The following is a 55,620-nucleotide window of genomic DNA, read 5'->3' on the forward strand; positions in this document are numbered from 1 at the left end:
TCATTGTGCACTCATTCGTGCGTTGTTTGATTTCCTCATATAATGAAGAAATCGAATTGACGTACTGGTTGGTTCGTTCAGTTTTCAAAGATCAAAAGTTTGTCTGTGTCGTTTTTGCGACGAATATTAATATATCATGGCCGAGAAATGATGTCAACAATCTTTTCAAAAAATCTTTTTCATAACTTTTTAAGAAGAGTGTTTGTTTTTCTGGCACAAAAAATAATATAGCATACCTAAGAATGTTGCGCAATAACTTTTATATATTTTTTCAATAAAAAAGAAGGTACACCTTGTTGTGTCCTTCTTAACTTCTTGCTTCGGCGAACTTTTGCTGTAGTTCCTTGAAATCCAGCTGACTAGTATCCTCTACCACCCAATCTGCTTTTTTCAATGCTTTCTGATCGCCAACACCCACCGCAAACATTTCTGCAGCTTTGATAGCTTCAACCCCAGCTTGGGCATCTTCTACTCCTGCGCAATTTTCGGATGATAATCCAAGCTGATCAGCTGCTTTCAGGAAAATTTCAGGGGCCGGCTTGCCATTTTTGATTTCGGCCGCGTTAACGACGCTATCTAACAGATGGGTGATTTCCAGGTTCTCTATGACAGCCTGGGCGTTTTTACTAGAAGAGGCTAAAGCTGTTTTTACACCTGCATCTTTGATTTCATTCATGAATTCCAATACCCCTGGCAAAATATCCGCTGGAGTAATCAATTCAATCATTTGTTTATAATGTTCATTCTTTTTCGTTGCCTGGCGTTCTTTTTCTTCCGCCGTCAGCTGTTTGTTTCCGTGTTGAAGGATCAATTCCAAGGATTCCATCCGGCCGATCCCTTTGAGTTTTTCGTTAAATTCCCGATCGAAAGGGATGTCAAGGTCATCGGCAAGTTGTTTCCATGCTTTATAGTGGTATTCCGCTGTATCTGTAATAACCCCATCTAAATCAAAAAGTATACCGCTTATTTGTTTCATGCTCCCCACTCCCTGCTAACAAAATTTCTACAATGACTATAACATATTTCCTACTGTTGTTTTTTCTTCCGGGGCATGTATTTTAAACATTCTGTATGAGGGGCAATCCGCTTAAAAAAGTTGAATAATAACGTGTACCGCTCTTGCATAGCTTGTTTGACCATTTTGTCGATACGGTGGTCTTCTAAATCAAATATTAATTCCTCCAGCTCTCTTTTTAAAAGGTACTCCATTTCTTCCCTTTCCATTTCACTTATCAATAAACCATGCATGCGTAATCACCTCGTAGTCATTATTTTTTTCATTGTTCCCGTAAATGTTTCTTTTATTATATTTGGGTTCTGTTGAATAGCTTGGGCGTTTGCATCATAGAATGAAGCAAGTCCATCTGGAAAGAGGAGGATACTTGTGCATTTTTTTACGTGGCAAATGAAAAAAATCAAGAAGTATTTCATTATTGTCCTACTGGCATTATTTTGTGCGCTATTCATTTGGCTTGGACAATTAAATTCAAAAGCTGTTTTTACAAGTGACGATGGCCCACAAGCCTTAAGCAAAGGAGATGACAGCAGGGCTGCAGCAGCGCTTACCTTCAACATCAGCTGGGGGACGGAGAAAGTGAATGATGTGCTGGCTAAGCTGGCTGAACATAAGGTGAAGGCAACATTTTTTGTCAGTGGAGAATGGGCAGAAAGGCATCCGGATCTTTTAAAGAAAATCAATGAGGGCGAGCATGAGATTGGAATGATGGGTTATCGGTATATCAGCTATTTGGAGCAGGAGCCTGAACAGATTCGGAAAGACTTGGAGTATGCAAAGCAGATTTTTGCCAAGCTAGGATACGACAATGTAACGCTGTTGCGGCCGCCTCATGGCCAGTTTAATAAAGAAGTATTGAAAATTGCCGATGACAAAGGATTTGATGTCATTCAGTGGAGTGTCAATCCCCATGATTGGAAAAATCCTGGTACAAAAGAGATCGTAAATCAGGTCATGTCAGAAAGTTCCAAAGGAGATATCATTCTGCTTCATGCCTCTGATTCCGTAAAACAAACCCCGAAAGCATTGGAAACCATTCTCCCTGGTCTGAAGGGGAAAGGGCTAAAGCTGGTTCGGATATCTGACCTGATTGCCGGAAGCGAAACAAAAGCCAAAGAAATAAATTAATTCGCCGCCAAGTCCTTATGGCGAAAGCCTTAGTTTTACTTATACTTTATCCTTTGACAAAGTGCGCCTGTCCACCAGCGACACTGTTTAGCCAAGACTCGCCGTGGCGTTCTTTGCCACAGAAAGGTTCGTCGAGGGGGTAGGCGCTGGTGCTGAAGGAAGGTCTCTGCAAAAGGTTACCCTAAACATCCATTATTAAAATTTCCTAGACATAAAAAATGGAGTGCTCTGGCACTCCGTTTTTTTATGCTTTCTTTTCAGTTAATCGGTGAAGCAGTAACAGCTGATAAGTGTTGCATGCGAGTAATGGAAGGATCATCATCCATACATAATCCTGACCGTCAGAACGAAGTGCCGGCACCCACTCGATCGTGGTAACGACAACCATGAAAAACAGTGCAGGCACGAAAGCATGCTTATTTGTCTCCTTCATTTTTATGTAGGAAACGATGGCAGCGATAACCAGTAATGCAAGTGCAGTCATCAGATATGGCCAAATCCCTGCACTTTCTTCCGCTGCCTGATAACGGAAGTACACTAAATCAAACAGGGTAAATACAATAAGGAAAATTTGCATGCTAGGCCAAAAACCCCTGAACATGCCCCGGCCAAATTGATGAACGGTTAAATAAGCGAAAAATCCCATCTGGCTGATAATACTGAAAATAAATCCTAAGCCAGAAAAGAATAATAATACCCCTATTAATTCGAAAAAATCGAATGGTTGTAATACTTTTGTATACGCCTCACTTTTAACAACAAAGCTGACGAGCAATGTTATGACACCGCCGAGCAGCAAGGTCGTCAAAAACAATCGCACCCATTTACGACTAGTCACAATCGTTCCTCCTAAAAAATCAAATAAAGTTAAAAATTCACAATACAGCTTTTGAGACCGTACCTATCGTATTTTACCATGAAGCAACGCTTTTTTCATAAAGGTCAGCGCATATTTTTCTTTCTCCGTACCATATTAACTAATATATAGAACAAAGAAAGGGGACATCCCAAATGTCCATGAAACGAAGCTTCTTGTTCATAGGATTATTTGCACTTATTCTTACGGCATGTGCAGGGAATTCCTCTGGCAGCGAGCAAGCCGATTATGATACCACTAAAAAGATGGTAGTCGATATATTGAAGTCTGATGATGGCAAAAAAGCGATAACAGAAGTATTGTCAGATGAGAAGATGCAACAGTCAATGGCTCTTGAATCCCAGGTTGTCAGTGAAGCAGTCAATAAAGCCCTCACCTCTGAAAAAGGAAAACAGTTCTGGAACAAAATGTTTTCCGATCCTAAATTTATAAAAGGGTTCTCTGAATCCATACAAAAAGAACAGAAAGAACTGATGAAAGGGTTAATGAAGGATTCAGAATACCAGAAACTGATGATTGAAATTTACCAAAACCCGGAAATGATGGATCAAATGCTTAGCGTCATGCAAGGTCAGAAATTCCGGTCCCATTTAGAAAAAACAATCCAGGAGACACTGGAAAGTCCGGTATTCAAGGCTAAGATGACCGAAACATTGTTGAAGGCTGCTGAAAAAATGAAATCTGGAGAAGGCCAGCAGCAGGAACAAGGCTCTCAAACTCAGCAAAGCGGCGGTCAAGGTGGAGACACTGGCGGCGGAAATGCCAGCAGTGGCGGCGGCGGAGGCGGAACCTAAGAACAAAAGCTAAAGCAGTCAGTCTAGCTTCACATAGATTTACTTAAGACTTCGAGAGGGCAGGCACTGGCGCACTTCCTATTTTCATTAAACACTAAAAAAGATCACGCAGACCATAATGGTTCAGCGTGATCTTTTTATTCAGGTCGTTTTATCGATTACTTTAGCTGCCACATTCCGATAAATCTGACCAGTCGGGTGGTCCTCCTGGTAAACAGAAGGAGCGAAGATATCTTCTTCTTCATAAGGCTGACGCAACGGGATATGGCCAAGCACCTCTGTCTTAAGCTGCTCTGCCAGCTTGCTGCCGCCCCCTTTACCGAAGACGAATTCTTTATCCCCTGTAAGCTGGCTTTCGAAATAGGCCATGTTTTCTACAACACCAAGTATCTCATGCTCTGTCTGGATGGCCATCTGCCCGGCACGTGCAGCTACAAACGCTGCTGTCGGATGCGGAGTGGTCACAATGATTTCTTTGGAGGAAGGAAGCATGGAATGTACGTCCAACGCCACATCTCCTGTACCCGGAGGCAAGTCGAGCAATAGGTAGTCAAGGTCTCCCCATTCGACTTCCTTAAAGAAGCTTGTCAGCATTTTGCCAAGCATCGGTCCCCTCCAGATGACCGGTGAATTATCTTCAACGAAAAATCCCATAGAAATAACTTTGACACCAAACCGTTCTACTGGAAGGATTTTTTCACCGCGAACGACAGGGCGATCTTCGACTCCCATCATGTCCGGCACACTGAAACCATAAATATCAGCGTCGATAATCCCGACTTTTTTACCCAAGCGGGCAAGTGCGATTGCCAGGTTGACGGTGACCGTAGATTTACCGACACCGCCCTTTCCGCTCGCAATTGAGATGAAGGTCGTATCTGTCTGGCCGCCAAGCAAAGATGCTTCCTGAGCTTTATGAGCATCCTCCTGATACTTTTCTATCACTTCGTCAGGAAGCTGGGTAAAGCGCAAGCCGACTGTGGCAGCACCTGCTCCCTTCAATATATTGACAATCTCCTGCTGCATTTGCATCTGTTCAGCTGTGTTGGTCTTGGCAATGCCAACCTTCACGCTGACATGGTTCTTCTCTTCCTTAATCGTAATCTCTTCTACTCCACCTGTCTCTTCTAACGTTTTATGTAAAAACGGATCTTCTACCGGATGAAGTAACTTAGTAACGTCTTCTTTCGTCAACACGATGATTCACCATCCTTTGAATTGTTCCATCAATGCCAGTATAACATATATGATACAGCATCTAAGTGATCTACATCAAAGGATGGGGCTTTATCTATTCCGCTTCCGGAAATTCCTTTTCACTCACATAACGAAGGATTCCTTCATAGATTGAGGCAGCCATTTTCCGCTGGTAGCTGTCTGTTTTCAGGAGCTCCCTTTCATGAGGATTCGACAGGAAACCGACTTCGACCAAAGCTCCCGGAGTATGGGCATGCTTCAATACATAAACTCCGTTGATAGCCAGTGCTTCCCTTTCCGTATTTTCCAAATTGCGTTTGATTTCTGCTTGAATGAACTTGGCGAGATGCTTGTTTTCTTCCAGTTCCGGATAATAGAACGTCTGGGCGCCATGCCACTTGGATGACGGAATGGCGTTCAGATGAATACTTAAAAAAAGGTCAGCATCCTTCTCCTGGATAAACTCTGCCCGTTCACGAATATCCTCCGATTTCCTACGGGCCAACCCTTTCGTATCCTTACCTGCAAGGTCGGCATCATCTTCCCTTGTCATATACACGAGGGCACCGCCCTGCTGCAGATAATCCCGCAGATACTCAGACACTTTTAACGCAATATCTTTTTCCAGTGTTTCATCAGCACCTACTGCTCCGCCATCAGGCCCTCCATGGCCAGGGTCAAGGACGATCTCCTCCCCCGCAAGCGGAAGGGACCACGTCTGCCACGTATCCATTGTCTCCTGGATCGGATATGCAATCAAAAAAACCAGCAAGGCCAAGCCACATAACCATACAAACACTTTCAGACGATGGAACACGTCTCCCCACCCTCTCCCAATTACTCTCTTTTTCAACTATATGGGACAAGATAAGAAAATATGCTCGTACGTAAGCAGTGTTTAATTCTGTTCTTTTTTCCGGTCAACACGAAAATCAATGGTTACAAACCGATCAAACTGAACAATTTTATCAACTGATCTGAGAGTGCCGGGATGCTGCTTAAAAATCGGTCCGTCCACAACAACGGTATGGAACTCGCCATTTTCACCGCAGGGATCCACATGGTCCGGAAGCTCTTTAAGCAGGTCCATATCAAGACTTTTGCCAAGGAGCTTTTCCTCCAGCACATTATTATCAATGGTGGTCATCCAGGTCTCATAGCCAAGAGAAATAAATTCTTCCATCAGCTGCTTCGTATCTTTTCCCCATAACGGAAAAATTGCCTCCATTCCGGCTTTTTCCATATTCTCTTCCCGGTAGACCCGGATATCCTCTAAGTGGATATCTCCGAAGACGACTGCTGTGACACCTTTTTCTTTGGCTCTTTGCATCTCCTTTGCCATCAGTTCTTCATATAGGGCATTGCTGCATCCATCAGGTAAATGTACTTTCTGGAGCGGCAATCCGATTGCTTCCGCCTGAAAGTCCAGGACTTCTTCTCTCAATCCATGAATGACTGTGCGTCTGTCCTTTGCCTGAATCGTCGTAAAAAGCCCGACGACCTCATATGCCGGGTTAGACAGCATATAATGAAGGCTAAGCATGGAGTCTTTCCCTCCACTAAATGATACAAGTACCTTTTTGGGGTGTGGCACATTATCCCTCCTAAATAAGAAAAACTTGGCTTATCGCCAAGTCCTTATGGCGAAAGCCTTCGTTTTACTTATACTTTAATCCTTTAATAAAGTTAAACTTTCTTAAAATATAAAAAAGCCTCTGGTCCATTATAGACCAGAGACATTTTTGATTGATAATATTAACGCTTAGAGAATTGTGGTGCACGACGAGCGCCTTTAAGACCGTATTTCTTACGTTCTTTCATACGGCTGTCACGAGTAAGCAATCCTTCACGCTTCAACGGTGTGCGGTATTCAGGGTCCGCTTGCAGCAATGCGCGAGCGATACCATGACGGACTGCACCAGCTTGACCAGTGAATCCACCACCATCGACGTTGACATATACGTCATAGTTACCTTCAGTTTCTGTTACAGCAAGGGGCTGCTTAAGAATCGTACGAAGGGTTTCATATGGGAAGTAGTCTTCCGCATCGCGGTTGTTGACTACTACACGGCCGTTACCTGGTACAAGGCGGACACGTGCAGTTGACTTTTTACGACGGCCAGTGCCATTGTATTGTACTTGTGCCACTATTCATTACCTCCTTTGAATTATCCGCGAAGTTCGTAAACTTCTGGTTGTTGTGCTTCGTGCTTATGCTCTGGGCCAGCATACACGTGCAGTTTTTTACCCATTTTGCGTCCTAGGCTGCCTTTTGGAAGCATACCCTTGATTGCTAGTTCAAGCATTTGTTCAGGGTATTTTGTACGCATTTCGTTCGCCGTACGTGATTTCAAACCACCTGGGTGGTTGGAATGACGGTAGTAAATTTTATCATTAAGCTTTTTACCTGTAAGTTCAATTTTTTCTGCGTTGATGATGATTACGTGATCACCAGCATCGAAATGTGGTGTATAAGTCGGTTTATGTTTTCCGCGAAGGATGGAAGCTACTTCACTTGATAGACGACCAAGTGTTTTGCCTTCTGCATCCACAACATACCATTTACGTTCAACGTTACCTTCATTAGCCATGAAAGTTGTGCGCATGTCGGTTTCCCTCCTGAATTGTTTAAATGTTTCACAGAGCTTTTTCATTTATCTCGATACGATTAGTTTCCGGGGCTAATCGTGGTATAGAAATAAAATGCCATAGAACATATTATAATACTTACACCATGATTGTCAAGCAAATGTTACACCAGGGTAAGTTGTTTTTTTAATCCCTGATATAAAGAGTTTTTTAATAGTACACTTTCCAGAGAAAAAGCCCGTGCGGCGGTGCTGTTTTCCCAGCTGCGTCTCGGTCCTTCCGGGCAATGATATCGAGCATGTCTTCGGGCTCCCTTTCCCCTTGTCCAACTTCAAGGAGTGTACCGACCAGAATCCGTACCATATTGTATAAAAAGCCGCTGCCCCGAAAGATAAAAATCAGCTCTTCGCCTCTTTTTTCAATATCGGCTTTCATGATCGTACGGATCTTATCCCCTTTCACGCCACTCCTTGCAGCACAAAAGGAAGTAAAATCGTGTTCACCCTCTAAATAGCTGCACGCCTTCTTCATTGCCTTGATATCCAGTTCATAAGGAAAGTGGTAACTGTACAGCCTGCGGAACAGGTCTGGCTCACCGGCATTCCAGATGTGGTAATGATATTCTTTGCCGGTCGTGTCGTAACGAGCATGGAAAGAGGTATCAACAAAATAGACTTCAGAAATTCGGATATCAGCAGGAAGGGTGGCAGTCAATGCTCTTTTCCAGCCCTCTAAAGGAATATCGAGGTCTGTTTCGAAATGAATGACTTGTCCAAGGGCATGGACGCCTGCATCGGTACGCCCGGAAGCGGTGATTTTAACTATTTGCCCTTTATGAAGTTTGGTAAGGGCAGATTCAATTTCGGATTGGACAGTACGGCTGTCGGGCTGTACCTGATAGCCGGAAAATGCTGTTCCATCATATTGGACAATGCATTTCAGTTTTTTCACAAGCACTCCTCCACCCTAACTCCGCGTTAAAAATAAACCGAAGATAACCAGGCCGAATACAATGAAGCTGTAGATATCCAGCCTGCTGATCTGTAACTTTCTAAGCTTTGACCTGCCTTCTCCGCCCTGGTACCCTCTTGCTTCCATCGCCATTGCAAGCTCTTCTGCTCGTTTGAAGGCACTGACGAACAATGGGACTAGCAATGGAACGATTGCTTTGACACGGTCTTTGATCGGGCCTGTTTTAAAATCGACACCACGTGAGGCCTGAGCTTTTGATATCTTTTCTGTTTCCTGCATAAGTGTGGGAATGAATCTTAGAGATATCGACATCATCAAGGCCAGTTCATGAACCGGAAATCGGAACTTTTTCAATGGCCCAAGCATATCCTCAATCGCATCTGTAATGGCAATCGGAGTAGTCGTGAGCGTTAACAAGGACGTGACTAAAATCAATAAGAAAAAACGTAAGGATAAAGACAAACCTTGGATAAGGCCTCCGGAGTATACATCAAGCGTCAAAATACTGAATAAGACAGTACCTTCCTTTGTAACGAATAAATGCAGAATAAATGTAAAAAGAATCAAGAACCAGACAGGTGTCAGGCCTTTGACCAGATACTTTACCGGAATTCGTGTCGAGAGTGCACTGCCAAGGGAAAAAACGGTCAATAAGCCATAGCTCATAACAGAATTAGCAAAGAACACGATCAGCACAAAGAAAAAAATGATGGTGATTTTTGTCCGGGGATCCAGATGGTGAATCACCGAATTGCCAGGGACATATTGGCCGATGATCATGTTACTACTCATGGGCCTCCCTCCCTTTTACCACAGCAGCTAATTCCTTTGCTAATTGCGTTATCGTCTGGCCATGATAGGGTACTTTTTTCCCCAACCGCTGCTCAAGCTTGTTCAGGAATTGAATAACTTCCGGCACATCCAATTGGACCTCACGCAGCTCTTTCTCGTTAACGAATACTTCTTTCGGCTGGCCTTCCATGAACTTCTTTCCGTGGTTGAGTATGATGACATGGTCTGCATACCGTAGGGCATCTTCCATGCTATGAGTGACTAGTACAGTGGTTAGTCTCTTCTCCTTATGAAGACGGTGAAACATCTCCATGATTTCCCGTTGTCCGCGTGGATCAAGTCCTGCTGTAGGCTCATCCAAAACAAGGACATCCGGGCTCATAGCAAGGACACCAGCTATAGCTACACGGCGCATCTGGCCACCGCTCAAGTCAAACGGAGAACGATCCAGCAGTTCCTCCGGCAGTTGGACAGCCTGGATTGCTTCCCTTGTCCTCCTCTTAATTTCTTCTTCTTTCACACCGAAATTCAATGGGCCGAAACCGATATCTTTTTCTACATTTTCTTCAAACAGCTGATGCTCAGGATATTGAAAAACGACACCCACTTTTTCTCTCAAATCTTTTAAATCTTTCGTCTTCTCCCCCGCCTTCATCGAATGGCTGCCTACAATCACTTCCCCGTTTGTCGGTCGAACGAGCCCATTCAAATGTTGAATCAAGGTAGATTTCCCCGAGCCTGTATGGCCTATGACCGCAACAAAGGAACCTGACGGAATATGGAAGGATATGTCTTCTAATGCCCGGAATTCAAAAGGTGAATTCGGTTGGTAGATATAACTTACATCTTGGAATGTAATGTCCATAAATCCTCCAGTAACTCCTGGTGATTGAGTGGCTCACGCTGCATTGCCAGACCAGCACCGCTAAGCTCGGCAGCCAGTTTGGTCACAAAGGGAGTATCTAAGCCAATATCTTGTAGTGCGTCTTTCTGAGCGAAGATGTCTCGTGGTACACCCTCCATCCATGTTTCACCCTCATTCATGACGATCACACGATCTGCCTGAGTAACTTCATTCAAATCGTGGGTGATAGTAATCAGCGATAAGCTTCGTTTCCTTTGCACCTCACGAATCGTCTCCATTATTTCCCGTCTTCCTCTTGGATCCAGCATGGCAGTTGCCTCGTCTAAAATAATGAGCTCCGGAGAAACTGCAAGTACACTCGCTATCGCGACACGCTGTTTCTGCCCTCCTGAAAGACGATGGGGCTCATGGCGTTCATACTCACTCATTCCGACTGCTTGCAGGCTTTCTTCAATTCTCTTCAGCATCACTTCTCTTGGAAGTCCGTGGTTTTCCATACCAAAAGCGACATCGTCTCTGACAGTCGTGCCGACAAACTGGTTATCTGGATTCTGAAAAACCATACCTACAGTTTTACGGACATCCCAGATGGTATTTTCATTGACAGGCATGCCATCTACAAAGATTTCCCCTGTTTGAGGAAGGAGCAGCCCATTCATCAGCTTCGCAATCGTAGATTTCCCCGAACCATTATGACCAATGATCGCCAGCCACTCGTTGGAACCGATATGAAAGCTGACATTTTTCAGTACCCATGGATGGTCTTCCCGATAGCGGAATGATACGTTTCTGAATTCGATAAAATGCTGCAAATGCTGCTCCTCCTCTCCATTTCCTTGTATTATTTCCCGGGGAATACTGTCGATTACCGCGAGGAATGTAAAAATCAAAGTTATCAATCGGTACGGATTCCCCAGTCATATCCAGCAAGACTTTTATAAAGCTGCGTTATGCCGGGAAATGAAGGCTTTGGAATGTGCTGCTGCCACTTGGAAAATAAGCAGGCAATTTCCGCTCACATTAATATATCTTAAAGCCTTTTTAAAAATAAAAAAGGGCTGGAACCAACCTCTAGCTGAGATTCCGTCCTGCCCTTTTGCACCAATTTTAATGATTAAACTAGTTCGATGATCGCCATTTTTGCACCATCGCCTTGACGTTCGCCCAGCTTCAACACACGAGTGTATCCGCCTTGACGATCCTCATAACGTGGAGCGATATCAGAAAATAGTTTTTGTAGTGCTGTTTGATCTCCTTCTTCATCAGCAGTTGCATCATAAAGATATGATTCTGCCTGTCTGCGTGCATGAAGATCGCCACGCTTGCCAAGTGTGATCATTTTATCAACGACAGAACGAAGCTCTTTCGCTTTTGCCTCAGTCGTTTCAATTCGTTCATGAATGATTAGATCAGTCGCCAGGTTACGAAGGAGCGCCAAGCGCTTATCCGTTGTACGACCCAGTTTTCTAGCCATTGATTATCCCTCCCTTAATTAGGATTCTCTAAAGATGTCATCTATCGATCAATCGTCCTTACGAAGACCCAAGCCGAGTTCTTCTAATTTATACTTCACTTCTTCAAGTGATTTACGTCCAAGGTTACGCACCTTCATCATATCTTCCTCAGATTTATGAGCAAGTTCCTGCACTGTATTGATTCCTGCACGCTTTAAGCAATTGTAGGAACGTACAGACAGGTCAAGTTCTTCAATAGTCATCTCGAGAACTTTTTCTTTTTGGTCCTCTTCTTTCTCGACCATGATTTCAGCCTTTTGAGCTTCGTCTGTCAGGCCGACAAAGATGTTGAGATGTTCCATATAGACTTTAGCCCCTAAAGATACAGCTTCTTCTGGGCGAATGCTTCCGTCTGTCCAGACATCCAATGTCAATTTATCGAAATTAGAAGTTTGACCTACACGAGTGTTTTCCACTTGGTAAGTGACACGTGCGACCGGCGTGAAAATGGAATCCACCGGAATTACTCCAATCGGAAGATCTTCGTGGTTATTGCCTTCTGCAGGGCGATAACCTCTGCCACGCTCAGCAGTAATACGCATTTGCAGGCTGGCGTTTGGTCCTAGAGTGGCGATGTGAATGTCCGGATTCAGCACTTCTACATCACTATCATGGGTGATGTCAGCAGCAGTGACCTTTCCTTCTCCTTGTACATCGATTTCCAGTGTCTTTTCTTCCTCAGAATAAATTTTCAAAGCAAGCTTTTTCAAGTTAAGGATGATAGTAGTAACGTCCTCAACAATCCCATCAATCGTTGAAAATTCATGGAGTGCCCCTTCAATCTGAACAGAAGTTACAGCAGCGCCAGGAAGCGAGGATAATAGGATACGACGTAAGGAGTTACCTAGTGTTGTACCATACCCACGTTCGAGCGGTTCAACAACGAACTTACCAAAAGTGGCATCTTCGCTGACTTCAACCGTTTCAATTTTTGGCTTTTCAATTTCGATCATTCAACAAAACCCTCCTTCAAAACGTCGAAACCCCGGTTAGACCATTCGTCTAACCGAAATTCCTCAGGTAGGCAGTCCCCGATTTAGAACAATTATCGTTCTTACTGTCTGTTTTTACGCGATGCTGTTTAAATAGCTATCATAACCCATTATAGACAGGGTGACAAATTCTATACAGAAAAGTTATACACGACGACGTTTTGGTGGGCGGCAGCCATTGTGAGGTACTGGTGTAACATCACGGATAGCTGTAACTTCAAGACCTGCTGCCTGAAGTGCACGGATTGCAGCTTCACGACCAGCTCCAGGTCCTTTTACAGTTACTTCAAGGGTTTTCATGCCATGCTCTTGAGCTGCTTTTGCTGCAGCTTCAGATGCCATTTGGGCTGCGAATGGCGTAGATTTACGGGAACCTTTGAAGCCTAGTGAACCAGCACTGCTCCAGCTGACCGCATTTCCTTGTACATCGGTGATAGTAACGATCGTATTATTGAAAGTGGAACGGATATGAGCCATACCAGTTTCAATATTCTTTTTCACACGACGCTTACGAGTGTTAGTTTTACGTGCCATATTGTTTTACTTACCTCCTTCTGTCAGTGATTATTTACGTTTATTAGCAACGGTACGACGTGGTCCCTTACGAGTACGGGAGTTGTTCTTGGTCTTTTGACCGCGAACTGGTAGTCCGCGACGGTGGCGGATTCCACGGTAAGAACCGATTTCAATCAAACGTTTGATGTTTAGAGAAACTTCACGACGAAGATCCCCTTCAACGTTATAGCCTTCAACTGCTTTACGGATTCTTGCTAGTTCGTCCTCTGTCAAGTCGCGGACGCGTGTGTTTTCAGAAACGTCAGCTTTATTCAGGATTTCTTTAGCAGCGGATTTACCGATACCATAGACATAAGTCAATGAAATCGCGACGCGCTTGTCACGAGGAATATCTACACCTGCAATACGTGCCATAAGCTACGTGCACCTCCTTCAGAGTTAACCTTGTTTTTGTTTGTGCTTCGGATTTTCACAAATTACCATTACTTTACCTTTACGACGGATAACTTTGCATTTTTCACAAATTGGTTTTACAGAAGGCCTTACCTTCATGATCCATACCTCCTTTTATCGGAGCATTCCATGCTATTTATAACGGTACGTAATTCGTCCTCTTGTCAAATCATACGGGGAAAGTTCAACCGTCACTTTGTCGCCAGGCAAGATCCTGATGAAATGCATGCGAATCTTACCGGATACGTGTGCCAGTACGGTGTGGCCGTTTTCCAACTCTACCTTGAACATAGCATTCGGCAGGGTTTCAACGACGGTACCTTCCACTTCAATTACATCGTCTTTCGCCATCGAGTTGATCTCCCTTCTTCAAATCAGTCACTACTTCATTGAGAAATTTAGTAAGGGCAAAACGGATTTTGCCGTTTGTGACGCGACCAGTTTCTAGAAGGCTGTTTTGGACTTCTGGAGAGACGAAATCCATCAGCTCAACATGCTGCAGATTTTTTTTCTTTGGTCGATCATACTTTCGCTTCTCCCCATCAGCAAGCAGTGCAAAGCGCTCATCAAGCAAACCGATGATCAATGCATACTGACCTGCCTCTCGTCCCTGTACAATACGAACAACTTGACCTATTCGCGGACTCGACTCAGTTTCGTTCAATAACGATCACCTTCACTTAGGCTTTGGTTAAAATCTCATAACCTTCTTCCGTAACGACGATGGTGTGTTCAAAATGCGCACACATTTTACCATCCTGTGTGACTACCGTCCAATTATCTGCAAGTGTCTTAACATACCTTTTTCCTGCGTTAACCATAGGTTCTACAGCCAATACCATACCAGGTTTTAAGCGCGGGCCTTTATTCGGCGGGCCATAATGCGGGATTTGAGGATCCTCGTGCAATTCCTGGCCGACTCCATGGCCCACATACTCACGGACAATGGAATACCCGAATGGCTCGACATAACGCTGGATGGCATGAGATATATTTGAAAGGCGTACACCTGGTTTTGCTTCATCAAGTCCTTTGCCTAATGCAGCTTCCGTAACTTTCAGCAAATCAGCTGTTCCCTCATCAATTTTTCCGACTGGGTAGGTCCAGGCTGAATCGCCATGGTACCCATTGTATTTTGCACCGATATCAATGCTGATGATATCTCCTTCATGAAGCTCCCGGTCACCGGGAATTCCATGAACAAGTTCTTCGTTGACAGATGCGCAAATACTACCACGGAAACCATTATACCCTTTAAAGGAAGGAATTGCATCCATACTGCTGATAAACTGTTCAGCAATACGGTCCAATTTGCCAGTTGTGATACCTGGTTGGATGTGTTTTTCCAGTTCCCGGTGCGTCAAGGCAACAATTCTGCCTGCTTCACGCATGATTTCAATTTCCCGTGGTGTCTTGCAGATAATCATTTTGTAAGTCCTCCAAGTTTTTCATCGATGTCTTCGAACACTTTGTTGATATCCTGATTTCCTTGGATCGTTACCAAATAGCCTTTGTCCTTATAAAGGTCCAGCATTGGCTGGGTCTGCTCCATATTTACATCGAGACGCTTTCGGACTGTCTGCGGCTGGTCGTCTTCGCGCTGAATCAGTGCGGTTCCATCCTTATCACATTTCCCTTCCACCTTTGGCGGATTGTAAAGGACATGGTAAGTAGCGCCGCATGTCGGGCAGACACGTCTGCCGGTCAGCCGTTCGACCAATTGATCTGTCGGAACATCAATATGAAGGACATAATCCAGTGTTTCATCCATATCTGATAAAAGATCCTCCAGGGCTTTCGCCTGTGCGATGGTTCTAGGGAAACCATCCAGCAGGAATCCTTTCTCGCAATCCGGTTTGCTCAATCGTTCCCGAACGATTCCGATGGTCACCTCATCAGGGACCAATTCGCCTTCATCCATATAGGATTTAGCTTCCTTGCCAAGTTCAGTTCCTTCTTTGATAGCTAAACGGAACATATCTCCAGTTGAGATATGAGGGATGTTATATTTTTCGACTATCTTTTCAGCCTGTGTGCCTTTACCGGCACCAGGAAGACCCATCAGAATTAAATTCAACGTTTTCCCCTCTCTCTCATCTTCATCATCCTTACTTTTTTATGCGGATGATTATTTAATAAAACCTTTGTAATGGCGTTTTACTAATTGACTTTCCAACTGTTTCATCATTTCAAGGGCTACCCCTACAACGATCAGCAAGCTGGTACCGCCGATTTGAATGGTAGGTGGCAGTTCCGCAATCGATCCGAGTATGATCGGCAATATCGATACGGCTGCAAGAAATATGGAGCCGACGAACGTTAGACGATACATGACTCGCGTCAAATACGTTTCCGTGTTTTGCCCTGGACGGATACCAGGGATATAACCGCCTTGCTTCTTCAGGTTTTCAGCCATTTGTTCCGGATTGACCTGCACAAATGTATAGAAGTAAGTGAAGGCGATGATTAATGCAACGTAGATGATCATACCAGGCCAGTTCTGGTAATCGAAAATATATTCAATCGTACTGGCGATTTCGCTGCCTTCAAAAAAGCCTGCAATCGTACGAGGCGCAATGATGAAGGAAATTGCGAAAATCACCGGGATTACTCCGGCAGCATTCACTTTTATCGGTAAATGCGTAGAGTGACCGCCTACTGGTGAACGATTCACCAGACGTTTGGCATACTGGACTGGAATCTTACGCAGAGCCTGCTGGATGAAAATGACACCAACAACCACTGCAATAATGACAAGTGCAATGATTCCAACAATGACCAGATTGATGAACAGCTGATTCCCCGGGTCCGAAAAATACTTATCGTATAATTGGTTAACCCCTGTAGGAATGGCAGCAACGATACCGGCAAAAATCAGGATGGAAATTCCATTTCCAACCCCATTCGCGGTAATCTGCTCACCTAGCCACATTAAAAACGCTGTACCGCCAGTCAGTACCAGCGCAATGACTGCAAATTTGCCAATGCCAGGATTTTGGATCAATTGACCTTGCGTCATGGCATTGAACCCGATCGACATCCCAATCGCCTGAATGAATGCAAGGGCGATTGTGCCGTAGCGGGTAAACTGAGCTAATTTCCGGCGGCCCACTTCCCCTTGTTTCTTCCATTCGGTGAACTTCGGTACTACATCCATCTGCAGCAGCTGCATGATGATGGAAGCAGTGATGTAAGGCATGATTCCCATTGCAAAAATGGAGAAGTTCTGTAATGCCCCGCCTCCGAATGTGTTTAGAAAACCGAAGGCATTCTGTTCATCCATAAAGTTGATGGCATCTTTATTAGTGAATGGTACGGGAATGAATGTCCCGAACCTGAAGATGACCAGCATCAACAAAGTGAAAATGATTTTCCGCCGAATATCACCCACGCGCATAAAGTTGGAGATTGTCCGGAACATTAAATCACCTCAGTTTGACCGCCCGCTGCTTCAATTGCTTCTTTAGCGGAAGCAGAGAACTTATGAGCTTTCACTGTCAATTTTTTCTCGATGGAGCCATTACCAAGAATTTTGACACCAGCTTTAACCTTGCTGACTACGCCTTCTTCAAGTAAAAGCTCTGGAGTTACCTCCGTGCCTTCATCAAAACGGTTTAGGGCATCAAGATTGACGATAGTGAATTCCTTACGGTGGATGTTTGTGAATCCACGCTTAGGAAGGCGTTGGAAAAGTGGCATTTGTCCACCTTCGAATCCTGGACGTACACCGCCGCCGGAACGGGCTTTTTGACCTTTGTGTCCACGGCCGGATGTTTTACCATTTCCTGTTGCCATACCACGACCAACACGGTTGCGTTCTTTACGAGCACCTTTTGATGGTTTCAATTCATGTAGTTTCATGCGAGCACCTCCTCTTTGCGCTAGATTTATTCTACTTCTTTCACAGCAATCAGGTGGGATACCTTATTGACCATTCCACGAGTGGATGGGTTGTCTTCAAGGACCACTGATTGACGGATTTTATTCAAGCCTAGTGTTTTGACAGTAAGACGTTGGTCTTCAGGTCTGCCGATAACACTGCGCGTGAGGGTAATTTCCAACTTTTTAGCCATGTGATTTCCCTCCTTATCCTAACAGTTCTTCTACAGACTTTCCACGGAGCTTAGCTACTTCGTCAGCACGCTTAAGCTCGCTTAGGCCGTTGATAGTAGCACGGACCATGTTGATTGGTGTGTTGGATCCTAGTGATTTGGATAGGATGTCACCTACACCAGCAAGTTCAAGCACGGCACGTACAGGACCGCCTGCAATAACTCCAGTACCTTCTGCAGCTGGTTTCAGCAGGATGTTCCCTGCACCGAATTGTCCATGGATTTCGTGTGGAATAGTTGTTCCTACTACTGGTACGTTGATCAAGTTTTTCTTCGCATCGTCAATGGCCTTCTTGATTGCTTCTGGTACCTCTTGGGCTTTACCAGTACCGAATCCGACATGACCATTTTTATCTCCAACGACAACCAATGCAGCAAAGCGGAAACGACGTCCACCTTTAACTACTTTTGCGACACGGTTGACCGTTACCACGCGTTCTTCTAAATCTAGTTTACTAGGGTCGATATTTGTACGCATATATGTCCCTCCTTTAACGATTAAAATTCCAGGCCGGCTTCACGAGCGGCTTCTGCTAATGCTTTAACACGTCCATGATACAAGTAACCGCCACGATCGAATACGACATTTTTGAAACCATTCTTCTGTGCACGCTCAGCGACAAGTTGCCCGACACGCTTGGCAGCTTCTACGTTGCCTGTGGTATCAAGATCAAATCCATTATCGTTAGTGGATGCGCTCGCTACAGTTGTTTGGCTTTCATCGTCAATCAGCTGCGCATAGATGTGGTTGTTAGAACGGTATACATTCAGACGTGGACGTTCTGCAGTCCCGGTAATGGTACGGCGTACACGTGCATGTCTTTTCTTACGTACCGCGTTTTTATCAGCCTTAGTGATCATCCAGGTCACTCCTTTCTGTTCCCTATTGAACCTTATTTAGCAGTTTTACCTTCTTTACGACGTACATATTCGCCTTCATAACGGATACCTTTACCTTTGTAAGGCTCTGGCGGGCGGATCGCACGGATGTTGGCAGCAACTGCACCAACTAGTTCTTTATCAATACCTTTGATGACAATCTTCGTGTTTGATGGAACATCGATTTCGATGCCGTCACGCTGTTCAACTTCCACTGGGTGGGAATAACCAGCGTTGATAGTTACTTTATTACCTTGCTTTGCCGCACGATAACCTACACCGATGATTTCAAGGCCCTTTTCATAGCCTTTGGAAACTCCTTCAACCATGTTTCCGATCAAGCTGCGTGTAGTTCCGTGCAAAGCACGATGCTCTTTGTTGTCGCTTGGGCGCTCAACAGTAAGAACGTTATCTTCGATTTTAATCGTCATGTCCTCATGGAAAGTTTGTGTAAGCTCCCCTTTAGGACCTTTGACAGTAATTGTGTTGTTATCGTTTTTGATTTCAACACCTTCTGGGATTTCTAATGTTTTAAAACCTACGCGAGACATACTTTTGCACCTCCTGTCTTCTCTTTAGGATTACCAGACGTATGCAAGCACTTCGCCGCCGATGGCCTGCTCACGTGCTTCTTTATCAGTCAATACACCTTTTGAAGTTGATACGATAGCCACGCCCAAGCCGTTAAGAACCTTTGGAAGTTCGTCAGCTTTTGCGTAAACGCGAAGTCCTGGTTTACTGATACGTTTCAGTCCAGTGATTACACGCTGTTCGTTTTGTCCATATTTCAAGAAAATACGTAGTACACCTTGTTGGTTGTCTTCTACATATTCGAAATCACGCACAAAACCCTCACGTTTAAGGATATCAGCGATCTCCTTTTTAACGTTAGAAGCTGGAAGTTCTAGCTTCTCGTGACGTACCATGTTCGCGTTACGAATACGCGTTAGCATATCTGCAATTGGATCTGTCATTGTCATAACTCTTTACCTCCTTCCCTGTCGGGGCTTTACCAGCTAGCTTTTTTGACGCCAGGAATTTGTCCTTTATATGCAAGTTCACGGAAACAAATACGGCAAAGTTTGAATTTGCGTAGTACAGAATGTGGTCGGCCACAACGCTCACAACGTGTATATTCCTGTACTTTATATTTTTGCGGACGTTTTTGCTTTGCAATCATTGATTTTTTAGCCACAATTTTCCCTCCTTTGTTAGCTCACTATTTTTGAAACGGCATGCCAAACTGAGCTAAGAGTTCACGCGCTTCTTCATCCGTGTTCGCTGTAGTTACTACAACGATATCCATTCCACGCACTTTGTTGACCTTATCATAGTTGATCTCTGGGAAAATCAATTGCTCTTTAACACCAAGCGTATAGTTTCCACGTCCATCAAAAGCTTTCTTTGAAATACCACGGAAGTCACGTACACGTGGCAGGGAAACAGCAATCAATTTTTGTAGGAATTCATACATACGCTCGCCGCGCAGGGTGACTTTGGCACCAATCGGCATTCCTTCACGTAGGCGGAAGCCAGCGATTGATTTTTTCGCACGAGTCACCACTGGCTTTTGCCCAGTGATTAGTGATAGTTCTTCAACAGCAGTATCCAGTGCTTTCGCATTCTGAACTGCATCACCGACACCCATATTGACAACGATCTTCTCAACTTTTGGTGTCTGCATGACAGAATCATAATTGAATTTTTCCATCAATGATGGGACTACTTCTTCTTGATATTGTTTCTTTAGTTCGTTCATCGTTTGGCCCTCCTTTCGTCGCTAATTATTTATCTAACGCTTCACCAGATTTTTTAGCGATACGAACTTTCTTTCCGTTTTCTTCCTTGTATCCGACACGAGTTGGTTCGCCGGACTTCGGATCGATCGGCATCACATTAGACACATGGATCGGTGCTTCCTGGTTAAGGATACCGCCCTGTGGATTGTCTTGAGAAGGCTTGGCGTGTTTCTTTACGATGTTGATGCCTTCAACAAGTACACGTTCTTTCTTCGGGTATGCTTCAAGGATAGAACCCTGCTTGCCTTTGTCCTTACCGGAAATGACCATAACTTTATCGCCTTTTTTCACATGCATGCTTGACGCACCTCCTTAACGACACGATTCATTCTTTATAGTACTTCTGGAGCTAGAGATACGATTTTCATGAACTTTTCATCACGCAATTCACGAGCAACCGGTCCGAAGATACGAGTTCCACGTGGTCCTTTGTCATCACGGATGATTACTGCTGCGTTCTCATCGAAACGAATGTAAGAACCATCTTTACGGCGAACACCGCTCTTTGAACGTACGATAACCGCTCTTACTATCTCACCTTTTTTGACAACGCCTCCTGGTGTTGCTTGTTTCACACTAGCAACGATGACGTCACCGATATTGGCAGTTTTACGACCAGAACCGCCCAATACTTTGATTGCCTGGATTTGACGAGCTCCAGAGTTGTCTGCAACTTTTAAACGACTCTCTTGTTGGATCATATCACTGTAACCTCCCTTCGGAATCAATCCGAGCGAACTTTGTTTAGATAATCACTGATTCTTCAACGACTTCGATTAGACGGAAACGTTTCGTAGCGGATAGCGGACGAGTTTCCATGATACGTACGATGTCGCCATTTTTAGCCTGGTTGTTCTCATCGTGAGTTTTGAATTTCTTAGAATATTTAACACGTTTGCCATATAGCTTGTGGAATTTATAAGTTTCGACCAATACCGTAACGGTTTTATCCATCTTGTCAGATACTACGCGGCCTGTGTAAACCTTACGATTGTTACGTTCACTCATATGAGGGTAACCTCCTCTCGACTATTAGTTATTTACGCCTAGTTCCCTTTCGCGGACAACGGTTTTCATTTTAGCGATGGACTTGCGAACTTCACGGATGCGTGCAGTGTTCTCAAGTTGACCTGTTGCCAGCTGGAAACGCAGGTTAAAAAGTTCTTCTTTTAAAGATTTAACTTTTTGTTCAATTTCGGCAGTGGTTAATTCTCTGATTTCATTAGCCTTCATTGATTTCACCACCAATTTCTTCACGTTTTACAAATTTAGTCTTGATCGGCAGCTTGTGAGAAGCAAGACGCAACGCTTCGCGAGCAACTTCTTCAGACACACCGGCAATCTCGAACATGATCTTCCCTGGTTTTACTACTGCGACCCATCCTTCAGGAGCACCTTTACCGGAACCCATACGGACCTCTAGGGGCTTAGCAGTATAAGGTTTGTCAGGGAAAATTTTAATCCAAACCTTACCGCCACGTTTCATGTAACGAGTCATCGCGATACGCGCTGCCTCGATTTGACGGCTTGTAATCCATGCAGGCTCTACAGCTTGCAATCCATATTCACCGAAAGCTACGGAAGTTCCGCCTTTTGCGCGGCCTTTCAAGCTGGTACGGTGTTGACGACGATACTTAACACGTTTAGGCATTAACATAATGCTTTTCCCCCTTCCTTAGTTGTTGTTGGTTTTAGTTGGAAGGATTTCTCCACGATAGATCCACACTTTAACACCCAGTTTACCGTAAGTGGTGTCTGCTTCTGCAGTTCCGTAGTCGATGTCTGCACGAAGTGTGTGAAGTGGTACAGTTCCTTCACTGTAATGTTCAGCACGTGCGATGTCTGCTCCGCCAAGGCGTCCAGAAACTTGTGTGCGGATACCTTTTGCTCCTGCACGCATAGCACGTTGGATAGTTTGTTTTTGAGCACGACGGAAGGAGATACGGTTCTCCAGTTGACGCGCGATATTTTCAGCAACCAATGTTGCATTCAAGTCGGCCTTCTTCACTTCAATAATGTTGATGTGAACCCGCTTGCCAGTAAGACCGTTAAGGGATTTACGAAGTGCTTCTACTTCAGAACCGCCCTTACCGATAACCATACCAGGTTTAGCTGTGTGGATAGTGATATTCACACGGTTCGCTGCACGTTCGATTTCGATCGTAGATACGGCAGCATCCTTCAGACGTTTTTCCACGTATTCACGAATTTTGATGTCTTCATGTAGTAAGTCTGCATAGTCTTTTCCAGCGTACCACTTGGATTCCCAATCGCGGATGACGCCGACACGAAGACCTACCGGATTAACTTTTTGACCCACTGATTATCCCTCCTTCTTTTCTGATACGACCACTGTGATATGACTGGTGCGTTTATTGATTTGGCTTGCACGTCCCATAGCGCGCGGGCGGAAACGTTTCATTGTTACGCCTTCATTAACAAACGCCTCAGAAACATATAGGCTTTCTGGATCTAATTCATAGTTGTGTTCTGCATTAGCGATAGCAGATTTCAATACTTTTTCTACAACCGGAGAAGCGCCACGATGAGTATTATTTAAAATACCGATCGCTTCGCCTACGTTTTTTCCTCGAATCAAATCAATTACAATGCGAACTTTACGAGGAGCAATACGAACGGTTTTTGCAACGGCTTTAGCTTGCATGTAGAGTGCCTCCTCTCAATTAGCGTTTTGTTTTCTTATCGTCGCCAGAGTGACCCTTGAACGTACGGGATGGCGCGAATTCACCGAGCTTATGACCTACCATGTCTTCTGTAACATATACAGGTACATGTTTACGTCCATCATAAACTGCGATTGTGTGTCCGACAAAATTAGGGAAAATAGTAGAACGACGTGACCAAGTCTTGATTACCTGCTTTTTGTCGTCTTCGTTCAATTTCTCAACTTTATTCATCAAATGGTCATCTACGAAAGGTCCCTTTTTTAGGCTGCGACCCATACATAAACCTCCCTTCGTGATTGAGAGACGGGTTTCATCCCCCGTCGTTCAACCCCGTTATTTTTTACGCTTACGAACGATATATTTATCAGTTGGTTTGTTGCGTTTACGAGTTTTAAGGCCAAGAGTCTTCTGTCCCCAAGGTGACATTGGTGATTTACGTCCGATTGGAGCGCGTCCTTCACCACCACCGTGTGGGTGATCACTAGGGTTCATAACAGAACCACGGACAGTAGGGCGCTTGCCTAGGTGACGAGAACGTCCCGCTTTACCGATATTGATCAGCTCATGCTGTAGGTTGCCGACTTGGCCGACGGTTGCACGGCAAGTGCTCAATACCAGACGAACTTCTCCGGAAGTCAGACGAACAAGTGTGTACTTGTCTTCGCGTCCAAGCACTTGTGCCTGGGCACCTGCAGAACGTACCATTTGGCCGCCGCGTCCTGGTTTAAGTTCGATGTTGTGTACGATTGTACCAACTGGAATGTCTTTAAGCTGAAGGGCATTACCTGCCTTGATATCTGCACCTTCACCTGAGATGATTTCATTTCCTACTTCCAATCCTTTTGGAGCTAGGATATAACGCTTTTCTCCATCAACATAATGAATCAAAGCAATGTTGGCTGAGCGGTTAGGATCGTATTCGATCGTAGCAACGCGTCCTGGTATTCCATCTTTGTCACGCTTAAAGTCGATGATACGGTATTGACGCTTATGACCGCCGCCTTGATGACGAACTGTTAATCTACCTTGATTGTTACGGCCGCCACGCTTATGCAGCGGTGAAAGCAAGGATTTTTCCGGCTTGTCAGTAGTGATTTCCACGAAATCAGATCCTGACATACCTCTACGACCATTACTAGTTGGTTTGAACTTTTTAATCGCCATCGTTTTTTCCCTCCTTCACTTGAAAAGTTTTATTTAAACACCTTCAAAAAATTCTAGTTCTTTACTGTCTTCAGTCAAAGTGACAACTGCTTTCTTACGGTCAGAACGGTAGCCGCCATAACGACCCATACGTTTGAATTTACCTTTAAGGTTCAACGTGTTCACACGCTCAACTTTTACACCGAAGATTTCCTCAACGGCATGCTTGATTTGTGTTTTGTTGGCTTTAGGTTCTACCTCAAACGTGTATTTCTTTTCTCCCATAAGGTCGGCAGAGTGTTCAGTAATGACAGGGCGCTTAATGATATCACGTGCGTCTTTCATTATGCAAGCACCTCCCCTGCTTTTTCAGCTGCTTCCTTCGTCAGGATCAGCTTGTCATGCGCTAGCAAATCAAGAACATTCAATTGTTCAACTGTAACAGTCTTCGCAGTAGGAATGTTGTTTGTTGATAGCGTTACGTTTTGGTCATCATCTGCAGTAACGATTAATACTTTCGCATCGACATCCAAAGATTTCAGCATATTAACTGCTTCTTTCGTTTTTGGAGCGTCGAAGGAAAGAGAATCCAATACGATTACGTTCTCGTCGTTTACTTTAGTAGAAAGCGCAGAACGTAGTGCAAGACGACGTACCTTTCTTGGAAGTTTGTAACTGTAGCTGCGTGGTGTCGGACCGAATACTGTTCCGCCGCCAACCCACTGCGGGGAACGGATGGAACCTTGACGTGCACGGCCTGTACCTTTTTGACGCCATGGTTTGCGTCCACCGCCGCTAACTTCAGAACGGTTCTTTACTTTGTGTGTTCCTTGGCGCAATGAAGCGCGCTGCATTACAACAGCTTCATGCAGTACGTGTGTGTTTGGCTCGATGCCGAATACCGCATCGCTCAACTCCACATCGCCTACTTGAGAGCCGCTTTGGTTTAATAGTGCTACTTTAGGCATGACGAATCCTCCCTTCCTTTAATTATTTACTAGCCTTGATTGCACTAGAGATTTTCACATAAGATTTCTTCGGGCCAGGGACGTTACCTTTGATAAGAAGCAAGTTGCGCTCAGCGTCAACTTTTACAACTTCAAGGTTTTGCAATGTCACTTGCTCGTTACCCATTTGACCTGGAAGGTTCTTTCCTTTAAATACGCGCATTGGATCAATTACACCCATCGCACCTGGACGACGGTGATAACGAGACCCGTGTGTCATTGGTCCGCGAGATTGGTTATGACGCTTGATTGCGCCTGAAAAACCTTTACCTTTAGAAGTACCAGTTACATCAATGATGTCTCCAGCCTCAAAAATATCTACCTTAACTTCTTGACCTACTTCATAATCGTCAAGATTTACATTACGGATTTCACGAACGTAGCGCTTAGGGGTGGTATTTGCTTTATCAGCATGTCCTTGCCCAGCTTTGTTCACGCGATTCTTCTTTTGATCAGCAAAGCCCAATTGCAGAGATTCATAGCCGTCGTTTTCGATTGTCTTCTTTTGAAGAACAACGTTCGGTTCAGCTTGAACGACCGTAACCGGGACCAACTCTCCATCTTCAGAAAAGATTTGAGTCATGCCGACTTTGCGTCCTAAGATTCCTTTCGCCATCCGTTACACCTCCTATTAATTGAAAATACTATTTTATAATTTAATTTCGATATCCACACCGGATGGTAGATCCAAACGCATCAACGAATCTACTGTTTGTGGTGTTGGATTGATGATGTCGATTAGACGTTTATGTGTGCGCATTTCGAACTGTTCACGAGCATCTTTGTACTTGTGAACCGCACGCAGTACTGTGTAGATGCTTTTGTCTGTCGGAAGCGGGATCGGACCGGATACACCAGCACCTGAACGCTTCGCAGTGTCCACGATTTTTTCAGCGGATTGATCAAGAATACGGTGATCATACGCCTTCAAACGAATACGAATCTTCTCTTTTGCCATTATTTTCCCTCCTTTTCGCCCATTTTTTAAATAGACTTTCTCCGCGAAAATTCCTCGACGCACCCGCCATGGCAAAGGGGCCGGGTGTGTCAACAACCTTTCGCATCATCGCCTTTTATGACCAACATTATTCATTATATAGAAAAACAGTGATGGATGCAAGACCTAAAACCAAAGGATTTCAGGTGTCCAGCATTTTTCTGCTGTCAGCCATACAATTCCCCATTATACTAAGGTTTTTTGTGCATATCAACCCCTGCTTCCAAAAACATTCACCTTCTGGAAGGCACGCCGTTTATATAGTAGATACTTGCTGTCAGAAGCGGTGAGCATGAAATGATACAGCCAGTCCCCCTTTTATAAAGTTGATATTCCTTCACCATGAAAAAAGCTGTCGATATTTACTCGACAGCCTGATATCCCGTTGAATTGTTTGGGTTATATTTAGAATTTACTTCCGATCATCTTTTTGAAATTAAGAGGTGGAAGTACTAGAAGTCGTGACGATTGTAGTTGTAAGAAGCACAGTCATTACCGTTTGGATATCCTCCAGAACCTGGTGCACAGACTGGGCATAGACATTCGACTTTCTAAGTTCTTTCAGCTTTCTTTGTATTTCCTTATGATTATCTGGATAGAGCTTTCGGTCAAGCTTGCATATTTGAAGCAGGAACGCAAGTGACATCGTACGTTCCGAGAGTACGTCTATATCTTCCTGGAACAAATCCTCTTTCAACTTTTCCAATTGTGTTTGACGATCTTGCGCATCCACAATATGATATTCCTTTGATTTAAAAAGGAATAAAAAAGGCCGTTCTTTTATAATTATTTTATGAGTATAGACAAGGCTTTCCATTACTCTATCAATTAATTCTGTTCTTCCTATCTTTTGAATCACAGATTTAAGTTTCTTGCCATCCATCTCATCGAGTTTAGAAGCATAATGCGAGAGGACTGGAGATTCATAAGTGTTGTCTGCTCTGTTCCATACTATTTTTTTGCTGTGAACACTAATACAATCATCTAAGGCAAATTCCATTAGAACAGCACCAGCCAGAGCATATTGCAATGTCTGTTTACTGACGTTCAACTTTTTAGTTTTCTCGTCGATCGACAGGTAAAGAAGTTCTTCTTGTAAATGCACATTCACCATCTCCTTACCTATCATTACGAACTAAGCTGAAAAAAGTTTCAGATAGATGCAGATAGCTCACTCTGTGTTACGTATGCAAAGCAAACACCCTCTTTTTGATTCCCTGGACCATAAAAAAAAGCTGCCTCGGCAAGTCTATTTCAGACTTGTGAGGCAGCCTCTTTATCTAATCGCTATTACTCAGTGATTTCAGCAACAACGCCGGCGCCTACTGTACGGCCACCTTCACGGATAGAGAACTTAGTTCCATCTTCAATCGCGATTGGAGAGATAAGTTCTACTGTCATTTCAACGTTGTCACCAGGCATTACCATTTCTACGCCTTCAGGCAGTTGGCAAACGCCAGTTACGTCCGTAGTACGGAAGTAGAATTGTGGGCGGTAGTTAGTGAAGAATGGAGTATGACGTCCACCTTCTTCTTTAGATAGTACATAAACTTCCGCACGGAATTTAGTGTGTGGAGTGATAGAACCAGGCTTAGCCAGTACTTGTCCACGGTTGATGTCTTCACGTGCTACACCACGTAGAAGTGCACCGATGTTGTCACCAGCTTCTGCATAGTCAAGAAGCTTACGGAACATTTCAACACCAGTTACAGTTGTTTTCTTAGCCTCTGGAGCAAGACCGATGATTTCGATTTCGTCACCGACTTTAACTTGTCCACGTTCAACACGGCCAGTTGCAACTGTACCACGGCCAGTGATTGAGAATACGTCCTCAACTGGCATCATGAATGGCTTGTCAGTGTCACGTTCTGGAGTTGGGATGTACTCATCCACTGCGTCCATTAGTTCAAAGATTTTAGCTTCGTACTCGTCGTCGCCTTCTAGCGCTTTAAGAGCAGAACCTTTGATTACTGGTACATCATCACCAGGGAATTCATACTCAGTCAATAGATCGCGAACTTCCATTTCTACTAGTTCAAGAAGCTCTTCGTCGTCTACCATGTCTGTTTTGTTCAAGAATACTACGATCGCAGGTACACCAACCTGACGGGAAAGCAGGATGTGCTCACGTGTTTGTGGCATTGGACCATCAGCAGCAGATACTACAAGGATCGCACCGTCCATTTGTGCAGCACCAGTGATCATGTTTTTAACATAGTCAGCGTGACCTGGGCAGTCAACGTGTGCATAGTGACGGTTATTAGTTTCATACTCAACGTGTGCAGTAGCGATTGTGATTCCACGTTCGCGCTCTTCTGGAGCACCGTCAATCATGTCATACGCCATTGCAGTACCAGAGCCTGATTTCTTGTGAAGTACTGTAGTGATAGCAGCTGTCAACGTAGTTTTCCCGTGGTCAACGTGACCAATAGTTCCGATGTTGACGTGGGATTTGGAACGATCAAACTTTTCTTTACCCATTTATAGTTCCTCCTTTAAGTAAATAACAAAGTGTTATTGTTTGCTTTTTTTATATGAAGCCCAGAAGCAGCTATGAGCTGCCTCTTAGCTTACACTATACTTTATACTTGAACTCGTCAAAAAAATCAATTATTGACCAGCATTTTTCTTGATAATTTCTTCAGAGATGCTCTTAGGTACTTCCTCATAGTGGTCAAAGTGCATCGTATATGTTCCACGGCCTTGTGTGTTGGAACGCAACGCTGTTGCATAACCGAACATTTCAGAAAGTGGCACAAACGCTTTGACTACCTGAGCAGCACCGCGGGCTTCCATACCTTCTACACGTCCACGACGGGAAGTTACATCACCCATGATGTCACCCATGTATTCTTCAGGGATGACAACTTCTACTTTCATCAATGGCTCAAGAAGCACTGGGTTACATTTGTTCTTAGCTTCTTTCAGTGCCATGGAAGCAGCAACTTTAAACGCCATCTCGTTGGAGTCGACATCGTGGTAAGAACCATCGTATAGGGTAGCCTTGATATCGACCATAGGATATCCGGCAAGTACACCATTTTCAAGTGATTCTTTAATCCCTTGCTCTACAGAAGGAATGTATTCACGCGGTACGACACCACCGACGATTTTGTTTTCGAATTCAAACCCGGCGCCTTCTTCGTTTGGCTCGAATTTGACCCAAACATGACCGTATTGTCCACGACCACCGGACTGACGTACGAATTTACCTTCGACTTCAGCGGTGGAACGGAACGTCTCACGGTAAGCAACCTGAGGAGCACCGATATTGGCATCTACTTTGAACTCACGACGCAGACGGTCAACAATGATGTCAAGGTGAAGTTCACCCATCCCTGCGATGATTGTCTGACCTGTTTCTACGTTCGTTTCCGTTTGGAAAGTAGGATCTTCTTCTGCCAGTTTGCCTAGAGCAACAGCCATTTTGTCCTGGTCGGCTTTTGATTTCGGTTCGATAGCAACAGAGATAACTGGTTCAGGGAATTCCATGGACTCAAGGATAACAAGGCTTTTCTCGTCACATAATGTGTCACCAGTACCTGTATCTTTCAATCCTACTGCCCCTGCGATATCTCCGGCATAAACCGTTGAAATCTCTTCACGGGAGTTGGCGTGCATCTGCAGGATACGTCCTACACGCTCACGCTTATCCTTCGTGGAGTTCTTCACGTAAGAACCGGAGTTCAATGTTCCGGAATAAACACGGAAGAACGTCAGCTTACCGACATAAGGGTCTGTTGCGACCTTGAATGCCAAAGCAGAGAATGGTTCGTTATCATCCGCTTTACGGACAACTTCTTCTTCTGTTTGAGGCACATGACCTTCAATTGGAGGTACATCCAATGGGGATGGAAGGTAATCGATGACACCATCGATCAACAGCTGAACCCCTTTGTTTTTAAAGGCAGAACCACAGAAGACAGGGTAGAAATCAACACTTAGAGTCGCAGTACGGATTGCCGCTCTCAACTCATCATTTGTCAATTCTTCCCCTTCAAGATACTTCATCATCAGCTCTTCATCAAAGTCAGCTACCGCTTCAATCAGTTTTCCACGGTACTCTTCTGCCTGCTCTTTATGCGTGTCTGGGATCGGACGGGCTTCTGCACGAGTGCCCAGATCATCCAAGTAGTAGTATGCTTCCATAGTCACCAAGTCAACGATGCCTTCGAAGTCATCTTCTGCACCAATTGGAAGCTGGACAGCCGCTGCATTCGCGCCTAGTCGATCCTTCAACGTGCCTAAAGAGTAGATGAAATCTGCGCCGATTTTATCCATTTTGTTGACGAATACGATACGTGGTACTCCGTATGTTGTCGCCTGGCGCCAAACAGTTTCTGTTTGAGGCTCAACACCAGATTGCGCATCAAGTACTGCAACAGAGCCATCAAGCACACGCAGGGAACGTTCAACTTCAACAGTGAAGTCTACGTGTCCTGGTGTATCGATGATGTTAATACGATGACCTTTCCATTGAGCAGTCGTCGCTGCAGACGTGATGGTGATCCCACGCTCCTGCTCCTGTTCCATCCAGTCCATCTGGGAAGCACCTTCGTGAGTTTCCCCAATTTTGTGGATACGTCCTGTATAGAAAAGGATACGTTCAGTAGCAGTTGTTTTACCGGCATCGATGTGGGCCATGACACCGATATTACGCGTTTTCTCCAAGGAGAATTCTCTAGCCATGAATCTTTCTCCTTCCTGAATGTAAGTTTTAGGATTCGTTGGTTATTACCAGCGATAGTGAGCGAATGCTTTGTTCGCTTCTGCCATTTTGTGCATATCTTCGCGTTTTTTCACTGCTGCACCTGTGTTGTTTGCTGCGTCTAATACTTCGTTAGCAAGGCGTTCTTCCATCGTCTTTTCACCGCGCAGGCGGGAATAGTTTACAATGAAACGAAGACCTAGTGCTTGACGTCGTTCCGGGCGTACCTCAACTGGTACCTGGTAGTTAGAACCACCCACACGACGAGCGCGAACCTCAAGTACTGGCATAACATTTTTCATTGCTTGTTCGAAAACTTCCATAGGGTCGTTACCGCTACGTTCCTGAACAAGATCGAATGCTTTATATAGAATCTTTTGGGCTTTACCGCGCTGTCCGTCAACCATGATCTGGTTGATCAAACGAGTAACAAGTTTAGATTTGTAAAGCGGATCTGGCAACACATCACGCTTAGCTACTGGACCTTTACGTGGCATATGTCCCCCTCCTTTCCATGATGTATTTATCTTCAATCGGCCATTTGGCCATTATTTTTTAGGGCGTTTTGTACCGTATTTGGAACGGCCTTGCATACGTCCTTCAACACCTGCAGTATCAAGCGCACCACGTACGATGTGGTAACGTACCCCTGGCAAGTCCTTAACACGGCCTCCACGGATAAGCACAACACTGTGCTCTTGCAGATTGTGTCCGATTCCAGGAATATAAGCTGTAACTTCGATTCCGTTAGTCAAACGGACACGTGCATATTTACGCAATGCAGAGTTCGGTTTTTTAGGTGTCATTGTACCAACACGTGTGCACACTCCGCGTTTTTGAGGAGAAGACTGATCAGTCAAGCTTTTCTTGAAGCTGTTGTAGCCTTTGTTCAATGCTGGAGAGTCATATTTACGACCTTTGCTGACGCGTCCTTTGCGTACTAATTGGTTAATCGTTGGCATTTTGGATATCCTCCCTTCCTTGCTTTTTTAATACCACACATCCAGGTGGTTCATAATTAGGCAAAAAACAAAGCCTTCGCGTTTTACCGCCAAAACTTTATTGCTTTATCGCCACAGTGGCTGCACCGACATCAATGTCACAGGCTTCCCCAAGTTTTTTCATGGAGTCTACCCGCTGGCAGGGAATGTTCAATTCATTCGCCAGGCGCAAAACCTTTTCAGTTACTTGATGATCTGCATCATCAGCAACGAAAACCTCTTCCACTTCACCATTTTTCATGGCTTTCAGTGTCTGTTTCGTTCCAATAACGATATTAGAATTAGCCTGTGCTACTTTTTCATAAGACATTTTTCATTCATATCCTCCAAAGTAACAAGGATAAATGGAAGCACCTTGATTATAGTATCACTCACGATTACCCGTGTCAACTAGTATTCGAAGTGATTTTCAAGATGCTTCCCGTCTTATTTATCCAAGTTGATCTGACCAGTCATAAATTACTGTGTCAGTTGATCGACTTCTTCCTGTTGGACTGTTTCTTCTCCCTCTTTATCAGCTTGGATCTTGCGGTAGCGGGTCATTCCCGTACCGGCAGGAACAAGCTTACCGATAATGACATTCTCTTTCAGGCCGAGAAGCTCATCACGTTTTCCTTTAATGGCTGCATCTGTAAGGACACGAGTCGTCTCCTGGAAGGAAGCAGCAGATAAGAAGGAATCCGTTTCAAGAGAAGCTTTGGTGATTCCAAGTAATACCGGACGTCCCACAGCAGGCTGGCCGCCTTCAAGCAACGCCTTTTTGTTGGCATCGCGGAATTGGTGGATTTCCAGCAAGGATCCCGGCAGTACTTCTGTATCTCCGGAGTCAAGGACTCGAATCTTGCGAAGCATCTGACGGACCATGACTTCGACGTGCTTATCGCCGATTTCAACACCCTGCATGCGGTAAACCTTCTGTACTTCTTTCAACAAGTATTCCTGTACGCCATCCAGTCCGCTGATAGTAAGAAGCTCTTTCGGATCTACAGAACCTTCTGTCAGCTCCTGCCCGGCTTTCACTTCATCTCCGACAGCGACTTTCATACGTGCGCCGTATGGAGCGGTGTAGGAACGGGTCTCCACATCGCCTTGTACGACGATTTCTTGTTTTTCCTTAACTTCATTGACTTCCTGAACGGTACCGTAGATTTCCGAAACGACAGCGCGGCCTTTCGGGTTACGGGCTTCAAACAATTCCTGGATACGAGGAAGACCCTGTGTAATGTCATCCCCTGCGACCCCGCCTGTATGGAAGGTACGCATGGTCAACTGGGTACCAGGTTCACCGATGGATTGGGCAGCAATAATACCAACTGCTTCGCCAACCTCGACCTCGTCTCCGGTAGCAAGGTTACGGCCGTAACATTTCTTACAAACACCATGTCTGGTGTTACATGTAAAGGCAGTACGAATGACCACTTCTTCAATACCGGAATCGACGATTGCCTTCGCTGCATCCTCAGAAATAACTTCGTTCCGCGTAGCCAATACCTCATCTGTCTCCGGATCGCGGACTGTCTGGAAGGAAGTCCTTCCGATCAAGCGGTCAATGAGCGGCTCAATCAATTCTGTGCCTTCTGTCAAGGAAGCCACCGTCAGACCTCTGTCCGTGCCACAATCGTCTTCACGGATGATGACATCCTGTGCCACATCAACAAGACGACGCGTCAAGTAACCGGAGTCGGCTGTTTTCAGTGCGGTATCGGCAAGACCTTTACGCGCACCGTGTGTGGAGATAAAGTACTCCAATACTGTCAGCCCTTCACGGAAACTGGACTTGATCGGCAATTCAATGATTCGTCCTGCCGGGTTAGCCATCAGACCACGCATACCAGCCAGCTGCGTGAAGTTAGAGGCGTTACCACGGGCACCGGAATCACTCATCATAAAGATCGGGTTACGCGGGTTCAAGGATTTCATCAGACGGTCCTGAATATCATCCTTCGCTTTCGACCAGATTTCAATGACACGGTCATAACGCTCTTCTTCCGTGATTAGACCTCTGCGGAACTGCTTAAGCACTTTATCCACTTTTTCTTGTGCCTGATCCAGGATTTCTTGTTTTTCCGCTAATACAACAACATCAGATACACCGACTGTCATACCAGCTTTGGTGGAGAAAGAGAATCCTAGATCTTTCATACGGTCAAGCATCTTGGAGGTTTCACTGATAGAGAAGTGCTTAAATACTTCTGCAATAATATCTCCTAAGATACCTTTTTTAAATGGAAGAATTTCATCGCGTTTAGCGATTTCTTCCCGTACATTTGTGCCCTTTTCAACAAAGTAATGCTCTGGAGTCTTGATCTCCAGGTTTTCCTGCGTAGGCTCATTCATATAAGGGAACGAGGCTGGAAGCATTTCATTGAAAATCAGCTTACCGACCGTAGTCAATAGCAGCTGTTTACTTTGTTCTTCTGTTAATGTTTCATTGTTTAAGGAACCAGCATATACTGCCACGCGAGTATGCAAGTGGACATATCCGGTCTGATAAGCAAGCAGTGCTTCATTCAGATCCTTAAAGACCATGCCTTCTCCGACAGCTCCCGGACGCTCCATGGTCAGGTAATAGTTACCCAAAACCATATCCTGGGAAGGTGTTACAACTGGTTTTCCATCTTTCGGGTTTAGGATGTTTTGCGCAGCAAGCATCAAGATGCGTGCTTCTGCCTGCGCTTCGGCGGATAACGGTACGTGAACGGCCATTTGGTCACCATCAAAGTCAGCGTTATAAGCTGTACATACGAGCGGGTGCAGACGAATTGCCCGGCCTTCGACCAATACTGGTTCGAATGCCTGAATTCCCAGTCTGTGCAAGGTAGGCGCACGGTTCAACAGTACCGGATGCTCCCGGATTACTTCTTCGAGCACATCCCATACCTCCGGATGAATCCGTTCGATTTTCCGTTTAGCTGACTTGATGTTATGGGCAAGCCCACGCTCGACAAGCTCTTTCATGACGAACGGCTTAAATAGCTCAAGTGCCATTTCCTTAGGAAGGCCACACTGATACATCTTCAAGTTAGGACCAACAACGATAACGGAACGACCGGAATAGTCGACACGTTTACCGAGCAGGTTCTGACGGAAGCGTCCCTGTTTACCTTTCAGCATATGGGACAGTGACTTCAACGGACGGTTACCTGGACCGGTTACTGGACGGCCGCGGCGTCCGTTGTCGATCAATGCATCGACAGCTTCCTGAAGCATACGTTTTTCATTTTGGACAATGATGCTTGGGGCACCAAGGTCGAGCAACCGTTTCAAACGATTGTTACGGTTTATGACACGACGATAAAGGTCGTTCAAGTCGGAAGTGGCAAAACGGCCACCATCCAGCTGCACCATAGGGCGAAGCTCCGGAGGGATGACCGGAAGAACATCCAGAATCATCCAGGATGGATCGTTACCGGAGTGACGAAAAGCCTCCAGTACTTCCAGACGCTTGATTGCCCGTGTCCGGCGTTGACCTTGAGCAGTTTTCAGCTCTTCTTTTAGAGCATCTACCTCTTTATCAAGATCAATATCCATTAATAATCTGCGAATAGCTTCCGCACCCATTTGAGCGCCAAAGTTGCCGCCATATTTTTCCCGGTACGCACGGTATTCCTTTTCTGACAACAACTGCTTTTTATCAAGAGCTGTTTCTCCAGGATCCGTTACGATATAGGCAGCAAAGTAAATGACTTCTTCCAAAGCGCGTGGGGACATATCGAGTACTAACCCCATCCGGCTTGGAATGCCTTTGAAATACCAGATGTGTGAGACAGGGGCGGCCAGTTCCAGGTGCCCCATGCGCTCACGGCGTACTTTCGCTTTGGTAACTTCTACCCCACAACGGTCACAAACGACACCTTTATAGCGTACACGTTTGTATTTACCACAGTGACATTCCCAATCCTTGGTAGGACCGAAAATACGTTCACAGAAGAGACCATCTTTTTCTGGTTTCAACGTACGATAGTTAATTGTTTCTGGTTTTTTGACTTCACCATATGACCAAGAGCGAATCTTATCCGGTGAGGCCAAACCGATTTTCATATACTCAAAATTATTTACATCTAGCAAGGGGCCTACCTCCCTTTTAGTATCCAGGTTTCCCTAAGCTTAGAACACATTTTTTCTGTGCTGCTGGTATCAGCTTTCTTCCGGCTCGAGATTCAGATTTTCAGAGGCTTTTGTTTCCTCTTCTTCGATATCTCTCATTTCGATTTCTGTTTCGTCACCTGACAGAATCTTGACGTCCATCCCTAAGCTTTGCAGCTCTTTGATCAAGACCTTGAATGATTCTGGAACACCAGGTTCTGGAACATTTTCCCCTTTGACAATCGCTTCGTATGTTTTAACACGACCTACGACATCATCGGATTTAACTGTAAGAATTTCTTGCAGAGTATAAGCAGCACCATATGCTTCAAGTGCCCATACCTCCATCTCACCAAAACGCTGCCCACCGAACTGTGCTTTACCACCAAGCGGCTGCTGCGTGACCAGGGAGTATGGTCCAGTTGAACGGGCGTGAAGCTTATCATCTACCATGTGAGCAAGTTTAATCATATACATGACACCGACAGAAATACGGTTATCAAAAGGTTCTCCAGTACGTCCGTCATAGAGGACTGTCTTGGCATCACGTGGCATTCCTGCTTCTTCAAGTGTTTCCCAGACGTCTTCTTCACGGGCACCGTCGAATACTGGTGTTGCAACTCGGATGCCAAGCTGTCTGGCAGCCATTCCGAGGTGTAGTTCCAGCACCTGACCGATGTTCATCCGTGATGGTACCCCTAATGGGTTAAGCATGACATCAACCGGTGTACCATCTGGAAGGTATGGCATATCTTCTTCAGGAAGAATTTTGGAGATGACACCTTTGTTACCATGTCGTCCTGCCATTTTATCCCCTTCAGAAATTTTACGCTTCTGAACGATATAGACACGTACCAGCTGGTTAACACCAGGAGGGAGCTCATCGCCATCTTCACGGTTGAAAATTTTAACGTCGAGTACGATTCCACCGGCACCATGTGGTACTCGCAAGGAAGTGTCTCGGACTTCACGTGCTTTCTCACCGAAAATTGCATGTAAAAGACGTTCTTCGGCAGAAAGTTCGGTTACACCTTTTGGCGTTACTTTACCTACTAATAAGTCTCCATCGCTGACCTCTGCACCGACACGGATGATTCCTCGTGCATCCAGGTCTTTCAGCGCTTCTTCTCCGACATTCGGAATATCCCGAGTGATTTCTTCTGGTCCTAGCTTCGTATCGCGTGCTTCTGATTCATATTCCTCGATATGAACGGAAGTATAGACATCGTCTTTCACTAACCGTTCGCTCATGATGACAGCATCCTCGTAGTTGTAGCCGTCCCATGTCATGAAGGCAACCAGCGGGTTTTGACCGAGAGCAAGTTCACCTTTGTCCATGGAAGGCCCATCAGCAAGGATTTCACCTTTTTTGACGCGGTCTCCTTGAGATACAATCGGACGCTGATTATAACAGGTTCCCTGGTTGGAACGGATGAATTTCTGCAGACGGTAACGATCAAGGTCACCTTCCACTTCTTTTCCATCCACCTCGGAAATTCTTCTCACTAATACTTCTTTCGCCTCAACGCGCTCCACGACACCATCGTGGCGGTTAATGACTGCTGCACCAGAATCCTTACCATTTACATATTCCATACCGGTACCGACGATAGGTGCATCCGGCTGCAATAATGGTACTGCCTGACGCTGCATGTTCGCGCCCATCAAGGAACGGTTCGAGTCATCGTTTTCCAGGAATGGAATACAAGCAGTCGCTGCAGATACTACCTGTTTAGGTGAAACGTCCATGTAGTCGAGACGTTCACGGCTGACTACTGTGTTTTCCCCTCGGAAACGGGCGATGACTTCAGGGTCTGTAAAGGATCCATCATCATCAAGACGAGCGTTCGCCTGGGCTACCACGTAGTTGTCCTCTTCATCAGCGGTCAGGTAATCGATTTGCGCTGTCACTTTGTTCGTATCCGGATCGACACGGCGGTATGGCGTTTCTATGAAACCAAACTCATTTACTTTCGCGTAAGAGGAAAGCGAGTTGATCAGACCGATGTTCGGCCCCTCTGGCGTTTCGATCGGACACATACGTCCATAGTGGGAGTAGTGAACGTCACGGACTTCAAAACCTGCACGTTCACGCGTCAGACCACCTGGCCCGAGCGCAGATAGACGACGTTTATGAGTAAGCTCTGCCAGCGGATTGGTCTGATCCATGAACTGGGATAGCTGCGAGCTTCCGAAAAACTCTTTTATCGACGCAATGACCGGCCGGATATTGATCAGTTGCTGTGGTGTAATAGACGAAGTGTCCTGGATGGACATACGCTCACGCACCACACGCTCCATACGGGATAAACCGATCCGGAACTGGTTCTGCAGTAGTTCACCGACAGAACGGAGGCGACGGTTACCCAAATGGTCAATATCATCCGTATCCCCTACCTGATGTAACAGGTTGAAGAAGTAGCTGATCGCTGAAAGGATGTCAGCAGGCGTGATATTTTTGATATTTTTGTCAATGTTCGAATTACCAATGACATTGATAGATCTTTCCCCTTCTGGGTCAGTTGGATCTACAATCTTGATGGATTGTACCCTGATTGGATCCTCAAGCACTCCATCATGTGGCTCTAATATTTCGTCACCGGCATTATCTTCTTTACCTTCCAGATAAGGAAGCAATTTATTCAACAGGCGACGGTCAATCTTGTCACCTTTATCCGCCAGCACTTCGCCGGTCTCTTCATCTACTAAAGTTTCTGCCAGCGTCTGGTTGAACAGGCGGTTTTTAATATGAAGCTTTTTGTTCATCTTATAACGGCCGACACGGGCAAGGTCGTAACGCTTCGGATCAAAGAAGCGGGATACTAACAAGCTTTTCGCATTTTCTACTGTCGGCGGCTCGCCAGGGCGTAGGCGCTCATAAATTTCAAGAAGCGCTTTTTCGCTGTTTTCAGTGTTGTCTTTTTCAAGCGTGTTTTTCAGGTATTCGTTGTCACCGATCAAGTCGATAATCTCCTGGTCGGTTCCGAATCCAAGCGCACGCAAAAGAACCGTAATTGGCAGTTTTCTTGTTCGATCGATGCGGACATGTACGACATCTTTCGCATCGGTTTCGAATTCTAACCATGCACCACGGTTTGGAATGACGGTGGCTGTGTAGCCTTTTTTACCGTTTTTATCTATCTTCTTGTTATAGTAGACACTCGGTGAACGGACAAGCTGGGAAACGATGACACGTTCTGCCCCGTTGATAATGAATGTTCCAGTGTCTGTCATCAATGGGAAGTCACCCATGAACACTTCTTGTTCCTTCACTTCACCTGTTTCGTTGTTCAAAAGGCGGACCTTGACTCTTAATGGAGCATTATAGGTCACGTCTCTATCTTTTGACTCGTCCACAGGATATTTTGGTTCACCTAGACTGTAATCTACAAATTCCAATGAAAGATTTCCTGTGAAATCTTCAATCGGTGAAATATCCTGGAACATTTCTTTCAAACCTTCTTCCAAAAACCACTCATAGGAAGCTGTCTGAATCTCGATCAAGTTAGGTAACTCTAGTACCTCACTGATGCGCGCATAGCTTCTGCGCTGGCGGTGTCGTCCATACTGAACTAGTTGACCTGTCAACTGCTTCACCCCTCAAATCAAGCATTTTGATAAAATAGCAAAAGTAGATATGGTCCACTCCTCCACGTGTTCCCTAAAAGAACCGAACGCTTGTGTATTTACAAGCATTTTTTCAGAGGTAAGTGAAAAGAGCAACTGGCATGGTATAATAAATCCAGCCCTCCTGAACCTATCACTTCTATGTTACGTAAAAAGGGTCCGGCAAGACATGCCGAACAAGCTTATGGAAGATCTATCGACCACAAGCCGATTTATTGTGGCATCCGCGAAAATCACGGATGGAATCTTAAAACAATTAAATCTTCATTTCTCTCTAACGTTAGACAAAAAAGAAAAGTTGTTCTATTCTATTTCGATTTTACCATTCTAGCCCTTTCTTACAAGGTTTATACATCAAATATAAAAAAGCCTTGACAAAAGAAAGCACATAGAGGCATTTTTCAATATTAGCACAAACAATTTTGCGAGTCAAACTTTTTTCGCCTTAAGAATGTAGTAACCTTTTTCCTTAGCAGCTACTTCTACTTGCGAAAAGATTTCTTCCAGCTTTTTACGGGCAGAAGGCGCCCCCTGTTTTTTCTGAATGACCACCCATAACTCTCCCCCGTCAGCTAATGCCTGGTGAGCTTCTTCAAACATTCCGTGTACAACCTGTTTACCTGCACGAATCGGCGGGTTGGTCAAAACGGCCGCGAACTTCATTCCCTCCAACGCTTCCATCCGATCACTTTCCCTGATGTCCACATTGTCGATGTGATTATTCATTGCATTTCTCCGTGCTAATTCTACCGCCCGTTCATTGATATCTACCATATAGACCGTACGCTCAGGATAAGTCCTGGCTAAGGCAAGCCCGATCGGTCCATAACCACAACCTAAATCCAGAAGATTGCCTGGAACATCCGGAACTTGGAAGGTGTCTATTAAAACGCGGGAACCAAAATCTACTTCCTTTTTTGAAAAAACGGCATTATCAGTCGTAAATTGGAAGCTTTCACCCTTTAGAACAAAGTTCCACGTTTTTTCATCACTGGCAGCCTGGGTCTTTTTGGAATAATAGTGTTCAGGCATATTAACCACTCACTTCACAAAATAGATTAGAGACTGTTAGAAAAACTTGGCTTATCGCCAAGTCCTTATGGCGAAAACCTCAGTTTTCCTTATACTTTTTTAACTAAGTTAAACTTTCTTAAGGTATAAGAAAAATAAAGCTCGCCGATATTCAGCGAGCTTTACCTCAAGACATGTAATTACTTAACTTCTACAGAAGCGCCTGCTTCTTCTAGCTTACCTTTGATTTCTTCAGCGTCTTCTTTAGAAATGCCTTCTTTGATTGCGCCTGGTGCGTTATCAACAAGGTCTTTCGCGTCTTTAAGACCAAGACCAGTGATTTCGCGTACTGCTTTAACAACCTTGATTTTAGAGCTTCCAGCGCTCTCAAGGATAACGTCGAATTCAGTTTGTTCTTCAGCTTCTTCAGCTGCACCGCCGCCGCCGGCAGCAACTGGTGCTGCAGCAGTTACTCCGAATTCTTCTTCAATTGCTTTAACTAAGTCGTTAAGTTCAAGAACGGACATTTCTTTAATCGCTTCAATAATTTGCTCATGACTCATGATTAAGTTCCTCCTTAAAATTGTTTGTTTATGATTTAACCGTAAACGGGTCTGCTATTAAGCGCCTTGTTCTTCTTTTTGCTCAGCCACAGCTTTGGTAACATATGCAAAGTTGCGTACTGGTGCTTGAAGCACGCTGAGTAGCATGGATACAAGACCTTCGTAGTTTGGAAGATCTGCAAGTTCCTTGATTTGTTCAAGGGTAGCAACATTGCCTTCGATGACACCGCCTTTGATTTCAAGTGCATCGTGCTCTTTTGCAAAGTTGTTAAGGATTTTGGCAGGTGCTACGACATCTTCTTCACTGAATGCAATGGCAGTAGGACCTACCAATGTATCGTTCAGCTCAGACAGCTCCGCTTCTTCCGTGGCACGGCGTGTCATTGTGTTCTTGTACACTTTGAAGTCGATGCCAGCCTCACGAAGCTGTTTACGCAAGTCAGTAACTTCTGCAACGTCAAGACCGCGGTAATCTACAAGGATGGTAGATTTACTGTTGCGGAACTTGTCAGCAATTTCAGATACAATCTGCTTTTTGTGCTCGATAATTTTGCTCATCATTCCACCTCCTATTGACTTTTCATCATACCGTATCGATGTCTCATTTCTGTTTTCATCGGATGAAAAAGAAAAGCCCCCACGTAGACATGGAGGCTTTTGGTGAAAAACGGCACAACACGGACGCCGTTCCTATATTCACACACCTCGGCAGGAAATTAAGCGCCGTTATGGCGCACCTGCTGTCTACGGTATAACGTATTCATTTATACAACGTTTTTAATTATATTGGTTCTGTTTTGAAAAGTCAACCGTGAATGTTAGCGACGGATAAATCCGGATACATCCACTTTGATTCCAGGACCCATTGTTGAAGCGACAGCCGCATTCTTCATGTATGTTCCTTTAGAAGCTTGAGGCTTCGCTTTTACAAGCGTTTCAGTGATCGCTTCAAAGTTGGCGACCAATTTATCAGTATCGAAAGAAACTTTTCCGATCGGAACATGGATATTGGCAGATTTATCAACGCGGTATTCTACTTTACCAGCTTTGATTTCATTGACTGCTTTTTCCACTTCGAAAGTAACAGTACCAGTTTTCGGGTTTGGCATAAGACCTTTAGGTCCAAGCACACGGCCCAGTTTACCAACTTCAGCCATCATATCCGGTGTTGCAACGACAACATCAAAATCGAACCAGCCTTGGTTGATTTTGCTGATCAAGTCTTGCTCGCCTACGTAATCCGCTCCGGCTGCTTCTGCTTCCTTCGCTTTATCACCTTTAGCGAATACAAGAACTCGCTGAGTCTTACCTGTACCATGCGGCAATACCATTGCACCACGGATTTGCTGGTCTGCTTTCTTAGGGTCTACGCCCAAACGGAAAGCAGCTTCTACCGTTTCGTCAAAATTAGCTTTAGCTGTTTCTTTCACAAGTTCAACTGCTTCTTGAATCTCATATGATTTTGAACGATCAACAAGCTTTTGTGCTTCTTGATATTTTTTGCTTTTTGTAGCCATTATAATTTCCTCCTCGTTGTGGTTTTAACGGTTATACCTCCCACGAATAAAGGTTGCGGAAGGAAAAAGACTCCATTCTCGCAACCTTTAACTCCTTAAGAGTGACGCTGTGGGATTAGTCTTCGATAACAATACCCATACTGCGCGCAGTTCCTTCTACCATGCGCATTGCAGCCTCAACGTCAGCAGCATTCAAGTCAGGCATTTTCGTTTCTGCAATCTCACGTACTTTGTCGCGATTAAGCGTCGCAACTTTATTACGGTTAGGTTCACCTGATGCAGTATCGATACCGGCTGCTTTTTTAAGAAGAACAGCAGCTGGCGGAGTTTTAGTGATGAATGTAAATGAACGGTCTTCAAAAACCGTGATTTCCACCGGAATAATCATACCAGCTTGCTCTTGTGTACGAGCATTGAACTCCTTACAGAATCCCATGATATTGATACCCGCTTGACCTAGTGCTGGTCCAACTGGCGGTGCTGGGTTAGCTTTACCTGCAGGAATCTGAAGCTTTACTACTTTGATTACTTTTTTAGCCACGAGACACACCTCCTTAAGTCCGTGATGTGGTATTAGGGTCATGCCCTCCCACTCAGAATTGCAATATGTTGACTCCTCTGTCCGAGGCACATAAAGAACATAAAAATTCTAGCATCTTTATCAGCTGTTTGCAAGGGGAAGGGCTATAATTTTTTGATTTGGGAGAAATCCAGCTCTACCGGAGTTTCGCGCCCGAACATGTTGACATGGACTTTCACTTTCTGTTTATCAACGTCGATATGCTCGATCGTACCTGTGAAATTCGCGAATGGTCCCTCTGTCACCTGGACACTTTCCTTCAATTCGAAATCGATGTCTGTGACAGGTTCATTCATGCCCATGCGCTTCAAGACGGCATCCACTTCTTCGGGCAAGAGAGGGGTCGGTTTCGAACCAGAACCGGTGGATCCGACGAACCCGGTTACACCAGGAGTGTTTCGGACTACGTACCATGAATCGTCGGTCATCACCATTTCCGCCAGCACATAGCCAGGGAATACTTTCTTTTTGGCTACTTTACGTTTGCCGTTTTTAATTTCGGTTTCTTCGTCTTCCGGGACGAGGACACGGAAGATTTTATCTTCCATTCCCATGGACTCGACGCGCTTTTCTAAATTGGTTTTCACTTTATTCTCGTAACCGGAATAGGTGTGGACCACATACCATCTTTTTTCCATAAATTAGGACAAGCTCCTTGCCCTTCCCTCCCTTATCTAAAAAAATATTTCCAGACGTTGAAAAAACCCGTCAGACGGGTTTTTAATGTCAATCATATTCACCATTATAACATAAAACCTGGAGCATTATTCAGGGAAGAAGAATTCCAAACCCCAAGAAATGCCGAGATCGACTACCGCGAAAAAAACAGCAACAAATGCGACTGTCGTAAGGACAGTGATCGTGTAACGCACAAGTTCCCTGCGCTTCGGCCAACTGACCTTCTGCATTTCACGGGTTACATTCTTGAAAAACTTAAACATGCTTGTACCTCCCCTAAACCTGCGCCTGCCGGCATCTATCTCTATTTCGTTTCGCGATGCAGCGTGTGCTTACCGCACCTCTTACAAAACTTCCGGACCTCGAGACGCCCGGACTGGCTTGCTGTATTTTTATAGGAACTATAATTTCTGCTTGAACATTCGGTACAGGCTAAGATTACTTTTCTTCTCATTACGATCCCTCTAATCAGAGGATTTTGTCACTTCCATTAATGTAGCATGCAAGATAGAGCATGTCAATGAAGGATTATAAGATGATTTCAGCGATTTCAAGGTACTTCTCAAGCTTTCGCTTCACTCTCTGAAGAGCGTTGTCGATGGACTTCACATGCCTGTCCAGTTCGGCTGAAATCTCCTGATACGACCTGCCGTCCAGGTATAGTGTCAGCACCTTTTTCTCCAAATCGCTTAACAATTCTGAAATTTTATCTTCCATGTCTCCGAATCTTTCTTTATTGACTATCAATTCCTGCGGGTCAATCGCTTTTGAACCGGCAATGACATCCAATAACGTGCGGTCAGATTCTTCATCATAAATAGGCTTATCCAATGAAACATAAGAGTTAAGAGGGATATGCTTTTGACGTGTGGCTGTTTTGATTGCGGTGATAATCTGGCGTGTGACACATAACTCAGCGAAGGCTTTAAAGGAGGATAGCTTGTCCTCTTTATAGTCACGGATAGCCTTATACAGTCCAATCATTCCTTCCTGAACGATATCTTCACGGTCTGCACCAATCAGGAAATAAGTCCGAGCTTTTGCGCGGACAAAATTCTTATACTTATTGATCAGATAATCCAACGCCTGGCTATGCCCTTCATTGATTCGTTCAATCACTTCTTCGTCTTCCAGCTTTTCATAATCAAAGATGTCGATCTCCGTCTGTCCGATGCTCACTCAGGATTCCCCCCGACCCATACTGCCCTGAATATAGAAATATTATACAGTAAGCGTTTTACCAGCGTCAACATGCCATCGCGCTTATTTATCTCCCCGGCGCCATTTCTCGAATACATCGAGCACTTCTTTTTTTATCGGTATTTTCGGCTTATATTCAACCTGTTTATGGGAATCTACATCCTGTTTTATTCTCTTTTCAATATTTTTCACTTCGATGTAGAGCTCCCTGGCCGATTTACGGAACGCTCCCTGGCCAAAGATTGTCCGCTGTTCAGCATAGTCGGATGTAGCCACATACACTTTTGTCCGGACATCATTCAATTCCCCGGCCAGCTTCTCTATCCGTTCATCGGCCGTCTCATTTTCCCTTGTATAAATGACCTCGACCTTATGGTTCTTCTCTTTATTGGCAATTCCCCTGACATGATAAGCATCAAATACGATAATGACTCTGTCATCCGTATAAGATTGATATTCCGCCATCATATCAACGAGAAGGTCTCTCGCCTGGGCGAGATCTTTATCCCTGAATTTTTTCAGCTCCGGCCACGCGCCGATCATGTTGTATCCGTCTACGATTAGGACAATCATTTGTCAGCCACCAACTGGGTGCCGTTTCCGGTAGACTTCATACATGAGCAGCGAAGCAGCCACCGAGGCATTCAAGGAGGTGACCTTCCCTTTCATGGGAAGCTGCACAGTCCAATCACATTTCTCTTTGACAATCCGGCTCATGCCTTTTCCTTCACTGCCTATGACAAGGGCAAGTGCCATCGAACCATCCAACTGACGGAAATCCTCTGTGCCATCTGCATCGGTTCCTACCACCCAGACATGGCGCTCTTTCAATTCATCAATCGTCCGGGAGATGTTCGTTACTCGGGCAACAGGAATATATTCAATGGCACCAGTGGAGGTTTTCGCAACAGTCGCTGTCAATCCGACCGACCGCCGCTTCGGGATGATGACGCCATGGGCACCCGCTGCATCAGCTGTCCGGAGAATCGAACCTAAATTATGAGGATCCGAAATCTCATCTAAAATAAGATAAAAAGGCGCTTCCCCTTTTTCTTCTGATTTGGCAAAAAGATCATCCAGCGTACTATACGTGTAAGCTGCTACAGATGCTGCAACACCCTGGTGGTTCCCTTCTACCTGCTGGTCAATCTTCTTCTTTGGCACCTTCTGCACAGCAGCTCCATTTTCCTTAGCCAACTGTTGGATTTTTTGAAAGGCCTGGTGCTGCAATTGTTCGGAAATTAGAATCTTATTGATTGCACGGCCGGACTTCAGGGCTTCCATAACAGGATTCTTACCAATGATCCATTCTTCCTTCATGTGCTCATGCTCCTTTCCTCTACTTGCCGAATCGCATCTTCCACCACTTCTGTCAGCCGGTCCGTTTCCCCAAGTAAATAAAGGTAACCGATTACCGCTTCAAACCCTGTACTGTGACGGTAGGCCTGTACATCTGTGTTTTTCGGAATGGAACCTGATTTTGCATTCCGTCCCCTGCGAAAAACAGCTTTTTCTTCCTCTGATAAGAATTCTTTTTCCATCCAATTGTGCACGACTGCAGCCTGCGATTTTGCGGATACAAACCGGATGGCAGACTGGTGAAGCTGATTCGGCTGTACGGCCCCTGTTTCCAGGAGGTGATGCCGGACATGGACTTCGTAAACGGCATCACCCATATAAGCAAGCGCTAAACTTTTCATTTGTTTCACATCTATGGACATCGTTTTTATCCTCTTTTCCAGCGCGTGCCTTGAGGAGTGTCTTCCAAAATAATATTCCGCGCTTTCAAGTCATCACGTATCTGGTCGGCAAGGGCAAAATCCCTATCTTTTCTTGCCTGGATACGCTGTTCTATCAACGCCTCAATCTCTTCATCAAGCAAGTCATCCTCTTTCTCTAAACCGACACCAAGGATATCCAGTAAGGTAACGAACGTATTTGTAAAAGCATCTATCACCCGCGTAGAAGTCTGTCGGGACTGGAGATAGAGGTTTGCCTCTTTTGTCAAATCGAACAAGACGGAGATGGCATTCGCTGTGTTAAAGTCATCATCCATCTCAGATTCGAACCGCTGCTTATGCTGCTCGATTTTCTCCATCCATTCCCCATGGTCTTCCAGGTCTGCACTCGCCTCTTTTCGGTGCAGCAGGTTTTCATAGGCATTACGGATTCGGTCAAAGCTGTTCTTTGCGCCTTCCAGTAACGCATCACTGAAATTGATCGGATGGCGATAATGCACGCTAAGCATGAAGAAGCGGATAATTTTCGGATCATGCTTTTCAATCAGGTCATGGGCGAGGACAAAGTTTCCAAGTGACTTGGACATTTTTTCATTTTCAATATTAATATAGCCATTATGCATCCAATAACGGGCGAATGGCTGGCAGTTATGGGCTTCCGACTGGGCGATTTCATTTTCATGATGAGGAAACGTAAGATCCTGACCGCCGGCATGAATATCAATCGTTTCACCCAGATACTTTTTTGCCATCGTTGAGCATTCGATATGCCAGCCTGGACGTCCTTTTCCCCAAGGACTGTCCCAGGAGATCTCACCCGGCTTGGCTTCTTTCCAAAGCGTGAAATCAAGTGGATCCTGTTTCTTTTCGCCTACCTCGATACGCGCCCCAGACCTTAATTCCTCGACAGATTGGTGAGAAAGTTTTCCGTATTCATCAAACGAGCGGGTCTTGAAATAGACATCTCCTCCAGAAGCATAGGCATGACCTTTGTCAATCAGTCCCTGAATGAATTCGATGATTTCCGGCATGTTTTCAGTGACACGTGGATGGTGGACGGCTTCTTTCACTCCGAAAGCACCTACATCCTCTTTGTAAGCATCAATGAATCTATTTGCAATCGTTGGAACTTCCTCTCCCAGTTCATTGGCTGCTTTGATCAATTTATCGTCAACGTCGGTGAAATTCAGTACATAAGTCACATCATAGCCTTTATATTCAAAGTAACGCCGGACGGTATCGAAAACGATTGCCGGGCGGGCATTACCGATGTGAATATAGTTGTATACGGTAGGACCGCACACATACATTTTGACCTTGCCTTCTTCTATCGGGGAAAAGGCTTCTTTTTTTCGTTTCAGCGTGTTATAAACGTGTATCGCCATTTGACTTCACTCCTTTTAACTCATCAAGCTCCTTATGGAGACGCATGATTTCCTGCTCAAGCCCAACCAGTCGATCATATACTGGATCAGGCAGCTTATGGTGGTCAAGGTCTTTTTCACGTACCTTCACACCGTCCTGTACAACGACACGGCCAGGGATTCCCACGACAGTAGAATTATTCGGTACATCATGGAGAACGACAGACCCTGCTCCTACCTTCGAATTCTGTCCAATTGTTATCGACCCTAATACCTTGGCTCCTGTAGCGACAAGGGAATTATCCAATAAAGTAGGATGCCGCTTTCCTTTTTCTTTTCCGGTACCGCCAAGCGTCACTCCCTGAAAAATGGTAACGTTGTCGCCAATTTCGCATGTTTCTCCAATGACTACGCCCATACCATGGTCAATAAAGAAACGCCGGCCAATTTTGGCTCCTGGGTGGATTTCGATCCCCGTAAAAAAACGGCTGACTTGTGAAATGACCCGTGCGAGAAAAAAGAATTTCTTTTTAAAACAAGCATGGGCCACCCTATGTGCCCAAATTGCGTGAAGCCCTGAATACGTCAGGATCACTTCAAAGTGCGTACGCGCAGCCGGGTCCTGGTCAAATACGACACTGACATCTTCTTTTAACATCTTGAATAGCCCCATACTTGCTCCTCCTTAAAAGAAATGTGAAAATCGCTCGTTAAGCTTACATGTGTACCTTCTGTTAAAAATAAATAAATAAAAATGCGCCTCTATGCCTTTCAGCACAGAGACGCATCGTAAGCGCGGTTCCACTCTGTTTGGGAAATATTCCCCAACTCTACTCTCTGTAACGGGAGAAACCCGCTCTTGCCTACTAATGTTCGGCAAGAGACTCTGAGGGGCATTTCGGAATCGTGCCTTAAAATCACTTCCAGCCAAGGTGATTCTCTCTGTATAAGGCAGCTGCATCCTACTTATCCTCATCCACGTTCTTATTGGTATTTCCGTTTTTAGTGTATTACTACTATATTACATCCGTATCGCTTTGTGAATCATTTAAGCTTGCAGCCGCTTCAAGGCATCGTCCAAACGGACAGTCACTGTTTCTAACCCGAGCAGGTGAATGGCATCCGGCAATTCCGGACCGTGTGTCTGGCCGGTAGTTGCAACGCGGATCGGCATAAACAACTTTTTACCTTTATGGCCGGTTTCTTTTTGCACGGCTTTCACCTGGGACTTGATATTCGGTGGAGTGAATTCTTCCAGCTCAGTAAGATTACGTTTAAAAGTTTCCAGCACTTCAGGCACTTGCTCGCCGCTCAGGACCTCCATTGCGTCTGCGTCATACTCTATTTCCTGCTTGAAAAACAAGTCCGTCAGTTCGACGATTTCCGCACCAAAGCTCAGCTGTTCATGATAAAGCCCGATCAGTTCAAGTGCCCATTTCCGCTCTTCCCCGTCCATATCCTCAGGCAGACGTCCTGCTTCGATCAAATGCGGCAGGGTCAGAGCGGCGATACGGTCGAATTCTGCCGCTTTGATGTACTGGTTGTTCATCCATTTCAGCTTGGCAGGGTCGAATATTGCCGGAGAAGTAGATAGGCGTTCTGGATCAAAGATGTCGATGAATTGATCCTTAGTGAAAATTTCTTCCTCACCGACAGGGGACCATCCGAGAAGCGTGATGAAATTGAACAGCGCTTCCGGTAGATAGCCTAGATTTTTGTATTGTTCGATGAACTGAAGAATATGTTCATCCCGTTTACTTAGTTTCTTCCGGTTTTCATTCAAAATCAATGTCATATGACCGAATTTTGGAGGCTCCCAGTCGAAAGCTTCGTAGACCATCATTTGTTTCGGTGTATTGGAAATATGCTCTTCCCCACGCAGGACATGGGAAATATTCATCAAGTGGTCATCAATCGCTACTGCAAAGTTGTAAGTCGGTATTCCGTTCTTTTTCACAATGACCCAATCGCCGAAGTCACTGGAATCAAATGTGATCTCTCCGCGGACGATATCGTTGAAGCGGTAAGTATGATCCTTCGGGACACGAAGCCTGATGCTCGGTTCACGTCCTTCTGCTTCAAACTGCTCTCTTTGTTCCTCTGTCAGGTTACAATGGGCTCCGGAATACTTCGGCACCTGACCTTTGGCACGTTGTTCCTCACGCTCTTGCTCCAGTTCTTCTGCGGTCATGTAACATTTGTAAGCAAGATCACGTTCCAGGAGTTCATCGATATATTTCTGGTAAATATCCAGGCGCTCCATTTGGCGGTAAGGGCCAAACTCTCCTCCGACATCTGCTCCTTCATCCCATTCAATACCGAGCCATTTCAAATAGTTCAACTGGCTTTCTTCCCCGCCTGTAACGTTTCGTTTTTCATCCGTATCTTCCACTCGGATAATAAACTTACCGCCGAGGTGACGGGCATATAAGTAATTGAATAATGCTGTGCGAGCGTTCCCGATATGAAGGTTTCCTGTCGGGCTTGGCGCATAGCGGACACGTACGTCATTAGTCATGATTTTTCCCCTTTCCTTAAGTACCGTTCTTTTAAGTTATCCAAATTCACGGTCGTATATTTGCCTTGTCCTATTTTATCACTTTTCCTTGCCTACTGGTGACTGTTTTGCAGGAGAACGACTGCCTGGGCGGCAACTCCTTCCCCTCTTCCTGGAAAGCCGAGCTTTTCTGTCGTCGTTGCTTTGACGTTGATACAGTTCGAATCAGCGTTTAACAAAGCGGCAATGTTCCCTCTGATTTGTTCTATATACGGTGCCATTTTAGGAGCCTGGGCAATGACCGTGCAGTCTATATTTCCAAGCTCATACCCGCGCTCTGTGACCATGTTCCACACATGCTTCAAAAGCTCGGAAGAATCAGCATTTTTATAAGCCTCATCGGTATCCGGGAAATGTTTGCCGATATCCCCTTCGCCAATAGCTCCAAGACAGGCATCAGCAATTGTATGAAGCAGAACGTCAGCATCTGAGTGTCCAAGCAGCCCTTTTTCATGAGGGATTTCAACCCCGCCAATAATACACTTTCTTCCCTCCACTAACTGGTGAACATCAAACCCTTGTCCGATCCGAAACATCTGCTTTTCCTCCAAATTGTTGTGTTTTTTATCGATATGAGCGACAGCTTTGTTCATATCTTCTGGTGTCGTCAATTTCATATTATCATAGCTTCCTTCGACGATTGCCACATTCCTGCCCGTACGTTCTACAAGGGAAGCATCATCCGTACCGTAAAAGCCAATCTCCCTCGCTTGCCGGTGTGCATCGTAAATGACTTCATAAGAAAAGGACTGCGGTGTCTGTGCGGCCCATAACTTTGAACGGGCAAGCGTTGTGAGCTTTCCCCCATCCCGCTGCTTGATTGTATCCGTTACCGGAACGGCTAATAAGGCAGCCTGGTGTTCCTGAACCGCTTCAGCCAACTTGTGCAAATGGATATGCTCGACAAAAGGACGGGCACCGTCATGAATGAAAACAGGCTTGTTATGGTCCGTGATCTGCTGCAATCCACAATAGACACTATCCTGCCTCTCCTGGCCGCCATTCACTAACTGAATCGGTGTTTGAAGTGGATAGCGGGTCAGCAGTTCTTCCATACTTTCCCGTTCCTTTTCGTTGGTAACAAGAATAATTTCGCTGCACCATTCGTCCGTTTCAAACACGGACAAAGTATGTACCACCAACGGTTTATCACCCAGTAAAATGAACTGCTTGTTTTTTCCCGCTTTCATCCTTTTGCCTTGCCCGGCTGCAAGGACGATAGCAGCGTATTGTATCATATCGTATCCACCCTAACCGTTATAAACAACAAAAGCGATAACATCCATGTTATCACTTTTGTTTTCCTTATTCGTTTATACCTTTTTTATAACGCTTTTTCAAGTGGTTTTGGTTTGGCAAAAATCATTCTGCCAGCAGAAGTCTGAAGAACGCTCGTCACAATTACATCAATCGTATCGCCGATATAGTTCTTTCCTTCTTCAACCACGATCATCGTACCGTCATCAAGATAAGCAACACCCTGATTCTGCTCTTTACCGTCTTTGATCACCTGGATTTTCATTTCTTCTCCAGGAAGTACCACAGGCTTTACAGCATTCGCAAGGTCATTGATATTCAAGACTGCAACATTTTGGAATTCACAGACTTTATTCAAATTAAAGTCATTCGTCACCACAACGCCATCCATCACTTTTGCAAGCTTGACGAGTTTACTGTCGACTTCCTGAATCTCCTCGAAATCTCCTTCGTAAATTTCTACATTGACAGGCAATTCCTTCTGGAGACGATTCAGGATGTCCAGCCCTCGGCGTCCGCGATTCCGTTTCAGCCCGTCTGATGAATCGGCGATATGCTGCAATTCTTCCAGTACGAACTGTGGAATAACGATGGTCCCTTCTAAAAAGTTCGTCTGGCAGATATCAGCAATCCGGCCGTCAATAATCACGCTCGTATCAAGTATTTTCGGTTTAGGAAGCTGTTCATTGTTAGCAGCGGCAAGCTCCTCTTCGGACTTTTTCTTTTCCCTTTTGCCACCTCCATTGAACAAAGCCAGGATTTCATCTTTCCTTTTAAAGCCTACCTGGAAACCAAAGTAACCAAGGAAGAAGCTCAGGAATATCGGTACAACCTGACTGACCACCTGGATTTGGATATCCTGGATAATGATATTAATCAGAAATGCAACAACAAGACCGATAATCAATCCAAAGCTTCCCAGCAGCAAATCCGCAATAGGGGCCTTTACCAGAGTATCCTCAAACCATCTCAAAAGATCAACAATATAATCGACAAGCCAAAACGTCAGTAAAAATAAAATAAGTGCTCCTAAAATAGCGCCAATATATGGTGATTGCAGCCATTTCTGGTCGGTAATATCAAGTACCCGGATAAGATCAGGAATATATAAATACCCTACAGTACCGCCAGCAATAATAATAAATAATTGAACGATTTTTTTAAGCACCATATTCACCTCCTAGCCAACAGTATGACCAAAATCAAGTTCCTATAACCATGAATGCACCAACTAATCTATTATTGATAAAGGTAGCACAATTGACAAATATAGTCAATTTTAAAGTATAAAATTTTAACACACATTACAATATTATGTCAACCCATTAAATATTACGGTCAATAAACAGCTGCTCCTGTACCCGGTCTAATCCATCTTTGATTTTGTGTGCCCGGATTTCGCCGACCCCATCCACTTCAACCAGTTCCTTAGCAGAAGCCTTAACAATTTCATTCAATGTGCCAAATCGGACAATCAGGTGCTCGATAATCAATGGCGGAAGCCGTGGAATTTTCTTTAGGATCCGATAGCCGCGTGGAACGATTGCTTCCTGCATCTTTTGGTGGGTGGAATACCCGAGCAACTTCAGTATTTGTTCGCCGGAAAGCAATTCGGAATTGTCTGCTTCCTGCATTTTTCGCAGCAAGTAATAAGGCTCGTAATCAGGACGCTTACTATAATCTCTGATGGTTAGAGCTGCTTCCTCCTCAATATTAGACACCAGTTCTGTAAGCTGGAGCTGGACGAGTCTTCCTTCGCTCCCGAGTTCATTGGCATAATTCAATATTTCTGTTTTGATGCGCAGGACCATCTCTATTCGGTGGATGACCTGGACTACTTCTGAAAATGTCACCATTTCCTCGAACTCTAATGCCCCAAGATTGGTCATCCCCTGATCGAGAACATTTTTATATTTTTCCAGGGTCTGGATTGCCTGGTTGGCTTTTGTAAGGATGACTCCCATATCTTTCAAGGAGTAGCGAAGACTGCCTTTATACAGCGTAATGATGTTCCTCCGCTGGGAAATGGCAATCACAAGATGTCCTGTCTGTTTAGCAACACGTTCTGCTGTTCGATGGCGCATTCCTGTTTCCAGGGAAGCAATCGTCGGGTCGGGAATCAATTGGGCGTTTGCATACAAAATGTTTTCTCCGTATTCATCCAATATGATTGCTCCATCCATTTTGGCCAGTTCATAAAGGTGGGCTGGGGTAAACACAGTATTGATATGGAAGCCGCCATCCACCATATCCTGGATGGTCTCCTCCCTTCCGATGACGATCAATCCCCCCGTTTTGGCCCGCAGCACATTGTCTATGCCTTCCCGTAACGGCGTACCGGGAGCGACCAACTGTAATATATCTCCGATTACCGATTTTTTCATCTCGTGCCATTCCATCTATCTCTCTCCTAACGTGGCTTTAAGTGCATCTTGAACCGTATCGACTCCCAAAACTTCTATATTCGAAGGAGCGGTCCACCCGTCCAGATTTTTTTGTGGAATGATAACTCGTTTGAACCCAAGCTTAGCTGCCTCCTGGACTCGTTGTTCGATTCGCGCCACACGACGGATTTCCCCGGTTAACCCTACTTCGCCTACAACCACATCCTCAGGACTGGATGCCTGATTCCGGAAGCTTGATGCAATGCTGATCGCGACACCCAGATCGATTGCCGGTTCATCAAGTTTTACACCTCCGGCAACCTTTACATAGGCATCCTGGTTTTGCAAAAGAAGCCCGACACGTTTTTCGAGAACCGCCATCAACAGAGGGACACGGTTGTGGTCCAAACCAGTCGCCATACGTCTAGGGTTGCCAAAAGTAGTTGGAGATATAAGAGCCTGTATTTCTACCAACACCGGTCGGGTCCCTTCCATGGAAGCTACGATTGTGGATCCCGCAGCGCCCTGGGAGCGTTCTTCCAAAAAGATCTCGGAAGGATTATCCACCTCTTCCAGACCTTTTTCCTTCATTTCAAAAATTCCCATTTCATGCGTGCTTCCGAAGCGGTTTTTTACACTGCGGAGAATACGGAAGGTGTGATGTTGTTCCCCTTCGAAATACAGGACAGCATCCACCATATGCTCAAGGAGTCTAGGTCCTGCGATGGAGCCTTCTTTCGTAACATGACCAACGATGAAAATAGGAATTCCTTTACTTTTGGCAACCCGCATCAGTTCACTGGTGCATTCCCTGACTTGGGATACGCTTCCGGGAGCCGATGTCACTTCTTCACGGTAAATGGTCTGGATGGAATCGATGACGACAAATTGGGGATCAATCGCTTCAATCTGGTTTACAACCTCTACAAGATTAGTTTCGGGAAGGACATATAATTCTTCTGACTTGATTGAAAGACGATCAGCCCGTAGTTTTGTTTGTCTTGCTGATTCCTCCCCGGA

At 45.0% G+C, this 55,620-nt stretch carries 73 protein-coding genes and 2 other annotated features (1 of these 75 only partly in view); of the genes, 3 read left to right on the forward strand and 70 right to left on the reverse strand.

What is annotated here, in order from left to right; all coding sequences use genetic code 11:
- A partial coding sequence (locus tag JOC33_RS19530; protein ID WP_205094389.1) for a hypothetical protein occupies positions 1-185 on the forward strand: 185 nt, incomplete at its 5' end.
- Positions 186-307: 122 nt separating this feature from the next.
- Here JOC33_RS19530 and pgmB read toward each other — a convergent pair.
- A complete protein-coding gene (gene pgmB / locus JOC33_RS19535) occupies positions 308-976 on the reverse strand; it encodes a beta-phosphoglucomutase (protein WP_205094391.1) in 669 nt (222 codons plus the stop codon).
- Positions 977-1,026: 50 nt separating this feature from the next.
- Positions 1,027-1,248: a hypothetical protein gene (locus JOC33_RS19540; protein WP_205094393.1), complete on the reverse strand. Its 222-nt coding sequence runs from the start codon at positions 1,246-1,248 to the stop codon at positions 1,027-1,029.
- A 136-nt stretch (positions 1,249-1,384) separates the two neighbouring features.
- Between JOC33_RS19540 and pdaB the strand changes: the two genes are divergently transcribed.
- Positions 1,385-2,143, forward strand: coding sequence for a polysaccharide deacetylase family sporulation protein PdaB (gene pdaB / locus JOC33_RS19545; RefSeq protein WP_338054564.1), 759 nt, complete (start codon positions 1,385-1,387; stop codon positions 2,141-2,143).
- A gap of 244 nt (positions 2,144-2,387) precedes the next feature.
- Here pdaB and JOC33_RS19550 read toward each other — a convergent pair whose 3' ends face one another.
- Positions 2,388-2,981, reverse strand: coding sequence for a KinB-signaling pathway activation protein (locus JOC33_RS19550; RefSeq protein ID WP_205094395.1), 594 nt, complete (start codon positions 2,979-2,981; stop codon positions 2,388-2,390).
- 173 nt (positions 2,982-3,154) lie between these two features.
- Between JOC33_RS19550 and gerD the strand changes: the two genes are divergently transcribed.
- Positions 3,155-3,814 (forward strand): spore germination lipoprotein GerD, encoded by a 660-nt coding sequence (gene gerD, locus JOC33_RS19555; RefSeq protein WP_338054565.1) that lies wholly within the window; start codon positions 3,155-3,157, stop codon positions 3,812-3,814.
- Positions 3,815-3,955: 141 nt separating this feature from the next.
- Here the strand turns inward: gerD and JOC33_RS19560 are convergent, their stop codons facing one another.
- From JOC33_RS19560 to radA, 67 genes are all read right to left on the reverse strand, one after another.
- On the reverse strand, positions 3,956-5,011 hold the full coding sequence (locus JOC33_RS19560) for a P-loop NTPase (RefSeq protein WP_205094396.1): 1,056 nt from the start codon (positions 5,009-5,011) through the stop codon (positions 3,956-3,958).
- A gap of 94 nt (positions 5,012-5,105) precedes the next feature.
- Positions 5,106-5,828, reverse strand: a complete 723-nt coding sequence (gene cwlD, locus JOC33_RS19565; RefSeq protein ID WP_205094398.1) for an N-acetylmuramoyl-L-alanine amidase CwlD — start codon at positions 5,826-5,828, stop codon at positions 5,106-5,108.
- Between the two features lie 81 nt (positions 5,829-5,909).
- Positions 5,910-6,605, reverse strand: coding sequence for a Dph6-related ATP pyrophosphatase (locus JOC33_RS19570; protein WP_205094400.1), 696 nt, complete (start codon positions 6,603-6,605; stop codon positions 5,910-5,912).
- Between the two features lie 161 nt (positions 6,606-6,766).
- Positions 6,767-7,159 (reverse strand): 30S ribosomal protein S9, encoded by a 393-nt coding sequence (rpsI, locus tag JOC33_RS19575; RefSeq protein ID WP_205094401.1) that lies wholly within the window; start codon positions 7,157-7,159, stop codon positions 6,767-6,769.
- Between the two features lie 20 nt (positions 7,160-7,179).
- Positions 7,180-7,617 (reverse strand): 50S ribosomal protein L13, encoded by a 438-nt coding sequence (rplM, locus tag JOC33_RS19580; protein ID WP_205094403.1) that lies wholly within the window; start codon positions 7,615-7,617, stop codon positions 7,180-7,182.
- Positions 7,618-7,810: 193 nt separating this feature from the next.
- Complete coding sequence (truA, locus tag JOC33_RS19585; protein ID WP_205094405.1) at positions 7,811-8,551, reverse strand: tRNA pseudouridine(38-40) synthase TruA; 741 nt, start codon at positions 8,549-8,551, stop codon at positions 7,811-7,813.
- Between the two features lie 15 nt (positions 8,552-8,566).
- Positions 8,567-9,364 (reverse strand): energy-coupling factor transporter transmembrane component T family protein, encoded by a 798-nt coding sequence (locus JOC33_RS19590; protein ID WP_205094406.1) that lies wholly within the window; start codon positions 9,362-9,364, stop codon positions 8,567-8,569.
- Positions 9,357-10,229, reverse strand: coding sequence for an energy-coupling factor ABC transporter ATP-binding protein (locus tag JOC33_RS19595; RefSeq protein ID WP_205094408.1), 873 nt, complete (start codon positions 10,227-10,229; stop codon positions 9,357-9,359). Before JOC33_RS19595 ends, JOC33_RS19590 begins: the two co-directional genes overlap by 8 nt.
- Positions 10,205-11,041 (reverse strand): energy-coupling factor ABC transporter ATP-binding protein, encoded by an 837-nt coding sequence (locus tag JOC33_RS19600; protein WP_205094410.1) that lies wholly within the window; start codon positions 11,039-11,041, stop codon positions 10,205-10,207. The genes JOC33_RS19595 and JOC33_RS19600 overlap by 25 nt, the downstream gene beginning before the upstream one ends.
- A 302-nt stretch (positions 11,042-11,343) precedes the next feature.
- On the reverse strand, positions 11,344-11,703 hold the full coding sequence (gene rplQ, locus JOC33_RS19605; RefSeq protein WP_205094412.1) for a 50S ribosomal protein L17: 360 nt from the start codon (positions 11,701-11,703) through the stop codon (positions 11,344-11,346).
- A gap of 48 nt (positions 11,704-11,751) precedes the next feature.
- Positions 11,752-12,696 (reverse strand): DNA-directed RNA polymerase subunit alpha, encoded by a 945-nt coding sequence (locus tag JOC33_RS19610; protein ID WP_205094414.1) that lies wholly within the window; start codon positions 12,694-12,696, stop codon positions 11,752-11,754.
- 183 nt (positions 12,697-12,879) lie between these two features.
- A complete protein-coding gene (gene rpsK / locus JOC33_RS19615; RefSeq protein ID WP_205094416.1) occupies positions 12,880-13,269 on the reverse strand; it encodes a 30S ribosomal protein S11 in 390 nt (129 codons plus the stop codon).
- Positions 13,270-13,299: 30 nt separating this feature from the next.
- The gene (gene rpsM, locus JOC33_RS19620; RefSeq protein ID WP_205094418.1) at positions 13,300-13,665 is read right to left on the reverse strand and encodes a 30S ribosomal protein S13; all 366 of its coding nucleotides are present in this window, start codon (positions 13,663-13,665) and stop codon (positions 13,300-13,302) included.
- Between the two features lie 24 nt (positions 13,666-13,689).
- Positions 13,690-13,803, reverse strand: a complete 114-nt coding sequence (rpmJ, locus tag JOC33_RS19625) for a 50S ribosomal protein L36 (RefSeq protein ID WP_003156543.1) — start codon at positions 13,801-13,803, stop codon at positions 13,690-13,692.
- A 33-nt stretch (positions 13,804-13,836) separates the two neighbouring features.
- Entirely contained in the window at positions 13,837-14,055 is a 219-nt protein-coding gene (infA, locus tag JOC33_RS19630; RefSeq protein WP_003178377.1) for a translation initiation factor IF-1, read from the reverse strand.
- On the reverse strand, positions 14,033-14,368 hold the full coding sequence (locus JOC33_RS19635; RefSeq protein ID WP_205094420.1) for a KOW domain-containing RNA-binding protein: 336 nt from the start codon (positions 14,366-14,368) through the stop codon (positions 14,033-14,035). The genes infA and JOC33_RS19635 overlap by 23 nt, the downstream gene beginning before the upstream one ends.
- A gap of 16 nt (positions 14,369-14,384) precedes the next feature.
- Positions 14,385-15,131, reverse strand: coding sequence for a type I methionyl aminopeptidase (map, locus tag JOC33_RS19640; protein WP_205094422.1), 747 nt, complete (start codon positions 15,129-15,131; stop codon positions 14,385-14,387).
- Entirely contained in the window at positions 15,128-15,781 is a 654-nt protein-coding gene (locus tag JOC33_RS19645) for an adenylate kinase (RefSeq protein ID WP_205094424.1), read from the reverse strand. The genes map and JOC33_RS19645 overlap by 4 nt, the downstream gene beginning before the upstream one ends.
- Before the next feature lie 51 nt (positions 15,782-15,832).
- Complete coding sequence (gene secY, locus JOC33_RS19650) at positions 15,833-17,125, reverse strand: preprotein translocase subunit SecY (RefSeq protein ID WP_205094426.1); 1,293 nt, start codon at positions 17,123-17,125, stop codon at positions 15,833-15,835.
- On the reverse strand, positions 17,125-17,565 hold the full coding sequence (gene rplO / locus JOC33_RS19655; protein ID WP_205094428.1) for a 50S ribosomal protein L15: 441 nt from the start codon (positions 17,563-17,565) through the stop codon (positions 17,125-17,127). Before rplO ends, secY begins: the two co-directional genes overlap by 1 nt.
- A 26-nt stretch (positions 17,566-17,591) precedes the next feature.
- Positions 17,592-17,777, reverse strand: a complete 186-nt coding sequence (gene rpmD / locus JOC33_RS19660) for a 50S ribosomal protein L30 (RefSeq protein ID WP_205094429.1) — start codon at positions 17,775-17,777, stop codon at positions 17,592-17,594.
- A gap of 13 nt (positions 17,778-17,790) precedes the next feature.
- A complete protein-coding gene (rpsE, locus tag JOC33_RS19665) occupies positions 17,791-18,294 on the reverse strand; it encodes a 30S ribosomal protein S5 (RefSeq protein ID WP_205094431.1) in 504 nt (167 codons plus the stop codon).
- 20 nt (positions 18,295-18,314) lie between these two features.
- A complete protein-coding gene (gene rplR, locus JOC33_RS19670) occupies positions 18,315-18,677 on the reverse strand; it encodes a 50S ribosomal protein L18 (RefSeq protein ID WP_205094433.1) in 363 nt (120 codons plus the stop codon).
- Positions 18,678-18,709: 32 nt separating this feature from the next.
- Positions 18,710-19,246 carry a 50S ribosomal protein L6 gene (rplF, locus tag JOC33_RS19675; RefSeq protein ID WP_205094435.1) on the reverse strand — a complete coding sequence of 179 codons (537 nt, stop codon included), beginning with the start codon at positions 19,244-19,246 and terminating at the stop codon, positions 18,710-18,712.
- A gap of 30 nt (positions 19,247-19,276) precedes the next feature.
- Positions 19,277-19,675, reverse strand: coding sequence for a 30S ribosomal protein S8 (rpsH, locus tag JOC33_RS19680; protein WP_205094437.1), 399 nt, complete (start codon positions 19,673-19,675; stop codon positions 19,277-19,279).
- Positions 19,676-19,704: 29 nt separating this feature from the next.
- Positions 19,705-19,890 carry a type Z 30S ribosomal protein S14 gene (locus JOC33_RS19685; protein ID WP_082411863.1) on the reverse strand — a complete coding sequence of 62 codons (186 nt, stop codon included), beginning with the start codon at positions 19,888-19,890 and terminating at the stop codon, positions 19,705-19,707.
- A gap of 24 nt (positions 19,891-19,914) precedes the next feature.
- Positions 19,915-20,454, reverse strand: coding sequence for a 50S ribosomal protein L5 (gene rplE, locus JOC33_RS19690; RefSeq protein ID WP_205094439.1), 540 nt, complete (start codon positions 20,452-20,454; stop codon positions 19,915-19,917).
- 25 nt (positions 20,455-20,479) lie between these two features.
- Positions 20,480-20,791, reverse strand: coding sequence for a 50S ribosomal protein L24 (rplX, locus tag JOC33_RS19695; protein WP_205094441.1), 312 nt, complete (start codon positions 20,789-20,791; stop codon positions 20,480-20,482).
- 35 nt (positions 20,792-20,826) lie between these two features.
- Positions 20,827-21,195, reverse strand: a complete 369-nt coding sequence (rplN, locus tag JOC33_RS19700) for a 50S ribosomal protein L14 (protein ID WP_205094443.1) — start codon at positions 21,193-21,195, stop codon at positions 20,827-20,829.
- Between the two features lie 43 nt (positions 21,196-21,238).
- The gene (rpsQ, locus tag JOC33_RS19705) at positions 21,239-21,502 is read right to left on the reverse strand and encodes a 30S ribosomal protein S17 (protein ID WP_205094445.1); all 264 of its coding nucleotides are present in this window, start codon (positions 21,500-21,502) and stop codon (positions 21,239-21,241) included.
- A gap of 24 nt (positions 21,503-21,526) precedes the next feature.
- Positions 21,527-21,727, reverse strand: a complete 201-nt coding sequence (gene rpmC, locus JOC33_RS19710) for a 50S ribosomal protein L29 (protein WP_093046744.1) — start codon at positions 21,725-21,727, stop codon at positions 21,527-21,529.
- The gene (rplP, locus tag JOC33_RS19715) at positions 21,717-22,151 is read right to left on the reverse strand and encodes a 50S ribosomal protein L16 (RefSeq protein ID WP_028781720.1); all 435 of its coding nucleotides are present in this window, start codon (positions 22,149-22,151) and stop codon (positions 21,717-21,719) included. The genes rpmC and rplP overlap by 11 nt, the downstream gene beginning before the upstream one ends.
- 18 nt (positions 22,152-22,169) lie before the next feature.
- A complete protein-coding gene (rpsC, locus tag JOC33_RS19720; RefSeq protein WP_205094447.1) occupies positions 22,170-22,814 on the reverse strand; it encodes a 30S ribosomal protein S3 in 645 nt (214 codons plus the stop codon).
- Between the two features lie 3 nt (positions 22,815-22,817).
- Entirely contained in the window at positions 22,818-23,159 is a 342-nt protein-coding gene (gene rplV, locus JOC33_RS19725) for a 50S ribosomal protein L22 (RefSeq protein ID WP_205094449.1), read from the reverse strand.
- A gap of 19 nt (positions 23,160-23,178) precedes the next feature.
- Positions 23,179-23,457, reverse strand: coding sequence for a 30S ribosomal protein S19 (gene rpsS / locus JOC33_RS19730; protein WP_205094451.1), 279 nt, complete (start codon positions 23,455-23,457; stop codon positions 23,179-23,181).
- 57 nt (positions 23,458-23,514) lie between these two features.
- A complete protein-coding gene (gene rplB, locus JOC33_RS19735) occupies positions 23,515-24,345 on the reverse strand; it encodes a 50S ribosomal protein L2 (RefSeq protein ID WP_205094453.1) in 831 nt (276 codons plus the stop codon).
- Between the two features lie 33 nt (positions 24,346-24,378).
- On the reverse strand, positions 24,379-24,669 hold the full coding sequence (rplW, locus tag JOC33_RS19740) for a 50S ribosomal protein L23 (RefSeq protein ID WP_205094455.1): 291 nt from the start codon (positions 24,667-24,669) through the stop codon (positions 24,379-24,381).
- Positions 24,669-25,292: a 50S ribosomal protein L4 gene (rplD, locus tag JOC33_RS19745; RefSeq protein WP_205094457.1), complete on the reverse strand. Its 624-nt coding sequence runs from the start codon at positions 25,290-25,292 to the stop codon at positions 24,669-24,671. The genes rplW and rplD overlap by 1 nt, the downstream gene beginning before the upstream one ends.
- 22 nt (positions 25,293-25,314) lie before the next feature.
- Complete coding sequence (gene rplC, locus JOC33_RS19750) at positions 25,315-25,947, reverse strand: 50S ribosomal protein L3 (protein ID WP_205094458.1); 633 nt, start codon at positions 25,945-25,947, stop codon at positions 25,315-25,317.
- 33 nt (positions 25,948-25,980) lie between these two features.
- The gene (rpsJ, locus tag JOC33_RS19755) at positions 25,981-26,289 is read right to left on the reverse strand and encodes a 30S ribosomal protein S10 (RefSeq protein ID WP_205094460.1); all 309 of its coding nucleotides are present in this window, start codon (positions 26,287-26,289) and stop codon (positions 25,981-25,983) included.
- A gap of 475 nt (positions 26,290-26,764) precedes the next feature.
- Positions 26,765-27,433, reverse strand: a complete 669-nt coding sequence (locus JOC33_RS19760) for a GPP34 family phosphoprotein (protein ID WP_205094462.1) — start codon at positions 27,431-27,433, stop codon at positions 26,765-26,767.
- A gap of 185 nt (positions 27,434-27,618) precedes the next feature.
- Positions 27,619-28,809 (reverse strand): elongation factor Tu, encoded by a 1,191-nt coding sequence (gene tuf, locus JOC33_RS19765; RefSeq protein WP_205094464.1) that lies wholly within the window; start codon positions 28,807-28,809, stop codon positions 27,619-27,621.
- Between the two features lie 129 nt (positions 28,810-28,938).
- On the reverse strand, positions 28,939-31,017 hold the full coding sequence (gene fusA / locus JOC33_RS19770) for an elongation factor G (protein ID WP_205094465.1): 2,079 nt from the start codon (positions 31,015-31,017) through the stop codon (positions 28,939-28,941).
- A gap of 45 nt (positions 31,018-31,062) precedes the next feature.
- Positions 31,063-31,533 (reverse strand): 30S ribosomal protein S7, encoded by a 471-nt coding sequence (gene rpsG, locus JOC33_RS19775; RefSeq protein ID WP_205094467.1) that lies wholly within the window; start codon positions 31,531-31,533, stop codon positions 31,063-31,065.
- 51 nt (positions 31,534-31,584) lie between these two features.
- On the reverse strand, positions 31,585-31,998 hold the full coding sequence (gene rpsL, locus JOC33_RS19780; protein WP_205094469.1) for a 30S ribosomal protein S12: 414 nt from the start codon (positions 31,996-31,998) through the stop codon (positions 31,585-31,587).
- A 97-nt stretch (positions 31,999-32,095) separates the two neighbouring features.
- The gene (locus JOC33_RS19785) at positions 32,096-32,347 is read right to left on the reverse strand and encodes a 50S ribosomal protein L7ae-like protein (RefSeq protein ID WP_205094471.1); all 252 of its coding nucleotides are present in this window, start codon (positions 32,345-32,347) and stop codon (positions 32,096-32,098) included.
- A 149-nt stretch (positions 32,348-32,496) separates the two neighbouring features.
- Positions 32,497-36,105 carry a DNA-directed RNA polymerase subunit beta' gene (gene rpoC / locus JOC33_RS19790; protein ID WP_205094473.1) on the reverse strand — a complete coding sequence of 1,203 codons (3,609 nt, stop codon included), beginning with the start codon at positions 36,103-36,105 and terminating at the stop codon, positions 32,497-32,499.
- Between the two features lie 69 nt (positions 36,106-36,174).
- A complete protein-coding gene (gene rpoB, locus JOC33_RS19795) occupies positions 36,175-39,711 on the reverse strand; it encodes a DNA-directed RNA polymerase subunit beta (protein ID WP_205094475.1) in 3,537 nt (1,178 codons plus the stop codon).
- A gap of 468 nt (positions 39,712-40,179) precedes the next feature.
- On the reverse strand, positions 40,180-40,782 hold the full coding sequence (locus tag JOC33_RS19800; RefSeq protein ID WP_205094477.1) for a class I SAM-dependent methyltransferase: 603 nt from the start codon (positions 40,780-40,782) through the stop codon (positions 40,180-40,182).
- Positions 40,783-40,961: 179 nt separating this feature from the next.
- Positions 40,962-41,324, reverse strand: coding sequence for a 50S ribosomal protein L7/L12 (gene rplL, locus JOC33_RS19805; protein ID WP_205094479.1), 363 nt, complete (start codon positions 41,322-41,324; stop codon positions 40,962-40,964).
- Between the two features lie 57 nt (positions 41,325-41,381).
- Positions 41,382-41,882 carry a 50S ribosomal protein L10 gene (gene rplJ, locus JOC33_RS19810; RefSeq protein WP_205094514.1) on the reverse strand — a complete coding sequence of 167 codons (501 nt, stop codon included), beginning with the start codon at positions 41,880-41,882 and terminating at the stop codon, positions 41,382-41,384.
- 60 nt (positions 41,883-41,942) lie between these two features.
- Positions 41,943-42,092, reverse strand: a sequence feature (ribosomal protein L10 leader region).
- A gap of 50 nt (positions 42,093-42,142) precedes the next feature.
- Positions 42,143-42,841, reverse strand: a complete 699-nt coding sequence (rplA, locus tag JOC33_RS19815) for a 50S ribosomal protein L1 (RefSeq protein WP_205094481.1) — start codon at positions 42,839-42,841, stop codon at positions 42,143-42,145.
- 115 nt (positions 42,842-42,956) lie between these two features.
- A complete protein-coding gene (gene rplK / locus JOC33_RS19820; RefSeq protein ID WP_028781700.1) occupies positions 42,957-43,382 on the reverse strand; it encodes a 50S ribosomal protein L11 in 426 nt (141 codons plus the stop codon).
- 143 nt (positions 43,383-43,525) lie between these two features.
- Entirely contained in the window at positions 43,526-44,059 is a 534-nt protein-coding gene (gene nusG, locus JOC33_RS19825) for a transcription termination/antitermination protein NusG (RefSeq protein WP_205094483.1), read from the reverse strand.
- A 126-nt stretch (positions 44,060-44,185) separates the two neighbouring features.
- The gene (gene secE / locus JOC33_RS19830; RefSeq protein WP_205094485.1) at positions 44,186-44,362 is read right to left on the reverse strand and encodes a preprotein translocase subunit SecE; all 177 of its coding nucleotides are present in this window, start codon (positions 44,360-44,362) and stop codon (positions 44,186-44,188) included.
- 41 nt (positions 44,363-44,403) lie between these two features.
- Positions 44,404-44,553 carry a 50S ribosomal protein L33 gene (gene rpmG / locus JOC33_RS19835; RefSeq protein ID WP_205094486.1) on the reverse strand — a complete coding sequence of 50 codons (150 nt, stop codon included), beginning with the start codon at positions 44,551-44,553 and terminating at the stop codon, positions 44,404-44,406.
- A gap of 74 nt (positions 44,554-44,627) precedes the next feature.
- Positions 44,628-45,278: an RNA polymerase sporulation sigma factor SigH gene (gene sigH / locus JOC33_RS19840; protein WP_205094488.1), complete on the reverse strand. Its 651-nt coding sequence runs from the start codon at positions 45,276-45,278 to the stop codon at positions 44,628-44,630.
- 84 nt (positions 45,279-45,362) lie between these two features.
- A complete protein-coding gene (locus JOC33_RS19845) occupies positions 45,363-45,872 on the reverse strand; it encodes an NYN domain-containing protein (RefSeq protein WP_205094490.1) in 510 nt (169 codons plus the stop codon).
- 3 nt (positions 45,873-45,875) lie between these two features.
- Positions 45,876-46,619 (reverse strand): 23S rRNA (guanosine(2251)-2'-O)-methyltransferase RlmB, encoded by a 744-nt coding sequence (gene rlmB / locus JOC33_RS19850; RefSeq protein WP_205094492.1) that lies wholly within the window; start codon positions 46,617-46,619, stop codon positions 45,876-45,878.
- The gene (locus JOC33_RS19855; RefSeq protein WP_205094494.1) at positions 46,616-47,020 is read right to left on the reverse strand and encodes a Mini-ribonuclease 3; all 405 of its coding nucleotides are present in this window, start codon (positions 47,018-47,020) and stop codon (positions 46,616-46,618) included. Before JOC33_RS19855 ends, rlmB begins: the two co-directional genes overlap by 4 nt.
- Before the next feature lie 5 nt (positions 47,021-47,025).
- Positions 47,026-48,423 carry a cysteine--tRNA ligase gene (gene cysS, locus JOC33_RS19860; protein ID WP_205094495.1) on the reverse strand — a complete coding sequence of 466 codons (1,398 nt, stop codon included), beginning with the start codon at positions 48,421-48,423 and terminating at the stop codon, positions 47,026-47,028.
- Positions 48,404-49,075, reverse strand: a complete 672-nt coding sequence (gene cysE / locus JOC33_RS19865; protein WP_205094496.1) for a serine O-acetyltransferase — start codon at positions 49,073-49,075, stop codon at positions 48,404-48,406. The genes cysS and cysE overlap by 20 nt, the downstream gene beginning before the upstream one ends.
- Positions 49,076-49,177: 102 nt before the next feature.
- Positions 49,178-49,390 (reverse strand) — a binding site (T-box leader).
- A gap of 60 nt (positions 49,391-49,450) precedes the next feature.
- Positions 49,451-50,920 (reverse strand): glutamate--tRNA ligase, encoded by a 1,470-nt coding sequence (gene gltX / locus JOC33_RS19870; protein WP_205094497.1) that lies wholly within the window; start codon positions 50,918-50,920, stop codon positions 49,451-49,453.
- Between the two features lie 92 nt (positions 50,921-51,012).
- On the reverse strand, positions 51,013-52,197 hold the full coding sequence (locus JOC33_RS19875) for a bifunctional 2-C-methyl-D-erythritol 4-phosphate cytidylyltransferase/2-C-methyl-D-erythritol 2,4-cyclodiphosphate synthase (RefSeq protein ID WP_205094498.1): 1,185 nt from the start codon (positions 52,195-52,197) through the stop codon (positions 51,013-51,015).
- Between the two features lie 86 nt (positions 52,198-52,283).
- Complete coding sequence (locus tag JOC33_RS19880) at positions 52,284-53,384, reverse strand: PIN domain-containing protein (RefSeq protein WP_205094516.1); 1,101 nt, start codon at positions 53,382-53,384, stop codon at positions 52,284-52,286.
- A 157-nt stretch (positions 53,385-53,541) separates the two neighbouring features.
- Positions 53,542-54,615, reverse strand: coding sequence for a DNA integrity scanning diadenylate cyclase DisA (gene disA / locus JOC33_RS19885; RefSeq protein ID WP_205094499.1), 1,074 nt, complete (start codon positions 54,613-54,615; stop codon positions 53,542-53,544).
- On the reverse strand, positions 54,616-55,620 hold the 3' portion of the coding sequence (gene radA, locus JOC33_RS19890; RefSeq protein ID WP_205094500.1) for a DNA repair protein RadA. Its footprint extends 372 nt past the window's final position; the window shows 1,005 of its 1,377 coding nt (coding positions 373-1,377); its start codon lies off the right edge, out of view; its stop codon occupies positions 54,616-54,618.

Origin of the sequence: Thalassobacillus pellis, assembly GCF_016908295.1 — a bacterium.
Classification (GTDB): Bacteria; Bacillota; Bacilli; order Bacillales; family Halobacillaceae; genus Thalassobacillus; species Thalassobacillus pellis.

What these genes read in the sequence shown, in the direction of transcription:
- pgmB (WP_205094391.1), bottom strand. Translation starts at nt 976, where the DNA reads ATGAAACAAATAAGCGGTATACTTTTTGATTTAGATGGGGTTATTACA.
- JOC33_RS19540 (WP_205094393.1), bottom strand. Translation starts at nt 1,248, where the DNA reads ATGCATGGTTTATTGATAAGTGAAATGGAAAGGGAAGAAATGGAGTAC.
- gerD (WP_338054565.1), top strand. Translation starts at nt 3,155, where the DNA reads ATGTCCATGAAACGAAGCTTCTTGTTCATAGGATTATTTGCACTTATT.
- rplM (WP_205094403.1), bottom strand. Translation starts at nt 7,617, where the DNA reads ATGCGCACAACTTTCATGGCTAATGAAGGTAACGTTGAACGTAAATGG.
- JOC33_RS19590 (WP_205094406.1), bottom strand. Translation starts at nt 9,364, where the DNA reads ATGAGTAGTAACATGATCATCGGCCAATATGTCCCTGGCAATTCGGTG.
- JOC33_RS19595 (WP_205094408.1), bottom strand. Translation starts at nt 10,229, where the DNA reads ATGGACATTACATTCCAAGATGTAAGTTATATCTACCAACCGAATTCA.
- rplQ (WP_205094412.1), bottom strand. Translation starts at nt 11,703, where the DNA reads ATGGCTAGAAAACTGGGTCGTACAACGGATAAGCGCTTGGCGCTCCTT.
- JOC33_RS19610 (WP_205094414.1), bottom strand. Translation starts at nt 12,696, where the DNA reads ATGATCGAAATTGAAAAGCCAAAAATTGAAACGGTTGAAGTCAGCGAA.
- rpsK (WP_205094416.1), bottom strand. Translation starts at nt 13,269, where the DNA reads ATGGCACGTAAAACTAACACTCGTAAGCGTCGTGTGAAAAAGAATATT.
- rpsM (WP_205094418.1), bottom strand. Translation starts at nt 13,665, where the DNA reads ATGGCACGTATTGCAGGTGTAGATATTCCTCGTGACAAGCGCGTCGCG.
- rpmJ (WP_003156543.1), bottom strand. Translation starts at nt 13,803, where the DNA reads ATGAAGGTAAGGCCTTCTGTAAAACCAATTTGTGAAAAATGCAAAGTT.
- infA (WP_003178377.1), bottom strand. Translation starts at nt 14,055, where the DNA reads ATGGCGAAAGACGATGTAATTGAAGTGGAAGGTACCGTCGTTGAAACC.
- map (WP_205094422.1), bottom strand. Translation starts at nt 15,131, where the DNA reads ATGATTATCTGCAAGACACCACGGGAAATTGAAATCATGCGTGAAGCA.
- secY (WP_205094426.1), bottom strand. Translation starts at nt 17,125, where the DNA reads ATGTTCCGGACAATCTCCAACTTTATGCGCGTGGGTGATATTCGGCGG.
- rplO (WP_205094428.1), bottom strand. Translation starts at nt 17,565, where the DNA reads ATGAAACTACATGAATTGAAACCATCAAAAGGTGCTCGTAAAGAACGC.
- rpmD (WP_205094429.1), bottom strand. Translation starts at nt 17,777, where the DNA reads ATGGCTAAAAAGTTGGAAATTACCCTCACGCGCAGTGTTATCGGCAGA.
- rpsE (WP_205094431.1), bottom strand. Translation starts at nt 18,294, where the DNA reads ATGCGTACAAATATCGACCCTAGTAAACTAGATTTAGAAGAACGCGTG.
- rplR (WP_205094433.1), bottom strand. Translation starts at nt 18,677, where the DNA reads ATGATCACTAAGGCTGATAAAAACGCGGTACGTAAGAAAAGACATGCA.
- rplF (WP_205094435.1), bottom strand. Translation starts at nt 19,246, where the DNA reads ATGTCTCGCGTAGGTTTTAAAACATTAGAAATCCCAGAAGGTGTTGAA.
- rpsH (WP_205094437.1), bottom strand. Translation starts at nt 19,675, where the DNA reads ATGACAATGACAGATCCAATTGCAGATATGCTAACGCGTATTCGTAAC.
- rplE (WP_205094439.1), bottom strand. Translation starts at nt 20,454, where the DNA reads ATGAACGAACTAAAGAAACAATATCAAGAAGAAGTAGTCCCATCATTG.
- rplX (WP_205094441.1), bottom strand. Translation starts at nt 20,791, where the DNA reads ATGCATGTGAAAAAAGGCGATAAAGTTATGGTCATTTCCGGTAAGGAC.
- rplN (WP_205094443.1), bottom strand. Translation starts at nt 21,195, where the DNA reads ATGATCCAACAAGAGAGTCGTTTAAAAGTTGCAGACAACTCTGGAGCT.
- rpsQ (WP_205094445.1), bottom strand. Translation starts at nt 21,502, where the DNA reads ATGAGTGAACGTAACAATCGTAAGGTTTACACAGGCCGCGTAGTATCT.
- rpmC (WP_093046744.1), bottom strand. Translation starts at nt 21,727, where the DNA reads ATGAAGGCTAATGAAATCAGAGAATTAACCACTGCCGAAATTGAACAA.
- rplP (WP_028781720.1), bottom strand. Translation starts at nt 22,151, where the DNA reads ATGTTAATGCCTAAACGTGTTAAGTATCGTCGTCAACACCGTACCAGC.
- rplV (WP_205094449.1), bottom strand. Translation starts at nt 23,159, where the DNA reads ATGCAAGCTAAAGCCGTTGCAAAAACCGTTCGTATTGCTCCTCGTAAA.
- rpsS (WP_205094451.1), bottom strand. Translation starts at nt 23,457, where the DNA reads ATGGGTCGCAGCCTAAAAAAGGGACCTTTCGTAGATGACCATTTGATG.
- rplB (WP_205094453.1), bottom strand. Translation starts at nt 24,345, where the DNA reads ATGGCGATTAAAAAGTTCAAACCAACTAGTAATGGTCGTAGAGGTATG.
- rplW (WP_205094455.1), bottom strand. Translation starts at nt 24,669, where the DNA reads ATGAAAGACGCACGTGATATCATTAAGCGCCCTGTCATTACTGAACAC.
- rplD (WP_205094457.1), bottom strand. Translation starts at nt 25,292, where the DNA reads ATGCCTAAAGTAGCACTATTAAACCAAAGCGGCTCTCAAGTAGGCGAT.
- rplC (WP_205094458.1), bottom strand. Translation starts at nt 25,947, where the DNA reads ATGGCGAAAGGAATCTTAGGACGCAAAGTCGGCATGACTCAAATCTTT.
- rpsJ (WP_205094460.1), bottom strand. Translation starts at nt 26,289, where the DNA reads ATGGCAAAAGAGAAGATTCGTATTCGTTTGAAGGCGTATGATCACCGT.
- tuf (WP_205094464.1), bottom strand. Translation starts at nt 28,809, where the DNA reads ATGGGTAAAGAAAAGTTTGATCGTTCCAAATCCCACGTCAACATCGGA.
- fusA (WP_205094465.1), bottom strand. Translation starts at nt 31,017, where the DNA reads ATGGCTAGAGAATTCTCCTTGGAGAAAACGCGTAATATCGGTGTCATG.
- rpsG (WP_205094467.1), bottom strand. Translation starts at nt 31,533, where the DNA reads ATGCCACGTAAAGGTCCAGTAGCTAAGCGTGATGTGTTGCCAGATCCG.
- rpsL (WP_205094469.1), bottom strand. Translation starts at nt 31,998, where the DNA reads ATGCCAACGATTAACCAATTAGTACGCAAAGGACGCGTCAGCAAAGGT.
- JOC33_RS19785 (WP_205094471.1), bottom strand. Translation starts at nt 32,347, where the DNA reads ATGTCTTATGAAAAAGTAGCACAGGCTAATTCTAATATCGTTATTGGA.
- JOC33_RS19800 (WP_205094477.1), bottom strand. Translation starts at nt 40,782, where the DNA reads ATGCCTGAACACTATTATTCCAAAAAGACCCAGGCTGCCAGTGATGAA.
- rplL (WP_205094479.1), bottom strand. Translation starts at nt 41,324, where the DNA reads ATGAGTCATGAGCAAATTATTGAAGCGATTAAAGAAATGTCCGTTCTT.
- rplJ (WP_205094514.1), bottom strand. Translation starts at nt 41,882, where the DNA reads ATGAGCAAAATTATCGAGCACAAAAAGCAGATTGTATCTGAAATTGCT.
- rplA (WP_205094481.1), bottom strand. Translation starts at nt 42,841, where the DNA reads ATGGCTACAAAAAGCAAAAAATATCAAGAAGCACAAAAGCTTGTTGAT.
- nusG (WP_205094483.1), bottom strand. Translation starts at nt 44,059, where the DNA reads ATGGAAAAAAGATGGTATGTGGTCCACACCTATTCCGGTTACGAGAAT.
- secE (WP_205094485.1), bottom strand. Translation starts at nt 44,362, where the DNA reads ATGTTTAAGTTTTTCAAGAATGTAACCCGTGAAATGCAGAAGGTCAGT.
- rpmG (WP_205094486.1), bottom strand. Translation starts at nt 44,553, where the DNA reads ATGAGAAGAAAAGTAATCTTAGCCTGTACCGAATGTTCAAGCAGAAAT.
- JOC33_RS19845 (WP_205094490.1), bottom strand. Translation starts at nt 45,872, where the DNA reads ATGATTGTCCTAATCGTAGACGGATACAACATGATCGGCGCGTGGCCG.
- rlmB (WP_205094492.1), bottom strand. Translation starts at nt 46,619, where the DNA reads ATGAAGGAAGAATGGATCATTGGTAAGAATCCTGTTATGGAAGCCCTG.
- JOC33_RS19855 (WP_205094494.1), bottom strand. Translation starts at nt 47,020, where the DNA reads ATGTCCATAGATGTGAAACAAATGAAAAGTTTAGCGCTTGCTTATATG.
- cysS (WP_205094495.1), bottom strand. Translation starts at nt 48,423, where the DNA reads ATGGCGATACACGTTTATAACACGCTGAAACGAAAAAAAGAAGCCTTT.
- cysE (WP_205094496.1), bottom strand. Translation starts at nt 49,075, where the DNA reads ATGGGGCTATTCAAGATGTTAAAAGAAGATGTCAGTGTCGTATTTGAC.
- gltX (WP_205094497.1), bottom strand. Translation starts at nt 50,920, where the DNA reads ATGACTAATGACGTACGTGTCCGCTATGCGCCAAGCCCGACAGGAAAC.
- JOC33_RS19875 (WP_205094498.1), bottom strand. Translation starts at nt 52,197, where the DNA reads ATGATACAATACGCTGCTATCGTCCTTGCAGCCGGGCAAGGCAAAAGG.
- disA (WP_205094499.1), bottom strand. Translation starts at nt 54,615, where the DNA reads ATGGAATGGCACGAGATGAAAAAATCGGTAATCGGAGATATATTACAG.